This window comes from Cupriavidus sp. FW305-3-2-15-C-LB2 (assembly GCF_058787575.1).
In genome coordinates this window covers 116,166-173,836 of sequence record NZ_JBYSZW010000004.1, presented here as the reverse complement: position 1 = coordinate 173,836, position 57,671 = coordinate 116,166, and the positions used below count along the sequence as shown (strand labels likewise).

The following is a 57,671-nucleotide window of genomic DNA, read 5'->3' as shown; positions in this document are numbered from 1 at the left end:
TTCGCGTCACTGTCGAGAGCCGCCACACCGACGCGCGCAACGAGGAGCGGCTGGCCAACCCGCTGTTGCAGCGCTATGGCACCTTCGACCTGGCGACGGCGATCGCGCTGCTGGCGCCGCTCATGCTGGTGTGCCTGTGCGCAGGCATGGTCCAGGGCGAGCGCGAACATGGCACGTGGCGGATGTTGATGGCTCAGGGTGCGGCCGGCGGGCGTGTGCTGTTCGCCGCCATCGCGGTTCGGGCGGGCGCCGTCTGGCTGATTGCAGTGCTCGCTTCCACGCTGGCATTCGTGCTGGACCCCGCAGCAACGCTGTCGGCGTATCTCGCATGGCTGTTCTGCGTGACGGCGTTCATCGCGTTCTGGAGTGCGGCCAGCGGTGCGCTCAACCTGCTGCCCGGTTCCGGCGCCACGGCGGTGCTGGCCGGGCTTGGCCTGTGGGTCATCGCCACCTTCGGCACGCCTGCGATGGTCGCGGCGCTGGCGGATCGCACGATGCCGATGCCGTCACGGCTGGCGGCAATCGTCCAGATCCGCGCGGCGCAGCAGAGCGCGGAAGCCAGGATGTCGGCCCTGGTGGACGAGTGGTATCAGGCTAATCCGCAGTGGGCCCCGGCCACGGCACGACAGCACGCATGGCCGGTCAGCTTCATGCCGCGCTACCTCGAGCAGGCAGCGCATATCCGGCCGGTCGTGTCCGCGTTCGACCAGGCGCGCGCGCTGCGTTTCGAGCAGGCGGAACGATGGGGCTGGTTGTCGCCGCCACTGTCGCTGCTGCTTGCTGCCGACCGGCTGGCAGGCAGTGACGCGCCGCGGTACGCCAGCTTCATGGCACGGGTAGACCGCTTCGAAGCGCAGTGGCGCGCGTACTTCGTCCCGCGCATCATGGGCTATCGTGGCGTGTCGACGGACGAGTATCGGAATGCGCCGCGGTTCGAGTGGATTGAAGGGGAGCGCGGGAAGGTGGGGATTGGCGGGCTGCAGCAATTTGGGCTGGCAGCGGCAATGCTAGGCTTGCTCGTGGTGTTCCGGGCGCGGTTGGCGCGCCCTTGAACGCCGCGCTCAGTCCACCTGCGCGCCCGATGCCTTCACGATGCGGGCCCACTTGTCCATGTCGGACGCCAGCATCTTGCTGAACTGCTGCGGCGTGCCCGTCATCACTTCGGCGCCCTGTGCCGCCAGCTTGTCGCGCAGGGTCTTGTCCGCCAGGATCTCCTGCATGGCCTGGCCGAGCTTTTGGGTCACGTCCTTCGGCGTATTCTTGACCGCGAACAGGCCGACCCAGAGGTCGCCGCTATACCCGGGCACGGTTTCGTTGATCGCGGGAATGTCCGGCGCGAACGGCGAGCGCTTGGCGGAGCTGACGCCGAGCGCGCGCACCTTGCCCGCCTTGATATGGGCCAGCACCGATGGCAGGCTGGCGAAGGCCAGCGGCACCTGGTTGCCCAGCACATCGTTCAGCGCCGGCGCGACGCCCTTGTAGGGCACATGTTCGAGCTTGATGCCGGCCATGCTGTTGAGCATCTCGCCCAGCAGGTGGTTCAGCGTGCCATTGCCGGCGGAGGCATAGCGGTAGTAGTCCGGCCTGGCCTTGGCCATCGCGATCAATTCGGGCAGCGACTTGGCGGGGAAGGCGGGATTGGCCACCAGCACGTTCGGCACGCTTGCCACCGGGGCGATCGGCTCGAAATCCTTGACCGGGTCGAACGGGATGCTGCGGTACAGCGACGGGTTGATGGCCTGCGTGCTGCTGATGGTCATCAGCAGCGTGTAGCCGTCCGGCGTGGCGCGGGCCGCTGCCTGGGTGCCGATATTGCCGCCGGCGCCCGGGCGGTTTTCCACCACCACCTGCTGGCCGAGCCGTTGCGACAGGGTCGCGGCGACCAGTCGCGCGACGATGTCGTTGGTGCCGCCCGGTGCCTGCGGCACGATCATCTGGATGGGCTTGGACGGATAGGGGGCGGCGGCGAGGGCCCTGGCGCTGAACAGCGGCAGGCATGCGGCCAGGGCAGCGGCGGCTGCCAGGGCGCGGCGGGTGCGTTGCATGGTGTCTCCTGGAATTGCGGGGCCGTGAATGCCGGCCCAGGCTGGTGGCAACTCTAGCCGACTGCCGCGCCGGCGTGAAATTCAATCGCCGACTACGGGCATAAGTTTTATTGATCGGCCGCAGGCGGCGAAATGAGCGGCTTGAGCGACCCGCCCGCCGCAATGCGCTCGGCCACCAGCTCACGCAGCACCTCCGCCACGGCCTCGGCCGCGCTGGTGCGCGGCAGCGCGCGTGGCCAGCACAGCGACAGCGTGCGGCGCAGTTCCGGCACGATCAGGTGCCGCGGCACTTCGCTGTCCGCGTCGGACAGCGACGACGCGGGCAGGATGGTGCAGGCCAGGCCCTCGCGCGCGGTCGCCAGCAGGAAGGGCAGCGAATCCAGGTCGGCCACCACGTTCAGCGACACGCCGGCCTGCGCGAAGGCAAGCTCGACCACTTCACGCAGGCCCTGCGAGCCGCTTGGCAGCACGAGTGGCAGCTCGCCCAGTGCCTTGATCGCGACCGTAGCGCCTTCCGCACCGGCCAGCGCCCGAGGCTTCGCTTGCGCCTTTGCGCGCCCGCGCGTCACGGGAAGCGTCCCGACCAGGTATAGCGATTCGCTTGCCAGCCGCTCCAGTTCCACCGCGCGCGACGGCACATCGCGGAACAGGATGGCGAAGTCCAGCCGGTTGTGGTCCAGCAGCTCCGAGATATATCCGCTCATGCTCTCGAACAGCTGCAGCCGGATTTGCGGATAGCGGGCGCGCACCGCGCGGATCAGCGGCATGCCGAATGCCGCTGCCGCCGTGGTGGGCAGGCCGATGGCAACCATGCCGGTAACATCCGTGCCGGCCACCCGGGCCTCGGCGCCGGCGATCTCCACCTGCCGCAGGATATTGCGGGCGTGGCGATAGAGTGTGCGGCCGGCTTCGGTGGGTTTGACGCCCTTGGCGCCGCGATGGACCAGCGGCACGCCCAGCTCTTTTTCCAGCGCCGCCAGCTGCTGGCTGAGTGCGGGCTGCGCCACGCAGACCACTTCGGCTGCCCGCGTCAGGCTGCCCTGGTCGACAATGGCGATGAAATAGCGCATGGCGCGCAGGTCCATGGCAGGCTCCGGGAGAATTCCAAAGTATTCATTTTACTTATGATCCCCTCGGCAATCGGTATTTCCCAGGTGCGGCCCGGTCCGGTAGATTGCCGTCAGGACATTGCGCAAAACCGGATACCACCATGCCCCATCCCCTCGAAGGCATCACCGTCGTTTCCCTGGAGCAGGCGATCGCGGCCCCGTTCTGCACCCGCCAGCTGGCGGACCTGGGCGCGCGCATCATCAAGATCGAGCGGCCTGGCAGCGGCGACTTTGCCCGCGCCTACGACACGCGCGTGCGCGGCTTGTCTTCGCACTTCGTCTGGACCAACCGCTCCAAGGAGAGCCTCACGCTCGACGTCAAGCACGCCGCGGCCGCCCCCGTGCTGGCCGGACTGCTCGAACGCGCGGACGTGCTGGTGCAGAACCTCGCGCCCGGCGCGGCCGCGCGCCTGGGCCTGGACTTCGACAGCCTGAGCGAAAAGTACCCGCGCCTGATCGTGTGCGATATCTCGGGCTATGGCAGCGACGGCCCGTACCGCGACAAGAAGGCCTACGACCTGCTGGTCCAGAGCGAGTCCGGCTTTGTCTCCGTGACCGGCACGCCGGACGACGGCGTCAAGGCAGGTGCCTCGGTGGCCGATATTGCGGCCGGCATGTACGCCTATACCAATATCCTGGCCGCGCTGCTGGAACGCGGCAAGACCGGGCGCGGCAAGCGCATCGATATCTCGATGCTGGAATCGATGGTGGAGTGGATGGGCTTCCCGCTCTACTACGCCTTCGATGGCGCCGAGCCGCCGCCGCGCGCGGGCGCGGCACATGCCACCATCTATCCCTATGGCCCGTTTCCGACCGGCGATGGCAAGACCGTGATGCTTGGACTGCAGAACGAGCGCGAGTGGGTCGTGTTCTGCGAGGCGGTGCTGGGCGAACCCGATCTCGCCACGCATCCCGACTTTGCCAGCAACAGCCTGCGCAACCAGAACCGCGCCGCGCTGCGCGCGCGCATCGTCGACAGCTTCTCGGGCCTGACCGCCACCGAAGTGGTCGACCGGCTGGAGGCCGCCAGGATTGCCAATGCGCGGGTCAATACCATCGCTGACGTTTGGGACCACCCGCAGCTGGCGGCGCGCCAGCGCTGGCGCCAGGTCGACACGCCGGTGGGTCCGGTGCCGGCGTTGCTGCCGCCGGGCATGACCGAGGCACGCATGGACCCGATTCCGTCGCTCGGCGCGAGCACCGATGCCATCCTGGCCGAACTGGGCCAGACCGCGGCGCAGATTGCCGCGTTGCGCTCGGCCGGCGCAGTCTGAAAGGAGCAGCCATGCCGATCGCCAATCCTCGCAGCTACCTGTTTGTCCCGGCCTCGCGCCCGGAGCGCATTGCCAAGGCGATCGGCTCCGGCGCCGATGCCGTCATTGTCGATTTCGAGGATGCGGTCGCGCCCGCCGACAAGGGGCAGGCCCGCGACGGGCTTGGCGCCCCGTGGGCGGCGCTGGGCCAGCAGGCAGCGGCAGCCGGCGTCGCCATGCTGGTGCGCATCAACGGCGCCGATACCGCGTACTACGAAGACGACCTCGCCTGGTGCCGCGCACAGGGTGTCTCGGAAATCGTGCTGCCGAAGGCCGACCCGGCCGGCGCTCAAGCACTGGCTGCGGCATTGCCCGGTGTGCGCTGTTTCCCGCTGGTCGAGAACGCCGCCGGCTTCGCCGGCTTACGCGAGCTGGCCCGTGCTGGCGGCGTGGTCCGGCTGCTGTTCGGCAGCATCGACCTGATGTTCGATCTCGACGTGCAGGACGACGGTGAGGCGTTGCACTACTTTCGCAGCCGGCTGGTGCTTCATTCCCGCGCGGCGGGTTTGCCCGCGCCCGTGGATGGCGTTTGCACCGCAATCGGCGATGACGCCGCACTTGCCGCGGAAACGCGCCGCGCCCGGGCCTTCGGCTTTGGCGCCAAGCTGCTGATCCACCCGGGCCAGGTCTGCGGCGTGCACGACGGCCTGGCGCCGTCGGCCGATGAACGGCACTGGGCCGGGCGCGTCATGGCCGCGGCTGCCGCTGCCGATGGCGCCGCGGTGGCGGTGGACGGCAAGATGGTGGACCGCCCGGTGCTGGAGCGCGCGCGCCGGATCTTGTCCGGTGGGTAGTCTGCCACAGTCAGTCCAGCCGCTTGCCCGCCGTCTCCGGCGCCATCGCCAGCCCGACCAGCGAAATCAGGCCGCAGCCGATCACATATAGCGCAGGGGCGCTGGCATTGCCGGTCAGTTCGATCAGCCAGGTGGCGATCAGCTGCGCGAAGCCGCCGAACACCAGCACGCCGATGCAATAGACCACCGACAGCCCGCTCGCGCGAATGCGGCGCGGGAACAGCTCGGTGATCAGCACCACGGACGGCACGACGTTCAGCACCAGCGGCAGGGCCAGCATCGCGACCACGGCCAGCAGCGTGCCGAGCGACGGCCGCGCGTTGAGCAGCAGGAAGGCGGGGTAGACCAGCACCAGCATCGCCACGCGCGACCACAGGATGGCGGGCTTGCGGCCGATGCGGTCGGACAGCCTGCCGGCATACGCAGACAGGGCCACCTGCACCAGTGCGGCGACGCAGCCGGCGGCCATGCTGAGCCCGAGCGGGATCTTCAGTACCGTCACCGCGTAGCTGGTCATGTAGTGCAGCACGATATAGGTGGCGGAGGTGCCGCCGATCGTCACCAGCACGCCGGCCACCACCACGCGGCCGTGCCCACGGAAGATTTCAGTCAGGCCTGCGCGTTCATGGCCCGGCGCGCCGGCGGCCGGCGCTTCGGCGGTTTCTTCCAGGTGGCGGCGGATATAGAGACCGAGCGGGATCACCAGGACGAGACCAGCCGGCTCGGCATCATCACGCGCCATAACGCGGTGCGCAGCCCCGCGGCGCAGTGCTTCACCGACTGCCTGCTGCAGGAAATCCGGCGCCGCGCGCGCTCGGCGGCGCAGAAGGACAGCGAGTTGTTCGACGAGCTGGAAGTCTTGTACTGAGCGCCCAGGGCTCGCGACTGCCCGGAAAAGAAAATCGGCCCCATGTGGGGCCGATGTGTCTGGGTGCGACCGGATCAGGCAGCTTCTTTCAGTTCCGCCAGCGCGCGCCGGCCCGCGACCAGTTGCTGCGCCACTTCGGCCACGCGGGCACCCAGGTGCTCGGCGGTGCGCAGGTCGGCCAGCGGCGGCACCACGTCGGCGCTTTCATCGGCGTTGGACTGTGCGGCGGCGCCCAGGAAGAAGCCGTGGCGGTTCAGCGAGTCCTCGGTCGACTTGGAGTTGTTGTGGCCCGGGGGCAGGCCCAGGTTGACCCAGTGCATGCCGTGCTGTGCCGCGAAGATCGCGATCTGCTGCAGCGTGGCCAGCTTGTCGCCGGAGCGCGAAGCCGCGTTGGTGAAGCCGGCTGCGACCTTGTTGGCCCACTTGCCGCCCTTGGCAAAGACATTGCGCGAGGTGGCGTCCATAAAGCCCTTGAACTGTGCCGAGGCGCTGCCCATGTAGGTCGGCGCGCCGAATATGATGGCGTCCACCTGTTCCAGCGTGTCCCAGTGCTGGTCGATGTCCTCGACCGGGATCAGCAGGCTTTCAGTGCCTGCGACATTGCCGGCGCCGCGCGCAACGGCCTGGGCCTGCTTGGCGGTGTGGCCGTAGCCGCTGTGGTAGACGATGGCGACGCGGGTTTGTGCGGTGGTCATGATGGTGGATCCCCTTGGTAGTAGCGAAAATCTGAATACCCTTATGCTGCATCGCGTGATGGACTGGTGCGGTTGCGGCGGGTGGTGAAAGCAGTGTAGGGAGCCGTGGGGCGGACTGCGTGAGCGTCCATGCAATCAGTTGTTGAATTTTTCTGAACAACCGGAATCCGGTGCCGGCTCCATCTCCTCCGCGGGTTTTCCCCGCGGCCAAGCGCGTGGCAATAGTGCTGTGGACACGATAAAGTTGCGACACATTCACCTGTGCCCGGCGCCTCCATCCTCCGCGCCAGAACCCGCAACCGCTTCCGATCCCCATGAAACTAGGCGGCAGGCAGATTTTGGCGGTCCGGCAGCAGCGCCGTTCCGGTATCCCCCGCATCCCGTTCGCGAACCGCTCCGCGCTGGCGTTCGCCGCGCTGGTCCTGGCCAGCGCCGGCGCGCGTGCCGCCGACCCGCCCGGCACGGCAGTGGCCGCCGCCACTGCCGAAACGCTGCCCGACGTGGTGGTCAGCGCCACCCGCAGCGAGCAGCGCCGCTTTGACGCGCCGGCGGCGGTGGACAGCGTGCCGGTCGATCCGCTGCGCAGCGCCACGCCGCTGGTGAACCTGTCCGAGGTGCTGGCCGGCGTGCCGGGCGTGGCGGTGCGCGACCGGCAGAACTACTCGCAGGACCTGCAACTGGCGGTGCGTGGCTTTGGCACGCGCTCCACCTTCGGCGTGCGCGGCGTGCGCCTGTATGTCGACGGCATCCCGGCCACCATGCCGGACGGGCAGGGCCAGGCTTCCACTGCCGACCTTGCCAACGCCAGCCGCGTCGAGGTGCTGCGCGGCCCGTTTGCGCAGATGTATGGCAATGCGTCGGGCGGCGTGGTGCAGGTGTTCACGCCCGATCCGCCCAAGGACGGCTTCAGCGGGCGCGCGTCGACGGGCTTCGGCTCCGATGGCCAGTGGCAGGCGGGCATCGCGCTGGCCGGCGGCAACGACCGGCTCGGCGGCTCGCTCGACGCCTGGACCTACCAGACCGACGGCTACCGCGACCACAGCGCGGCGCGCCGCTACCAGCTCAATGCCAAGGTAGTGGCGCAGCCGGCGAGCGGCACGCGCGTGACCGGCCAGTTCAACTATTTCAACCAGCCGCTGGCGCAGGACCCGCTGGGGCTCACGCGCGCGCAGGCTGATGCCAATCCGCGCCAGGCGGTGTCCGCGGCGACCCAGTTCGATACCGGCAAGAACGTCGAGCAGACCCAGGCCGGCGTGGTGGTGGACCACCAGCTGACCGGGACCGACAGCGTGTCGGCACGCCTGTACGGCGGCACGCGCAACCTGTACCAGCGGCTGGGCTTCAGCGGAGCCGCGCCGAATTCGGCCGGCGGCATCGTCGACCTGGACCGCACCTACGGCGGCGCCGCGCTGTCATGGAGCCGGCGCACCGCCACCGCCGCCGGCCTGCCGCTGCTGTGGAGCGCCGGGCTCGAAGCCAACGGCATGCGCGATGGCCGCAACGGCTACGTCAACCAGAACGGCACGCAGGGCGCGCTGCGCCGCGACGAGACCAATACCGCGACCGACCTCGGCGCGTTTGCACAGTTCGACTGGACCTTCCACCCGGCCTGGCAACTGGTGGGCGGCGTGCGCGCCAGCCGGGTGCGGCTTGGCATTGACGACCACTTCATCAATGCGGCCAGCCCCGATGACAGTGGCAACGCAACCTACGGCAACGTCAGCCCCGTGCTTGGCGTGGTGTGGCACGCGCTCGATTCGCTCAACGTCTACGCCAACCTCGGCCGCGGCTTCGAGACCCCGACGCTGACCGAAGTTGCCTACGGACCCGGCGGCGTAGGCAGCAACCTGGGGCTGCAGGCCTCCACCAGCCGCCAGGGCGAGATCGGCATCAAGTGGCTGGCGGCGGGGCAGCGGCTGGAGGCGGCGCTGTTCGATGCCGACAGCCACGACGAGGTGGTGCCCCAATCGAACAATGCCGGGCGCACCGTCTACCAGAATGTCAGCGGCGTGCACCGGCGCGGCTTCGAACTGGGCTGGCGCGGCGGCTTTCTCGGTGAGGTGGGCACGCCGGGCAAGGGCGGCGGCAGCCGTATCGAGGCAGGACTGGCCTATACCTGGCTCGATGCTTACTTCGGCGACAGCTTCGTCAACGCGCAGGGCCAGACTGTGGCGGCCGGCAAGCGCCTGCCCGGCACCGCGCGCCACAGCCTGGGCGCGGACTTGTCATGGCGGCCGGCTGCGCCGCTGACGCTGGGGGCAGAGATGCGCGTGGACAGCCGCGTCTACGCCAATGATCTCAACACGCAGGCCGCGCCAGGCTATGCGGTGTTCAACCTGCGCGCCGGCTATGAATTCCGCATCGGCCCGACCCGGCTCTATGTCTTCGGCCGCATCGACAACCTCACCGACCGGCGCTATATCGGCTCGGTGATCGTCAACGAGGCCAACGGGCGGTATTTCGAACCCGCGCCGGGGCGGCGCTTCTTCCTGGGGCTGCGCGCTGCCCTTTGAGGCGCGCCGGATAGCGGTCAGCCTGCGGATCAGGACTCTATGCCGTCAGGCTGGCAAAGCTGTCCTGTATCCCTCAGAGCGGGCTAATGCCACTGGTTCCGGCACACCGTTGGTGTGCTCCCCCCTATGCTCTCACCACCATCGACAACTCGCTCGCCAGCGACGCCCAGTACGACGCAGGCGCGCTGGTGGCACACACTGACCGCGTAACCTCCATTGCAAGAAATCGTCATGGCATCGCGGGAGACTCACGCGCGCCGGCCTGTCCGCTCATACCAGCCAACGAAAATCCCGCCTGAAAACTCAGATTTTTTTTTAATTCTGATTTAAATAGATCGCATTCATTTATAGGAAACGTCCGATATCCGGCTGGACTCCACTTCCATATAAAAGGCGTATTGATGCGCATCAAGTGCGGGCGCAGCGATCGCCCCGCAAAATAGCTAGCCATTGGCTGCCTGTGGCAGTCACCAATCCATTCTCACGGAGCGTGTTTGCATGGGCACCCGGATGGCTTGTCGGAGTGGTTCTTCCGCGACCACGCCAAGAACGTGGTCAAGCATGTGCACACCGATGGCGCGGTCGATCGCTATGCCTACGACGAGCGCGGCAATCTGGTCGAACACATCCGCCCCGACGACAGCGTGGTGCACTACGCCTGGGATGATAAGGACCAGCTCATCAAGATCCGCGACGCCGAGGGCGGGCTGTGGCTGCGCGATTACGATATCAAGGGCAACCTGACCGAGGAAATCGATCCGCTCGGGCACAAGACAGCATACGCCTACAACAAGTCGGGCTTGCCGGTGGAGATCACCGATGCCAAGGGCGGCAAGAAGCAGCTCGCCTTCACCGCCACCGGACAGCTGGCCAGCTACACCGACTGCTCGGGCAAGACCAGCGCCTGGAAGTACGGCGAGCGCGGGGAACTGGTCAGGTTCACCGATGCGGCGGGCAATGCCACCCAGTACCACTACGAGGCCGGGCAGCTCGCCAGCGTTACCCATCCCGACCAGCGGGTGGAGCGCTTCGAGCGCGACGCCGAGGGGCGGCTGCTGGTGCACACCGATGCGCTGCACCGCCGCACCGCCTGGCGCTATAACGAGGTCGGTCTGATTGCCGAGCGCACCGACGCCGCCGGCCAGACGCTCGGCTACCGGTGGGACCGGCTGGGACGGCTGGCCACGCTCACCAACGAGAACAGCGCCAGCACCGAATTCCAGTACGACCCGGTGGGGCGCCTGCTGCGCGAGAGCGGTTTCGACGGCAAGACGACCGAGTACAACTACGACCCGGCAAGCGGCTTGCTGGATTGGACGGTGGACTCGGGCCAACTGATGACGGATTTCGTCTTTGACGCCATGGGTCGCCTCACGCGCCGCCGTGCGGGGCTGATTGACGCCGACAACCGGGTGCCGCATGTACTGACGGAAACCTTCGCCTATAACGGCAACGGGCGCCTGATCCTGGCCGAAAACGCCGACAGCCGCCTGCAATGGTTCCACGATGCAGCGGGCAATGTGGTACGCGAGCACCAGCACTACCGCTGCCTGAAGGAGCCGCTGGTGGCCGTGTGGCGGCACGAATACGACGCGCTGAACCAGCGCATCGCCACCGTTCGCCCGGACGGGCACCGCGTGGGCGTGCTTACCTACGGCTCGGGCCATGTGCACGGCGTGATGCTGGACGACCGGGAGTTGGTGCAGTTCGAGCGCGACAACCTGCACCGGGAGATTGCCCGCACGCAGGGCAACCGGCTGGCGCAGTCGCAGGTGTACGACCCCGCGGGACGCCTCCTGGAGCAGACGCTTTCACACGTCGAGGGCGCCCATGCGGGCCAGCGCATGCTGCGCCGCGAGTACCAATACGATGCGGCGGGGCAACTGTCCAGCATCCGCGACCTGCGGCGCGGCACGCTGCAATACCGCTACGATCCGGTGGGGCGCCTGCTGGAGGCCAACAGCGCGCTCGGGGTGGAAACCTTTGACTTCGACCCGGCGGGCAATCTGCTGCACGACCCCGACACGCGCGTATTCAAAGCCGACCCGGCCCGTGGCCGGCCCGAGTTCCACAGCCGCCTGCAAGGCCGCCCGAAGCTGGTGGACAACCTGCTCAAGCAGTACGCCGGTACCCACTACGAGTGGGACGAGCGCGGCAACCTGAGTTTGCGCGTGGTCAACGGTGTCCATGAGCGCTTCGCCTGGGATGCCTTCAACCGGCTGGTGGGCTGGCACAATCCGAAGGTGGAGGTGCGTTACCGGTACGACGCACTTGGGCGGCGGCTGTCCAAGTCGTCATCGGCCAACTACTTCGAGAATCAGAATGACGGCGAAATCTACCGGCGCAACGAGCGGGCACGGCTGAACCAGGAATACGGCTGCGCCTTCACGCTGTATGGCTGGGACGGTGACCAACTTACGTGGGAGAGCCGCCAGGAACCCGAGGCCGGTGTCGGCGACCACTTCCGGATAATACCGGGTGCGGAGCGCACCACGCACTACCTGTACGAGCCGGGCAGTTTGGTGCCGCTGGCGCAGGCGGTGCGGCGCGAGGCCATCGACCTGCTGCCTGAACCCGCCTGGGAGGGCGACTACGACCTGGACGACGATCCGCTGTGGACCCGCGAGATTGCGCCGCAGCCGTTCGAGGCGCTGGCCTGGTATCAATGCGACCACCTGGGCACGCCGCAGGAACTGACCGACGAGGCGGGCGAGCTGGCGTGGAGCGCGCAGTACAAGGCATGGGGCGCCGCGCAGGAGGCAATCTCGAACGCCGCGAGGAAGGCCGGCATCCAGAATCCGCTGCGCTTCCAGGGGCAGTATTACGATCACGAGAATGGGCTGCACTACAACCGGCACCGGTATTATGATCCGGGAACCGGGCGCTTCGTCTCCAAAGACCCTATCGGGCTGGCTGGCGGGCTGAACCTGAATCAGTACGCGCCGAACCCGATAAGCTGGGTTGATCCGCTCGGGCTGGCATGCAGTCAGACGCGGCGCGCTAGTCTGAGAGAAGTTCGGCGACAGCTTGGCATTCCAATGTCTCAGCAACCAACAAGTCAGAAAATGGTTCCATTAACTGACTCAAGCGGTGCTTGGATCCTCGGCAACGACAAGCACCCGATCATGACCAGAGAGTTGACCTATCAGTTGAATGGGAAGAATGTGATTATTCAAGACCACTCGGCAGGGCACTACTACAATGAAGGAGGTGTTGGCGACCAGCCGTCGCACCATAATGTACGCCCCGAAGACAATACTCGGACGGGCAAAGTCGATGGTATGGACGATCATTACCATTTCAATTGCCGGAATAAGAAATGAAGACAACTGCGAGGTTAATGAATCCCAAAGCCATGATTTCCATATATGGTGAGTTTCCGTCACTTAGTGGATCTGAACTTTCTGACGTCCATGTCAAGCGCGATGAGCCGCGGCTATCGGTCAAGCTTATAACTGAAGAGAAGCCAAAATCTTGCCCTGACCGATGGCCCAAGAACTATGACGTGGTTCATATTAAGCTATCATTTGTCGGCTTGAGCTGCTTGTCCTTCAGCCACTGGGGGCATGAGAACATCATCGACAAGTTCGAATGGGAGGATATGGAAGAATCAGTATCTGTGCGGTTTGTATGCAAAAATCAAACTACGTTGGCATTCTCATGTGATTGGATTCGCATCGAGAGCATTACTTACGGGCATGTTGGCAGTCCGTGAAAGACATACGAAGGGGCCGCAAGCTGACGCCGCGCCCTCGAATCAGTAACGTGTCGAACCCGGTAGGCCCTGTGGAATTGAGTCACGGCAATCAGCCTGCCCCCGACCAACGGGCTATCAGAACCACAATGTTATCCATGATCGATGGACGGCATATCCGATACATTAGTGGGGCGACAAAATGATTTGCCACAAGGTGTGGATAGGATGAAATTGTTGAAGCAAGGATTAACAGGTCGCTGAAATACCTCCAGCGGACGTCAGCGTGACAACTGGCTGAAGCGTTGATTTGAGGACCCCATCCAACCCCACATTCATGCGCGGCGGAGACACCTTCACCGAAAGTTTGTTCACCATGCGGCGTCTGGATGATTTCGTGCCGAAGTCGCACCCGCTGCGCTCGATCCGAACCATGGCCAACCAGGCGCTGGTGAAGATGGACCGTTGTTCGCGCAGATGTACGAGGCCGACATCAAGGGTGGCCGGCCTAGCATCGCGCCGGAGAAGTTGCTGCGCGCCATGCTGCTGCAGGTGCTCTACAGCATCCGCTCCGAACGTCAATTGATGGAGCAGACGCAGTACAACCTGCTGTTTCGCTGGTTCGTCGGGCTATAGATGGACGCCCCAGTTTGCGTGCCAACGGTCTTCACCAAGAACCGCGAACGGCTGACTAAGCATGATGCTGTGATCGAGTTCTTCAACGAGGTGCTGGCTATCGCGCAGAAGAAGAACTGGCTGTCGGGGGAGCACTTCAGCGTCGACGGCACGCTGATTCAGGCGTGGGCAGGCCACAAGAGCTTTGTGCGCAAGGACGGCGGTGACAAGGACGATAACGACGGCGGTAACTTCAAGGGTCGCAAGCGCAGCAACGACACGCACGAGTCCAAGACCGATCCCGATGCCAGGCTGTACCGCAAGGGCAAGACTGCGAGTGAACTGCGCTACATGGGCTATACCCTGAGCGACAACCGCCACGGCCTGGTGGTGAACGCCATGGTGACCAATGCGGACGGACACGCCGAGCGCGAGGCCCGCGAAGGTCATGCATCAACGATGCCAGGCAGGTGACTGAAGATCTGAATGTGGAAGTCACCGTGGGCGCGGATAAAGGCTACGACGCGCAGGAGTTCATTCAAGCCTGCCTGGAGATGAAGGTGACGCCGCATGTGGCGCAAAACACCTCGGGTCGGCGCTCGGCGGTTCCTGATGCCATTGCCCGCAGCGAGGGATATGCCATCTCGCAGCAAAAGCGCAAGCTGATCGAGCAAGGCTTCGGCTGGGTCAAGACGGTCGGGCGCATGCGCCAGGTGATGGTGCGCGGACTGAAGCGAGGCGACTAGATGTTCGTGCTGAGCATGGCCGCCTACACCTCGTGCGCATGCGTTCGCTGGGAAAAATCCGTCCGCAGTTGCAGTAAGCGGGCCAAGAATGCCGGAAACGGGCGCCCAACAGCCGAAAAAAACGATTCAGGGGCGCATAGCTTCCGGATTGTGAAATCAAGCAGTGCTTACCTGCACAGGCGGAAAGCATTCCGTTTGTGCGGCAGTACTTCAGCAGCCTGCTAGTCTGCTATTACCTTGAGCGTAGCGCCGACAGCGGGTCACTGCTGGCGTTGGCCTATTGCGGGCTTCTTCCTGAACCTGTTTAACCTGGTTCCGCTTTCACCCTTCGATGGCGGGGGGCGGGCTGTGGCAATGACAGCACCAGCCCGTTACTGTTACGGTCACTGCGGCGGCGCGCAAGCCACCGAGGTAAAATCGCCCCGGCCGCACAATCCGGCGAGGCGCCGGGTGCCCTGCGATCTGTAGCCAGACTCCAGCAATTCCCAGTCAACCGCGCCAGCTAGAGGCATTGGTTTGCGAGGGGAAGCAAACCGCCAGCAGGCCAGTTTTCTCAGCGATCAGAGGGCACTAGCTCCTGACCAGCAACACCGGGCAGTGCGCATGGGCAAGCACTCGCCTGGCGACCGAGCCGATGATGGCATCCAGGAAGCCGCCGCGGCCGTGCGAGCCCATCACGATCAGGCTGGCGCCGATGCTGCTCGCATACTCGACGATGCGGGCTGGTGCGAAGCCGACGAAGCCGTGGCACTCGCAAGCGATACCGGCCTCGCTCAGGATGCTCGCCACGGACTGCATCGCCTTGTCGTTCTGTTCGCGATGCCAGGCATCCAGAGTTGACCGGTCGATGAAGGTCTTGATGTCGCCAGCCACATCCGGTTCGCAGTGCACCACGTGCACCACGAAATCGCGGCTGAACAGGGGATTCTGTACCAGGTAGCGGGCGGCCGCGTCGCTATAGGCCGACCCGTCGGTCGCAAGCAGGATCTTGTTCATGGAATCGCTCCTTATGTGCGCCGGTTCCCTGCCCTGCGCTCGCGCGGGGCGCAGTGGCCGCCCAGTTCGTCCCCGGCGTGCGCAAGCGTGCGCCTGGCCCTGGCCCGGCTGACCAGGACGGACACGAACAACGTCATGGCGACGGCGCCGAGAGACCAGTGCACCGGCACATGGAACCACGGCTCGGCCAGCATCTTGGCGCCGATAAAGGCCAGCACGATGGCCAGGCCGTACTTCAGATAATGGAAATGCTGCGCCAGGTTGGCCAGCAGGAAATACAGCGCCCGCAGCCCCATGATGGCGAAGATGTTCGAGGTGAAGACGATGAACGGGTCGGTGGTGACGGCGAAGATGGCCGGAATGCTGTCGACGGCAAACACCAGGTCGGTCGCCTCGACCAGCAGCACCACCAGGAACATCGGTGTCGCATGGCGCAGGCCGTCGACGCGCACGAAGAAGTGCTCGCCGTGATAGTCCGCGGTGATCCGCATATGCGCACACAGGAAGCGAACGATGGGATTGCGCGAGAGATCGGGGGCACGCCTGGAGACGAACAGCATCTTGATGCCGGTGAACAGCAGGAACACGCCGAACACGTAGAGGATCCACGAGAATTCGCTGATCAGCCACACGCCGAGCAGGATCATGACGGCGCGCATCACGATCGCGCCGACCACGCCGAACAGCAGCACCCTGCGCTGCAACTCCGGCGGCACCGCGAAATAGCCGAAGATCATCGCGAACACGAACATATTGTCGACCGACAGCGACAGCTCGATCAGGTAGCCGGTATAGAACTCCAGCACCTTGCGGTCTGCGGTCTCGCGTCCGGCGCTTCCGGCCAGCAGCCACCACAGGGCGATGCCGAAGAGCACGGCCAGCGTCGACCAGGCCAGGGTCCAGCCCAGCGCCTCGCGCGTTGAAACGCGGTGCGCGTGCCGGCCGCCAAGGACGAACACGTCCACCACCAGCGTCCCCAGCACCAGGACCAGGAAGCCGGCCCACATCGGGGCGGTGGCAAAGGTATCCATGCCGCTAGGGTCCTGCTCCGTCGGCAGATGTCATGGCAAGTTCCTCGCGGCGCGGGGCACTAGGCCCGCCTCGCATCCCGGTGCGTCGTGCGCCGCGCATCCGGTTCGCCGCAGTAATGGAGGATCTCGGCGCGGGCGGTGTTGCGCAGGCGCATGGCGGCGGGCCAGTCTGCGCCGTCCGGCCAGAGCGGGCTGCCGATGACCACGCCGATTGGCCCGCGGCGCGGCAGCCACTGGCCGTCGCGCAGCACCGAGCGGGTGCCGCGGATGGCGACCGGCACCACAGGCGCGCCGGCCCGCGCGGCCGCCAGGAAAGCGCCCGAGCGGAAGGCCTGCAGCCCCGGCGCACGGCCGAAGGTGCCTTCGGGGAAGAACAGCGCCGAATGCCCGGCGCGCACCGCGGCCACCACGCGCTCCACATCCTCGTGCTCGCGCACGTTATCGAAGCGGTCGATGAAGTCCGCGCCGATGCTGGCCAGGTAGGTGCCGGGAATGCGCTGGCGCTGCAGCTCGCGCTTGGCGACCATGCATACCGGCGTGGGCAGCGCGGCCACCAGCACGATGCCGTCCAGGTAGCTGGCGTGGTTCGAGACCAGGATGCAGGGCCGGTTGCGCGGCAGGTGCTCAAGCCCTTGCACGAACCAGGGCACCGCGCCCAGCCTGAGAAACAGCCGGGCGGCGTGGTGGCTGAGCGTCCAGCCCAGTGCCGGCCGGTGCAGCGCAACCGATGCCAGCCAGGTCGCCGGCGCCAGCGTTGCGAACAGGAGCCAGGTGTAGAGCGCGTAGGACAGGCTCGCGGCGGTCTGCCGGCCGCGCCGCAGTTCCGGCCGCAGCGCGCGCCAGCCAAAGCGCGCGATCTGCAGCCAGGGCGCTTCCACGCCGCGGCCGGGGCGTCCGTGCTCGAAGCGCTCGCGGCAGGCGGCGCGCCGGATCTTGCCGCTCGATGTCTTCAGGATGCTGTGCGGCGGCACCAGCGCGATATGGTCGGGCGGCATGCCCAGCACGTCGAGGGCGGTCTTCAGCGCCTGCCGGTGCAGCGCGCGGCGCGCCTGCACATCCTTCTCTGCGGTTTCCGCCATCACCACGATGCGTTCCGTGCCGCTATCCGGATCGGGACTGCCGAACACGGCCACGCAGCCCTTGCGTATGCCGGGGATGGCGCCGACCGCCTGCTCCAGTTCATAGGGATAGATATTGCGGCCGCCGCGAACGATGGTTTCCTTGGCGCGCCCAGTGATATAGACCTCATCGGCGGCGATATAGGCATAGTCGCCGGTGTTCAGCCAGCCGCGGTCGAACAGCTGGCGGGTCTGCACGGGATTGCGGAAATAGCCGCTGGTGGCTGAAGGGCCGCGGAACTGCAGCAGGCCTTCATGCCGCTCGCCCAGTTCGCGTCCTGTGGCGTCGACGATGCGGACTTCGTGGCCGGACAGCGGCCGGCCGCAGGACGGGAATTCCAGTGTCTCGCGCTCGCCAGTGGGCCCGTGTTCGCCCGCGGGCACGGCCACGGCAGTACGCGTGAATTTGTCGCGGTCGATGCGGTCGGCCGCCAGCCCTCGGCCAAGCGGCGGAAAGGTCAGGCCCAGCGAGGCCTCCGCCAGCCCGTACACCGGCGCGGCAGCCTGCGGGCGCAGGCCGTAGCGGGCAAAGCGCTCCATGAAGACGCGCATGGTCTGCAGGCTCACCGGCTCCGCGCCATTGAAGACGAAGCGCCAGCTGGACAGGTCCAGCCCGGCCAGGTCGGCATTGGCGAGCTTGCGCAGGCACAGTTCGAAGGCGAAGTTGGGCCCGCCCGAGAGCGTGCCGCGGTACTTGTGGATCGCCCAGAGCCAGCGCTCGGGCCGCGCCAGGAAGGCAAGCGGTGACATCACCACCAGCGGGTAGGCGTAGTACAGGCTGCCCAGCCAGGCGCCGATCAGGCCCATGTCGTGATAGAGCGGCAGCCAGCTGACAAAGACGTCCTGCGAGCCGACGGCCAGGGTCTTGCCCATGGCGCGCAGGTTGGCCAGCAGGTTGGCATGGCTGAGCACGACCCCCTTGGGCGAGCCGGTGCTGCCTGAGGTGTATTGCAGCAGGGCGATGTCGTGCGCGCGCAGCATCGGATGGACCGGGGCGCCGCCGCCGTCCGCCAGCTCCTGCGGCGTGAGCACGCTATGCAGCGTTCCCGTGCTGGCCTTGAGCAGGGCCGCCAGCGGCCGCGCCTGTGCCACCGTGATCAGGACCGGCGCCTGCGCGTTGGCCAGGATGCCGGCGTGGCGCTGCAGGTGGTCGCCGATCTGCGCCAGCCGCGCCGGCGGGTAGAGCGGCACCGGAATCCCGCCCGCCAGCAGCACGCCGCAGAAGCTGTAGAAGTATTCGGGGCTGGTGGGCAGCATGATGGCCACGGCCGTGCCCGCGCTCACGCCGCGGGACACCAGCCCGGCCGCGATGGCCGCAGCGCCGCGGTGCAGCTGGGCAAAGCTGATCTGCGTGTCTGCGCCGTCGCCGTCCTGCAGGATGATGTGGGTGCGCTCCGGGTGGCTGCGCAAGTGCCAGCGCAGCACGTCCGGCAAGGTGGCGGCACTGTCGGGCGCCTGTGCCGCCGGGGCAGGGCGGGCCTGGCGCAGGTGCGTGCCGCTCGCTCCGGGCGGCAGGTCCTGGGCGGCGAGCAAGGCGCGCAGCAGCGCGCGCGGGGTGTCGGCCTGGGCCAGCACCTGCTCCGGCAGGCTGACGCCGAAGCGGTGTTCAAGGCGGGTCAGCAGCTCGGCGCGCGTGAGGCTGTCGAAGCCCAGGTCGCCTTCGAGCGTGCTGTCCAGCGCGACCGTCACTTCGGACTCTGCCGGCGGGCGCATGGCCGAAGACATCTCCCGCACGATGCCGAGCAGGGCATCTTCGTAGTTCTGCCTCGGGGGAGAATCCGCTTTCATGCGCGTACGGCCTCTGTCCACGCGACACCGCGGCCGCCGCCGAGTGCTGGCTGGCACGGCGGCCCTTGTCGATGACGCCTGGACTGACACCCTAAAGATAGGCTGCGTGCGGAAATTGTCGAGGCAGGTGCCGAACCGGGCACAGGCGGGCAAGCCCCGACTGCACGCCGATCCGGCAGCATCGTGCACATGACAATGAAATCCGCGCCCGCGTACGGGTTGCCTCTCTATGCTGGAAGGTAGAGCGCGGACGCGCATTCCCGAGGATGGCAAAGCCATGAACGCTGACGCAGCCCTGGCCGGCAGGATCCTGGAGGTTGCCCTGATGCTGGGCGAGCGCAGCGGCTGGGATGCCCTGCACCTGCATGACGTTGCCGACGACATGGGCATCGGCCTGGACCAGATCCATCGGCATTACCGGCAGAAGGACGACCTGGCCGAGGCCTGGTTCGAGCGGGCCGACCTTGCGCTCGTGCGCGCTTCCTCGCGTGAAGGCTGGGCCGCCCTGTCCCACCGCGAGCGCCTGGAGCAGGCCATCCTCGCCTGGCTCGAGGCGCTGGCTCCGCACCGGCAGCTCACCGCCCAGATGCTGCGCTACAAGCTGCAGCCGGAGCACGTGCATCTGCAGGTGCAGGGCCTGCTGCATATCAGCCGCACCGTGCAATGGCTGCGGGAATCGGCGCGCCTGCCCGAATCCGGCTGGCGCCGCGAATTGGGCGAGGTCGTGCTGACCGGAATCTTCCTTTCCACCTTTGGCTGTTGGCTACGCGACCGTTCTCCGGATTCCGGCCACACGCAAGCGTGGCTCGAACGGCAACTGCGCTGCGCCGAGCGCCTGGCCTGGCGCCGCCCTGGCGACAAGGGAGCCCGGTCCGGATGGACACGATCACCCATGCCTTGATGGGGGCGCAGGCCGCGCTCGCCATCCCTGTCGCCGAGGTTCCCGGCCGGCGACTCAGCACGCGCGAACGCCTGCTGCTTGGCGCTGCGGCCGGTGCCTTTCCGGATATCGATTTCCTGGGTTTTTTGGTCCATCCGCTGCGTTTCCTGGCGCAGTGGCACCAGGGGCCGACCCATTCGCTGCTGCTGCTCCCCGCCTGGGGCGCGCTGCTTGCCGGCCTGTTCTGCCTGGCGGCGCACCGGCGCGAGGCCTGGAGGGAAGCGTTCGCCGTCAGTTGCCTCGGCGTGGCCAGCCACATCGCGCTGGACCTGATCACGGTCTATGGCACCCGCATCTTCTATCCCGGCTCCGAACGGCGCTTCAGCCTTGGCACCAGCTTCCTGATCGATCCGCTGTTGAGCGGCATTGTCGTGTCCGGACTGGTCCTGGCACTGTTGCTGGCGCTGCAGTGGCGCGGTCGGGCGGCACTGGCGGGCATGGCGCTGCTGTGTGCCTATGTCGGCGTCCAGGCTGTGCTCAGGCAACGGGCGCTGGAACTGGGCAACGAATCCTTGCGCACTGCCGGTATCCAGGCGCAGCGCGTGGATGCGCTGCCCCAGCCGTTCTCTCCGTTCAACTGGAAACTGATTGCCCGCGCGGAGACGGACTACCGCGTCGCCCACGTCAACCTGGCCGGGCATCGGGCCTGGGTGCCGCAATGGCAGGTGCTGGGGCGCCTGCCGGCCATGGCCAGGGCCTACGAACCGCCCGGGCGCATGGTCTGGACCGAGCGGCCGCAGCTGCTGGAGGCGCCGGCTGAGCAGGCGCTGGCTGAGCAGGCGCTGGCATGGCAGCTCTGGGTGCGGCCGGACTTTGCCGATTTCAGGCAGTTCGCGGTCTATCCGGCCTTGTCCGCCATCACGGCGATGCGGGCATCGCCATCCGTGCCGCCGGGCGCAGCGGTCGCCTGCGTCTGGTTCACCGACCTGCGCTACGACCTGCCCGCGCTGGAAGACATCTTCCGCTATGGCTATTGCCGCGACAGTGCGCAGGCACCGTGGCGGCTGTACCGGCTTGCCTATTTCAGCCAGGACCAGCGCCAGCGCCTGGACTAGGGCAGCGAGGCGCTTGGCCACGCATCGATTTGCCTGTTCCGCGATAGACCTTTAAGGTGTCGGCTTTGGCCGGCGCATACCGGGATTCCGGGGCCCGGCCGGCCCGGAGCCCGCCACATGACCGCACCCCAGCCCGACGACCGCACCCGCCGCATCATGCTGTGGGTGGTGGCGGTCGGCTTCTTCATGCAGACGCTGGACTCGACCATCGTCAACACCGCGCTGCCGTCGATGGCGCACAGCCTGGGCGAGAGTCCGCTGCGGATGCAGTCGGTGGTGATTGCCTACTCGCTGACCATGGCGGTGATCATCCCGGCATCGGGCTGGCTGGCTGACCGCTTCGGCACCCGCACCATCTTCCAGACCGCCATCGGGCTGTTCGTGGTGGGTTCGCTGTTGTGCGCCTACGCGCCTACGCTGAACTTCCTGATCGGCGCGCGCGTGGTGCAGGGCGTGGGCGGGGCCATGCTGCTGCCGGTGGGGCGGCTCTCGGTGCTGCGCACCTTCCCGCGCGAGCAGTACCTGCAGGCGCTCAGCTTCGTCGCCATCCCCGGCATGATCGGCCCGCTGATCGGGCCGACGCTGGGCGGCTGGCTGACGCAGGTGCTGTCGTGGCACTGGATCTTCCTGATCAACGTGCCGGTCGGGCTGCTGGGCGCACTGGCCACGGTGCGCTATATGCCCAACGCGCGGCTGACCGGCATCGGGCCCTTTGACATCGCCGGCTACCTGCTGCTGGCCATCGCCATGCTGTCGCTGTCGTTCTCGCTCGACGGGCTGGCCGGGCTGGGCTTTCAGCATGCCACCGTGCTGATGCTGCTGATCGCCAGCATGGCCGCGCTGACCGCCTACGGGCTGCACGCCAACCGGCGCAAGCAGCCGCTGTTCCCGCTGCGGCTGTTCCGCATCCACAGCTTCAGCGTGGGGCTGCTGGGCAACCTGTTCGCACGGATCGGCAATGGCTCGATGCCGTTCCTGATCCCGCTGACGCTGCAGATCAGCCTGGGCTATTCGCCGTTCGATGCGGGCCTGATGATGTTGCCCGTCACCGCCGCCGGCATGGCCTCCAAGCGCCTGGCCACGCGCCTGATCCAGCGCCACGGCTACCGCCGCGTGCTGGTGGCCAATACCTTCGTGGTGGGGCTGGTGATGGCAGCCTTTGCGCTGATCACGCCGCAGTTGCCGCTGTGGCTGCTGGTCCCGCTGCTGGCGCTGTTCGGCATGGTCAATTCGATCCAGTTCACGGCCATGAACACGGTCACGCTGAAGGACCTGAGCGGGGCAGGCGCCAGCAGCGGCAACAGCATGTTGTCAATGGTGCAGATGCTGTCGATGAGCCTGGCGGTGACCGCGGCGGGCGCCTTGCTGGCGACCTTCCAGCACCGCTTCGGCGGCGATTCCACGGCGGTGCTGCCGGCGTTTCATGCCACCTTTGTCTGCATGGGGCTGATCACGTGCGCGTCGGCCTGGATCTTCATGCAGCTGGGGGTGCGCGAAGCCGCGCCGGCGATACCGGTGCAGCATGGCGAGAAGGAGGTGTGAACGCCTGCGCCCGGGCGCCTGCGTGACACATGGGGCGCTTTGCGGGGGCGGCCGCGAACTTACCCGCACTTCGCGGCTCCTATCCACATGAGCCGGCAGCGCCCGGTGCAAGGAGGCGCCCATGCAGCCGACAGGCAAGCCCGAGACCGAACCCGCCATTCCGCCGTCGTCCGGCGCCACTTCCGGCGGCAGCACGGTGCCGCACACGGCCCCGGCCACCCCTGACGGCGCCGGCGCGGTGCCGGGGCCATCGGCGGCGCCCGGCAAGGTCCATGCGGCGGCGCAGCCGGCGCTGGTCACGGACCGGGACTGCCCGCCGCCGCACACGCTGCCCGGCTGCGCTTGCGCCGACATGCTGTCGCCCGCGGCGCGCTACTGCGAGCTGTTCGTCGACGTCCAGCACAGCGGCCTGTTTGCCGACAGCAAGACCTTCCCTGACTGCATTCCCAACTGCGACCCGGACCTGATCGTGGCACGCTACCGCGAAACGCGCGACACGCCGGGTTTCTGTCTGGCGGATTTCGTGCAGGCGCATTTCACCCGCGCCACCGTGCCGGAGAGCCACTACGTGTCAGACCCGGCCAGCACCCTGCGCGAGCATATCGACGGCCTGTGGCCGGTGCTGACGCGCGAGCCCGTGGCCCATCCGCCGTTGTCGTCGCTGTTGCCGCTGCCGCACCGCTACGTGGTGCCGGGCGGGCGCTTCGGCGAGCTGTATTACTGGGACTCCTACTTCACCATGGAGGGGCTGGCCGGCAGCGGGCGCGGCGACCTGATGGTGGAGATGGCGCGGAACTTCGCCTACCTGATCGACACCTATGGCCTGGTGCCGAACGGCACGCGCAACTACTACCTGAGCCGCTCGCAGCCGCCGGTGTTTGCGCTGATGGTGGACCTGCTCGAGCGCGAGCAGTTGGCCAGCGCCATCGACTTCCTGCCGCAGCTGCGCCGGGAATACGCCTTCTGGATGGACGGTGCCGACTGCGTGCGGCCGGGCCACGCGCACCGACGGGTGGTGTGCCTGCCCGACGGCGCGGTGCTGAACCGCTACTGGGACGACCGCCCGTGGCCGCGCGAAGAGGCCTTCCTGGAAGACATGGAGACCGCAATGCGCAGCGGCCGGCCGCATCACCTGGTGTTCCGCGACCTGCGCGCCGCGGCGGAATCGGGCTGGGACTTCAGCTCGCGCTGGCTCGATTCGCCATCCACGCCCACCGGCCAGCCCGCGGACCTTGCCACCATCCGGACCACGGCGATGCTGCCGGTCGACCTCAACGCATTGCTCTGGCACCTGGAAACGCGCCTCGCCGTGCTGTGCGAGCAGGCGGGCGATGCCGCGGCGGAGGCTTACCGCGTGGCGGCGCAGCGGCGCGAGGCAGCCATCCTGCAATACATGTGGAACGACACCGCGGGCGCCTTTGTCGACTACGACTGGTGCCGCGGCGCGCCGCGGCTGTGCCTGACCGCGGCAATGGTGATGCCGCTCTATCTCGGTCTTGCGTTGCCGTCGCAGGCGCAAGCCGTGGCGCAGGCGGTGAAGGACCGGCTGCTGGTTGACGGCGGGCTGGCCACCACGGAATGTGCTTCGGGCCAGCAATGGGACCATCCCAATGGCTGGGCGCCACTGCAATGGCTGGCCGTGCGCGGGCTGGCACGCTATGGCCATGACGACCTGGCGCGTGAGATTGCGCAGCGCTGGCTGGCGACCGTGGCCAGTCTCTACACCCATGAATGCAAGCTGGTGGAGAAATACCGCATCCGGCATATCGAAGGGCCGGCCCGGGGAGGGGGCGGGGGCGAGTATCCGTTGCAGGATGGCTTTGGCTGGACCAACGCGATTGCCGGCGCGTTGATGGCTCTATACGGAGAGGTGCCGGCAAGGTGCCGGGCGGATGATTTGGCGAGCTGAGGTGGGCACACTGCGCTTGCATCGCGTTGGGGGGATTTGGGGATTGCTGCTCAATGCGGTCGGGGTGTCGCTCTTGACTAGCGTGGGCTGTTTTTGCCGCGCCGGCGAAACAGCCCACGCCTGCCAAGAGCCACAGCCGAATCGCATGGCAACAACAAGAACAGCCACCTTCAAAATTTCACGGACACACTCATCCAGTACCGGCGCCCATCCTCGACATGCCCATAGTCGGTGTAGTTCACCTGCTTGTCGAAGAGGTTGTAGATCCCGGCAAACACCGACACGTTCCTGGTAACCGTGTAGGTCGCCCCCAGGTCGACAGAGGTGTACGACGGCGCCACCACGGTGCTGGATGACGGCCCCGTGATCGGCTGGCTTTCCTTGCCGCGGTAGTTGACGCGCGCCCAGGCATTGACCTTTTCGCTCGGCCGCCAGTTCAGCGTGGCCACCAGCAGGTGCATCGGCAACTGGTTCAGCGGCTGACCCTGGTACTGGCCGCTCTTCTGTTCCGACTTGGTATAGGTATAGCTGCCGGTCAGTGACCACGCCTGCGCGATCGGCCAGCGCAGGCTGGCTTCCACCCCGCGCGAGTAGGCGCGGTCCACGTTCATGTAGGTGGTCGGGTTGGCGCCGAACCGGTTAGGTCCGTCGGTGCACTGCGTGGCCGGGCAGGCGACGCGCGTGATCTTGTCCTTGAAGTCGTTGTTGAACAGCGTCACGCCCGCCTGCAGGCCGTTGCCCTTGTCATAGAGCAGGCCCAGTTCCTGCGACAACATCGTCTCGGGCTTCAGGTCGGGGTTGCCGTACATATTGCCGCCGCGGCTGGTCTGGCCCCAGCCGGCCACGGTCTGGCGCAGGTCCGGCGCACGGAAGCCGGTCGACACCCCGCCCTTGACCGTCCAGCGCTCGGCCGCATGCCACACGCCGTACAAGCGCGGGCTGTAGTGCTGGCCGAAGTTCTGGTCGTGATCCATGCGCACGCCGCCGGTCAGGGCAAAGCTCTGCGCCAGGCGCCACTCGTCCTCGGCAAACAGCGCCCACTGGTAGCGCTCGACCTGGTTCGGGCCGCCGGCGATCTGGTTGCCGGTCTGGTCGTTCAGGCGCTGGTTCAGGTATTCGCCGCCGACCGACAGCATATGGTTGCCCAGTGGCATGGCCCAGCTGGTGCGCAGGTCCAGGTTCTTGATCTTCATCCGGCGGCTGCGGTTGTCGAACTCCTCCTGCTGGATATAGCTGTCGGAGACGCCGAAGCCCCAGCGGCCGGTATGCGACAGCGCGTACTTCTCGCTGCGGTAGTCGGTCTCGGAGGAGGTGGGGCAGCCGGAGCGCGGGCAGGCGGTGCCGGGCGGCAGCGGCGGCACGGTCTTGCCCACGGTCTCGCTGCGCAGCTGGCGCATGCCGGTGGCCTCGAACACGATGTCGTGGTTGCGCGTGGGCGTCAGCGCCAGCTTGGCGGTCAGGCTCTCGGCGCGGCGGCCGCGGAAGCCGTAGTCGATATCGTCTTCGATGCGGTGCGTGCTCTGGCCGTACAGCTGCAGGCCCAGCAGCTCGCTCTTGAGCGGCCCGGCCAGGTAGAAGTTGCCCTGGTAGAGATTGCCGGAGTCGCTGTTCTCCTGCAGCGTGGCGTCGCCGCGCAACTCGCCCGTCCACGTCCTGGGCACCTTGCGCGTGATGATGTTGATCACACCGCCCATGGCGTCGGAGCCGTACAGCGACGACATCGGCCCGCGCACCACCTCGATGCGCTCGATCGCGGACAGCGGCGGCGTCCAGCTGCTTTCCACGCCGGACGAGTCGGAGTTGGTGCGGGTCTCACGCGAGTTCTGGCGCTTGCCGTCGATCAGGATCTGGGTGTACTTGGCGCCCATGCCGCGCAGGCTGATGTCGGTCCGGTCGCCGCCGCCGCTGACGATCACGCCTGGCACTTCCACCAGCGCATCGTTGATGTCGCGATAGGCCTTGTTCTCCAGGTCTTTGCGCGTGACCACGCTGATCGACGCGGGCGCGTCGCGGATGTCCTGCTCACTGCCGGCCGCCGTCACCACCACGGTGGCGAGGGTGGCTTCCGTCTTCAGCGCCTGCGCCTGCGCCCAGGCTCCCGTCATGCCGGAGGCGGCGCATGCCGCCGCCAGCATCCGCATCCATTGACCCCGTTGTACGCCCGCCGGTGCTGGCAACCCTGCCGCCGCTCTTGTTGCCGCCCCGATCCCGGCGACCTGCCTGAACTTCATCATTTTCCCTGTCTTCTGTAAATAACAATCATTCTCATATTAAAATTCGAGATGAAGGTGCCTACCAGTCACTTTGGATAGCTTTTGTTTTCTTGACGTTTCTTGACGGAACCGGGGACCGGCGGCCACGTCCACGTCCGCAAGGCCCCGGCAAGCTGCATGCTGATGTGCTTCCACACGCCGCTCGCGCGCGTGCTGCTGATCGACGACGACCTGGAACTGGCGCAGATGCTGCGCGAGTACCTGGAGCCCGATCACTGCACCGTCACGCTGGCGCACACCCGCCAGCAGGGCGAGACCCTGCTGGCCCGCAACGACTACGACGTCGCCCTGCTGGACCTGATGCTCCCCGACGGCAACGGCCTGGACCTGCTCAGGCTGCACCGCGCGCGCTCGCAGCGCCCGGTGATCATGTTCACCGCGCACGGCGATGAAGCCGACCGCGTGCTGGGGCTGGAACTGGGCGCCGACGACTACCTGAGCAAGCCGTTCAGCCCGCGCGAGCTCAAGGCGCGCATGCATGCGGTGCTGCGCCGTTTCCACCGCGCCGCGCCTGCCGCGCCCGCACAGGCGCCGTGGCTGGAGGCTGGCGCGCTGCGCCTGAACCTGGCATCAGGCCTGGCCATCCACGGCAACGCCGAGGCGCCGCTGACCGGGGCCGAGCAGCGCGTGCTGGAAATCCTGATGCGGGCGCCGGGCCGGGTGGTCGCGCGCGCCGAGATCGGCCGGTTCGCGCTGGGCCGCGCGCCGGAACGCTACGACCGCAGCCTCGACACGCATATCAGCGCGCTGCGCCGCAAGCTGGCGCTGGACGGCATCACTTCGCCGCTGCTGATCCGCAACCTGCGCGGGCAGGGCTATTTGCTGGTGCAGGCGCCGTGAACTGGCGCCGCCGCGTGCGCGCGCTGTTTCCGCTGCCGCTGTTCTGGCGCAACTTCCTGACCTTCTGGCTGGGCATGGCCGCGATCGTCGGCATCGGCATGGCGCTGACGGCCGCGGTGGCCTGGTACCGCTTCGACGCGCTCGATGGCCTGAGCCCCGCGGTGCTGACCGAGGATGCGCTGGAAGTCGCCCAGACCCAGGGGCGCCCCGGACTCGAGCGCTGGCTGCGGGCGATCGATTCGCACGCCTCGGCGCTGGACATCTACATTGTCGACGACACGCTGCAGGAACTGCTGGGCCGCCCGTTGCCGGCGCGGCTGCGCAACCGCCTGGCCGACCGGCTGGTGCCGATGTGGCGCGCGGGGTTGATCGGCCATGCTGTCGCGCATGTGCCCGGGCCTGGCGCGCGCGTGTCATGGTGGGACCCGCAACCCATCGCGCTGCCGCAAGGCGGCGAGCTCCTGATGCTGTTCCTGCCGTTCGATTCGTCGCGTTGGGAGGTGCTGCACCTGTCGCCTGTGGTGCTCTCCCTAGGCCTGTTCGCGCTGGCCGTCTCGGCGCCGCTGTGCTGGGCGCTGACGCGGCATGTCACCGGCCCCGTGCGGCGCCTGCGCGAAGCCACGCAAGCGCTTGCCGACGGCGAGCTGGCCACGCGCACGCCGCCCGTGCTGGCCCGCCGCGCCGACGAGCTGGGCCAGCTCGCGCGCGATTTCGATGCCATGGCCGACCGCCTGCAGCGCCTGATGGACTGGCGCGAGCAGCTGCTGCGCAATATCGCGCATGAACTGCGGTCGCCGCTGGGGCGGCTGCGCCTGTCGCTGGAACTGGCGCGGCGGCGCGATGCCATGCTCGACCTGCAGTTCGAGCGCATCGAGCGCGAGACGGAACGGCTCGACGCGCTGGTCGAACGCACGCTGCAGCTGGCGCGGCTGCATGCGATGGCGCCGGTGCTCCGCCCGATCGACCTGGCGGAACTGCTCGACGTCATCGTCACCGATGCCCGCTTCGAAGCCGTGGCCCGGGGCGTGGCGATCTGCTGGACTCCCCCGGATGAACTGATCGTCGACGCAGATGCCGCGACGCTGGGCAGCGCCATCGAGAACATCCTGCGCAATGCGATCCGGTACACCGCCCCCCCCGCGCCCGTGACCGTGACGCTGCAGGCTGATGAGACGGCGATCCGGATCGCCATCGTCGACGGCGGGCCCGGCGTTCCGCAAGACGCGCTGGCGAGCCTGTTCGAACCCTTCTACCGCGTACGCAGCGGTCCGGGGCATCCGACCGGGGCGGGACTGGGTCTCAGCATCGCGCAGGCGGGCATTGCCGCGCATGGCGGCACGGTGTCGGCGCACAACGTGGCGCCGAGCGGGCTGGCGCTGCAGGTCTGCCTGCCGCGCAGGACGTGTGACGGCGCTGTTGGCACGGCCGGGACTTTGGCCAGTTAAGGGCGGACGGATGCTGCGGAGATGGCCTTTGCACCATGCAGTCGCTGCAAGCGGCGCGTACCCTTTGGCGTAGATGCAGCGCTTCAATGCGGCTGCCATGATGCAGATCAATCCGGCGCCTGTCTCCTCACCGTCCAGGCTCTTCGCAGGCACATCTGCCTTGCGCCGGCAAGTCAGATTTACACCTCATGACGCATAAGAACCACGGCGAGCTGTTCGCGGCAAAGGAAAAAATTCCGAGCAAGATCTAAGGCTTGCCTGATTGGTGGCATTAGGTGCCATACATATAGTTCAGCTGTCCCCGGGGCAACCGGCAACTGCAACACAGATCTGGCGGTTCAATGGCGGCACGGGGCGGGGCGGGATCCGTTGGATCCGAAAGCCATCTACCTATCAACTTATTTGAATCACCCATCATGACCCATACCAAGCTCCTCGCTGCTCTGATCGTCGCCGGTACCGCCATGGGCGCGCAGTTTGCACATGCCGCAAATGCCGACGGCCAGATCACCTTCAACGGCCAGATCACCGCCCAGACCTGCACGATCAACGGCAACGGCACGGGCAGCAAGAACTTTACCGTGACACTGCCGACCGTTTCGGCCTCCACCCTGGTCCAGGCTGGTGACACCGCTGGCCAGACGCCGTTCTATATCGCCCTGACCAACTGCACGCCGAACACCGGCAACGTGCATACCTACTTCGAGGCTGGCCCGACCACCGACACCACCACCGGTAACCTGATCGTGGACGCCGGCGGCGCCACCAACGTGCAGATCCGCCTGCTGAACGGCGGCACCGATAACAGCCCGATCAAGGCCGGCTTTGCCGACGCCGCGCAGAATTCCGGCGTAGTCGCCATCAACAGCGGCGCGGCCAAGCTGGAGTACTACGCACAGTACTACGCAACTGGCGCGGCAACGGCCGGTGCCGCCAACTCGACCGTGATGTACTCGATCGCTTACCAGTAAGCCCTGCTACCACAGGGCGCGGAGCGTGTTACCGGCGCGCTCCGCGCCTTCCGAATATTGAGTGTGTGCCGCTTCACCCGGTCAAGTCCGCTGCAACCATCATGAAAACGTCCATCAAGTCCCTGATTTCCGCCGGCGTGATTGCGCTGGGGCTCATGAGCGCGCTGCACGCGCAAGCTTCCGTGGTCATAGCGGGCACGCGGGTCATCTACAAGGCAAAAGACATCGAGACCACGATCAAGCTGACCAACGAAGGTCAGTCGCCGGCGTTAACGCAGGCGTGGATCGACAAGGGCGACGCGAAGGCTGCGCCGTCGTCCATCGACGTACCGTTCACCGTGACGCCGCCGGTGTCGCGCATCGACCCGAAAAAGGGCCAGACGCTGCGCATCATCTACACCGGCGAGCCACTGCCGCAGGACCGCGAATCCGTGTTCTGGCTCAATGTGCTGGAGATCCCGCCAAAGCCCACCGCCGAAGAAGCCGATGTCAACAAGCTGCAGCTGGCTTTCCGCTCGCGCATCAAGCTTTTCTTCCGCCCCGCGGGCCTGGAGGGCAACGCCGACGACGCCCCTGGCAGCATCAGCTGGCGCGTCACCCATGCAGGCGGCAAGCCGGCGCTTGAGGCAAGCAACCCCAGCAAGTATCACGTTTCTTTCGCCAACCTCGAACTGGTTGGCGGCGGCAAGACCGCGAAGTTTGAAGAAGGCGGCATGGTCGGCCCGGGCGAAGCCAAAACGTTCCCGCTGACCGGCGATGTTGCGCAAGGCACCGAAGCCAGGGTTCGCTACAAGGCCATCAATGACTACGGCGGCGCCGTAAGCGGCGAAGCCGCACTGGGCAGCAGCGCCACCAAGGCCGCTTCGCGCTGACCACACGCCGGGCCGCGTCCGGCGTTCTTCCGAGCTGATTTCTCCGATTGACGATGCCGCAACCAGCGGCAGGGGCAAGTCTTGCCCGCGCAAGGCCAGATATCCGGCATAAACCCATGAAAACCCAGAAGACCTCTTCCTTCCCGTCCCGGCTGCGTCCGGCCAGTGCGGTGGTATTGTCCTTGTTCGCCGGCGTGGGGGCATGGGCCGCGCCCGGTGGTAACAGCGCGCCGACGCTGGTGGCGGAAGTGGAATTCAACGACACCTTCCTGCAGCAGCCCGGCGGTGCCCGCATCGACGCGAGCCGCTTCAACAAGGGCAACGTGGCCTTGCCGGGCAACTATCGCGCAGAGCTGTACGTCAACCAGGTCTGGTTGGGCCGTGCCGAAGTGACGATGCGCCAGGTGGGCGAAGACAGCCGCAACGTGCAGCCGTGCTTTGACCGTGCCGCGATCGAGCGCATGGGCGTGGACCTGGCCAGGTTGTCACCGGAGGCGTCGGCGCGGCTGGACACGGGGTGCGTGTCGCTGCCCGACCTGATCCCCGATGCCACGGCCAGCTTCGACAACGGCGAGCAGCGCCTGGACGCCTCGGTGCCGCAGATCGCCATGTCGCGCTCGGCGCGCGGCTATGTCGATCCCAAGTACTGGGACGAAGGCGTGACCGCGGCGCGCCTGCAGTACAACGCCAACGTCTATCACTCCGACTCCAGCGGGATATCGACCACGCAGAGCTACGTCGGGGTGAACGCCGGACTCAACTTCGGTGGCTGGCGCTTTCGCCATCTGGGCAACCTGACGCACGGCGACGTCGAGGGCACGCGCTACCAGAGCGTGCAGACCAACCTGCAGCGCTCGATTGCGCCGATCAGGAGCCAGCTGATCATCGGCGATGCCTTCACCGACGGCACCCTGTTCGACAGTTTCGGCTTCCGTGGCGTGCAGATTGCCAGCGACGACCGGATGTACCCGGAATCCCAGCGCGGCTATGCGCCGGTGGTCCATGGCATTGCCAACAGCAACGCCCGCGTGCAGGTCCGCCAGGGCGGCAACATCATCTACGAAACCACGGTTGCCCCCGGCGCATTCGAGATCAATGACCTGTATCCGACCGGCTACGGCGGCGATCTCGAGGTGGTGGTCACGGAAGCCGATGGCAGCGTCCATACCTCGCGCGTGCCCTACGCCGCAGCCGTCAATGCGCTGCGCCCGGGCGTCACGCGCTACAGCGTGACCGTCGGCCAGTACCGCAATACGTCGATCCAGAGCAGGCCGATGCTGATGCAGGCAACCGTTCAGCACGGCATCAGCAATATGGTGACCGGCTACGGCGGCGTCATCGCGGCACAGGACTACACGGCGGTGATGGGCGGCGGGGCGCTGAACACGGACTTCGGCGCCTTTGGCGCCGACGTGACCCAGGCCTGGACCAACCTGCAGAATGCACCCAACCGGAGCGGCCAGAGCATGCGGCTGTCGTACAGCAAGCTGGTGGCACCGACCAACACCAACCTGACGCTGGCCGCCTACCGCTATTCCAGCAGCGGCTACCTGAGCATGACCGATGCCATGGCGCTGCGCGACCTGGACCAGCGCGGCCTGGGCCCTGGCACGTTCCTCGGCGGCATCCAGCGCGGGCGCCTGCAGGTGACCATCAACCAGATGCTGCCGCAAGGCTATGGCTCGTTCTACCTGTCCGGCTCCACGCAGAACTACTGGAACCGCGGCGGTTCCGATACCCAGTTCCAGGCGGGCTATAACAACAGCTACAAGCGCATCAACTATGGCGTCTCGGCGTCGCGCCAGTTCAACGTCGGCTCAGGCAAGTGGGACACCCGGGTGATGCTCAACGTGGGTATCCCGCTGGGCAAGGGTCAGCACGCGCCGTACTCGATGACCAGCCTGAGCCACGATTCCACCGGGGGCACGTCGCTGCAGGAAACAGTGACCGGCACCCTGGGCCAGGACAGCGCCTTCACCTACGGCGTGAACGCCGGCTACACCGGTGGCGGCGACACCAGGGATGCAGCCACTGTCGGCGCCAACGTCGGCTATGTGTCGCCGATGGCGACCATGACGGCCAGTGCCAGCAAGGGCCGCGACTTCTCGCAAGCAGGCCTGGGCATCAGCGGCGGCATCGTGGCCTATGCGGGGGGCGTGGCCTTCACGCCCACGGTGGGCGACACCATGGCCATCATCGAGGCCAAGGATGCCGCGGGTGCGCGCCTGGCCAACGGCAGCGGCCTGCGCGTGGACCCCTGGGGCCACGCCGTGGTGCCGACCCTGACGCCATTCGCCACCAACCAGATCGAGATCGACCCGAAGGGGCTGCCCATGAGCGTTGAGCTGAAGACGACGCAGCAGAACGTGGCGCCGACCGCAGGCGCGATTGTGAAGATGAAGTTCGAGACCGACAACCCTGGCCGTGCGGCGCTTCTGCGGGCCAACAGACCGGATGGCAAGCCGCTGCCGTTCGGGGCGGAGGTCTTCGATGCACAAGGCCAGAGCGTCGGCACTGTCGCTCAGGGCGGGCGCATCATTGCGCGCGGGCTGAAGACGGATGCAGGCCAACTGAGCGTGAAGTGGGGTAGGGCCGTTGCGGAAGCATGCAAGCTGGACTATGTCCTGCCGAAGCTTGAAAAAGACGCGAATGCCTCGTATCAGACCGTGGAAGCGGTTTGCCGCTAAAGCTGGAGCGAATGGTGCCGCCCCCATTTTCTTAATGCATGCCAGCCACGGCATGCGCAGGACGTCAGGATGTTGAATTCTACAAGCCCATATCAAAGCCAGCGCGGTGGCGCCTTGCACAAGATATTGTCTGTCCTCACACGATCAGTGAGCAGAGGCCAGGCGACGGCCAGGCCATGGCACGGCATACTGAAGGCAGCTGCGCTGCTGTTTTGCCTGGCACTGCATGGACAGTCGTTCGGCGCGACCTTCTCCTGCACACCGAGTGCCGGTACACTGGACTTCACCGCGCCCACTGGTACATACGGCGTGCCGCGCGATACCCCGGTGGGCACGCATCAGAACAAGGAGTTTGCCGGGCCGGGCACTTATACGTCATCGCCGGGATTCAATATCGCGCTGAACAACTGCCCGGCCGGCATGACTTCGGTGAGCTATCGCATCGATGCCGTGACCCCGGCTCTCGATGCCGCCAACTCGGTGGTATCGCTCGATGCCTCCTCGACGGCATCCGGCATCGGCGTGCAGTTGCTCGATGATTCCGGCAATGTTTTCGGCTGGGGACCACCAAGGTCTTGAGCGACTATAGCCAGCACTGGTGGCAGCTACGTCATTCCACTGAAGGCACGCTACTACCAGACCGGAAGCACGGTGGCGGCCGGCGCCGCCAACTCGGGAATGACGTTCACCATGACCTACCAGTAGGGACGAGTCCCTCCGCGTAATGCCACTGAGCCCTGTGCGGCGCTGTATGCTGCCGCGCTGGGTTTCTTGTTTTGGCCGGCGATGGGATTGGTGAGGACATCTGTCGTGCTGCAATGTGATGCATAATCCCAGAGACAGTATTTCACCCACTTTGGGCGCTTGCCGATCCCCGCGCCGGGCGCTACGCGGCGTCAGGCAGGCTGCCGAGACGGAGCCCGCCAATGGTCAACTGGCTGTCGCGCGCGAACCGGCAGGTGCACAGCCGCCTGCTCACCGTTGTCGTTGGCCTGCTGATCCTCGTGATGAGCGGCTTCCTTGCCCTGTTTCTCCATAGCCTGTTCCAGCGCATCCTGTGGGAACAGGCGTCGGCCAACCGCTTGCATTTTGGCGCGGTGCTGGAAGTGAAGGCCATGCACGAGTATTTCATACGGCGCATGGCAGAAATCTCCGGGCCGGAGTATCGGCTGGTGCGCAGCGACCGGCTGGCTGGCCAGCTCGAAGCCATGCTGACGGGCGTGCCTCCAGGCAGTGCCCGTGCCGTCGAAGTGCCTGGACTGACCAATCCTGCCACCATGCTGATGGGCACGTCCGCGCCAGCGGCGCAGCGTCCCGCCACGGTTTCGCACATCGTTCGATTCGCCATCTTCGAGCGCGCGTACTGGGGTAAGGCGCCGCAGAGGATGCGCTCGGCTTTCCTGGCTGCCGACGGGAGCCAGGCATACGTGACACCAGCGCTTCCGGGTGCGCCGGGGTTGAACGGGCCGCTGCTCGCTGAGGTTGTCAGCAACTGGGCCAAAGCGCTGGCGAACCGGTCGCGCGAAGCGCAAGCCGAGACGCCGGTCGCCTCACCGCTGTGGACCGGGCCGTACCAGGGCACCATCGAGCGGGGCCCTATACTGAGCTGCTTTCTGCCAGTCCTTGACGCCAGCGGCAATCTCGTGGCGTATGGCGCGACTGCCATTCCCGTACGCGCGCTGATGGACGACGTCAGTATCCCGGATGCCACGCATACCGCGTCAGGCAGCCGGGCAATGTTCTTCGATGGCCAAGGGCGCCTGCTGTACCGGGGCAGCGACGCCGGCTGGCTGCGCCCGCAAGCGCTGGGTGAGCGGGTGGCGCGTGAGTTGGGCAGCGGCGGGCAAAGCGTAGCCTACTGGTTCGAGCAGGGCAGCCTGATGATTGGCCGCATGGAACGCGACCATGGCTGGCGCGCGGCCTACGCCTATCCGCTGTCGCAGGCGCTGGCCGATCATGGCTCGGCGCTGGCGGCCGCGCTTCTGCTCTACGGGCTTGGTGTGCTTGCGGTGCTGACCGGTGCCGGCATGCTGCGGCGCCGGATGTTGGTGCCGATGCAGGAAGACGCCGAACGGATCGAGGACAGCGAACGCTTCAACCGTACCGTGATGCAGGCCGCTCCGGTAGGCCTGCGGGTGGTGCGCACAGCCGATGCCCATGTACGGCTCGAGAACGCGCTGGCTGCGCAATGGCTGCCGCTCGACACGCGCACTGCGGGCCGCCCGTGGCTGGACCAGATGCTGGCGCGGCGGGGCGACCAGCCCGCGCGGCTGGAGCTGCAGGTGCCATCCGGCCATGGGGGTGCACGCGACGTGCTGGTAGTCGGCCGCCACACCCGCTTCGAGGGTGAAGACGTGCTGCTGTGTGCGATCCACGATGTCACCGGCGAACGCGAAGCGCACCGCGCTCTCGCGCGCGCGCGCCGGCTGGCGGATGAGGCAAGCGCTGCCAAATCGCAGTTCCTGGCCGCCATGAGTCACGAAATCCGCACGCCGCTGTACGGGATGCTGGGCACGCTGGAGCTGCTGTCCCTGACACAGATGGCGCACAGCCAGCGCGAGATGCTGTCGACCATCCAGTCCTCGTCGCAGGTCCTGCTGCAGATACTGGATGACCTGCTGGACTACTCCCGCGCGGAAGCCGGCCAGATCGAACTGGACGCCGTGCCGTTCGATCCGGTCGACCTGCTGGAATCGACGGTTCGCGCGCAGGCGCCGATCGCGCTGCAAAAAGGCATCGCGCTGCCGTGCTATCCACAGCCCGGCCTGCCTTGCCTGATCGGGGATCCGGTGCGGGTGCGCCAGATTATCGGCAATCTGCTCGACAACGCGCTGAAATTCACGGCACAGGGCCATGTCATTGTGCGCCTGCAGCGCGCGCCGCAGAGTGAAGCGCCCGATGCGGACGGCAGGATCGGCATCCAGCTTGAGGTGGCGGATACCGGGCCAGGCATTGCGCCCGAGGTCCAGGCGCGGCTGTTTGAGCCTTTCGTGCAGGCAGATGCTTCCACTGCAAGGCGGTTTGGCGGGTCGGGCCTGGGCTTGTCGATCTGCAGACGCCTGGCCGCCCTGATGGACGGCAGCATTTCCGTGCAGAGCGAACCGGGCAAGGGCAGCGTCTTCCGGGTATTGCTGAGGTTGCCGGAAGCCGGGCCGCGCGAACAGGTGGAGCCGGTGCTGCCGCCGGTGGCCGTGCTGTCGGAAAATGATGAAATCCGCAACAATGCCATCGACAATCTGCGCGCCATGGGCTGCAGGGCGATCGCTTGCCGCGGGCCGGCGCCGGAACCAGGGATGGTGCTGTTGGTCGCCACCCGCCACGTCGAGGCCATTCCCGATGGCTATGCCGGCGTGGTCTTTGCGCGCGCCGACGGCCCGGCGGAACCACAGCAGATCGCTGGCAGCTGGCTGGTCAGTGCCTATCATCAGGCGGGCATCCTGCGGGCTTTTTGCAAGGCGGCCGGCATGACGCCGGTCAGTGCGCCACCGCTGGCTGCGCCTGTCGACCCCACGCCGCAGTTGGGGCTGGAGATACTGGTGGTCGACGACCATCCCTACAACCGGCTGCTGATGCAGCAGCAGCTTGAGCGCCTTGGCTGCCGGCCGACGCTTGCTGCCAGTGGCGAAGAAGGGCTTGCGGTGTTGCGCCAGCACAGGTTTGACCTGATGCTGACGGATATCCATATGCCCGGCATGGACGGCTACGAACTGAGCCGCACGCTGCGTGCGCAGGGGGCGACGCTGCCCATCGTCGGGCTCACCGCGAGCATCGCGCAGGGTGAGGCCGAGCGCTGCCTCGAAGCCGGCATGAATCGCTACCTGTCCAAGCCCATCCTGCTGGGCGACCTGGCCGAGTGTCTGCGCGCCGTGCTGCCGGCACAGGCATCCGGCCTGGCACAAAGGGCCGCGGGCGCGGCGGGCGCCGCCCATGTGGAGGATAACGTTGCCAGCTTGGCGTTGCTGGAGCGCACCATGCGCGAGGATTTCAGGCAACTGTCCGCGGCCGCAGCCAGCGGGGAAATGAAGGCGATCCGCCACCATGCCCATCGTATGAGGGGCGCCATGGCGCATGCCGAAGATGGCGAGGAGATTGTCGAACTGTGCCGGGAACTGGAGCTGGGTGCGGCCCAGGCGCTGGCGGTCGTGCAAGCCCATGTCGACAACCTGGCGTTGTATCTTGCAGCATACTTTGACGACCCTGAAAGCGATAAGGGCAGCCAGGATGCGGCACGACGCAATTGGCCGGATACTATTTAAGGAATTCCTTAATTCAGTCTTCTCGGAAGACTCCTAATATTCAGAGCAGCGAAGATGACCGGCATTGAATGCCGGCAGTTCGGCGGCGCACCGCTACGCGGCCGCAGAACCGATAAAAAACAGGGGGATCGTAAATGATCAAGGTAATCATTGCAGATGACCACCCCGTCGTCCTTGACGGGATGAGCCGGGTGCTGGCGAACGAAGTGGGCGTGCAGATCGTGGGGAGTGCCGCCAATTCGACCCAGTTGGTGGAGTTGCTTGAAAGCACGGATTGCGACGTTATCGTGACCGACTACTCCATGCCGGGCGGCCAGTTTGGCGACGGCCTGCCAATGCTGCAGATGCTGCGCCGCCGTTATCCCACCACCCGGATCGTGGTGATGACCATGCTGGATAATCCGGCGCTGATTCGCAATATCCAGAAGGTCGGCATTTCCGTGATCCTGAACAAGACCGATCCGGTCCAGGAGTTGGTGCCGGCGGTGCGTGCCGCGTTCAGTGGGCTGAGCTACCAGCCCGCATCGGTGCGTGCGATCCTGGCTTCGGGCGGCCTCGACGAGCCGTCACAGCGGCCGGTCCTGACGCGCCGCGAACTGGAAGTGATACGGCAGTGTGCGGCCGGTGTCCCGGTCATCGAGATTGCGCGCCAGGCCAACCGCAGCAGCAAGACCATCAGCGCGCAGAAGAGCATCGCCATGAAGAAGCTGGGCCTGACCAACGACTACGAACTCTACGAATACGCCAGGACAAACGGCCTGCTGGGCGGCCCCTGATCCTGGCATCATCCCCTTCCTTGCGGCCGGTCCCCGGGCCGCGTTGCATTTCCCCTCCCTCCGCTGAATAGCATCCCTGGCTGCGCCGATGCCGGCCGGCTCCTCCCGTGCGGCGGCGCGTGCGCTATTCCTCTCCTCGGAAATATCCCCGCTTTTTTCAGGCTTGGCTGATTTCGAAAGCCAGGCGCATGGTTCATCCTGAATGCAGGAACGACAACGCTGGAGCCTAAGGCGGCCATGGAAAAAATCCGGGTGATCATCGCGGACTCGCAACCTGTCATGCGGCGCCTGCTGGGCCGGCGGCTCGCGGCCAGCGCCTGCATCGAGCTGGCTGGCGTGGCGGGCGACGAACCGAGCCTGGTGCAAGCGCTGCAGCAAGGCTCGTGTGATGTCGTGACACTGCGTTACCCGCTGTGGGACACCAAAGACCGCGAGCCTTCCGGCTATGCGCGCATTGGCACGCGGCTCGCCGAGCTGGGCGGGCAGCGCGTGGTCGCGATCGCCAACGTCGTCGACCGTGCCGCCGTGCTGCAGTTGCTCAAGGACGGCTGCCGCAATGTCGTGACAGCCAAGGACGGTGTCGACGAGATCATGAAAGCGGTCTGGATGGCATACCTGGGGCTGGCTTCCGTATCGGAAACCGCTTGCACGCTGATCTGGGGCAGGCCCTGCAGCGGTCCGCCGGACGGCGATTGGGCGGAGCTGCTGACCAGGCGTGAAAGCGAAGTGCTGCGCCTCTACCTGTCGGGCATGTCCGTGACCGGGATCGCCATGCGCACCGGCCGGACCGTCAAGACGATCAGTACGCAAAAGCAGAGCCTCATGCGCAAGATCGGCGCCGAGAACGACGTGGAGCTTGCCGCCATTGCCATCCGGCGCGGCATGTTGTGAGGCCCGGTACGTCGCTTGCCAAGTGCACTACGACCCATGCACTGTCCGGACGCTCCGGACAGTCTCGATGTCAAAACGAGGTATTCAATGAAACGGCTGATGTCGATCGACAGCAGCTCCGCGTTGCCGTTGAGCATTCGCCAGATCCGTTATCTGGTCTACCTGTTCTCCGCCTGCGTGCTTGGGCTGACCGTGTTGTCGTGGGGGGTGCTGCTGCGCTACCGCCTGCACGAGGCGGTCGAGCGTCAGGAGATGGTGCTGCAGTCGCAGTCCGAGCAATTGCAGGCAAAGCTGCACGGGGCCGAGGCGCTGACCGTGCGCGCGCTGGGATCGCTGACGCGGCTTTCCGATATCGGCCTGGCCGATGAACTCGCCGCCGTCAGCGATGAGCAATGGACCGACCGCCTGCGGCGCCGGGGCGACCGGCAGTACATCCCGCTGCTGGTCCCGCCCGCCAGCGCCAGGGCGCCGGGCGCCAGGCTGAAGAGCCTGGCCGACTTGATGACATTCACCTTCCGCGTGAACAACCTGCAGTACCGCGACGTGCAGAACGCCTACCTGGTCGACCTGCAGGCCGACCAGCTCTATGTCATCCCGCGCCGGCTGGACCCGGCACGCGCGCTCATGCAGCGCGATGACGTGCGCCAGACCTTCCTGCGTGACACGCTCGCGCGCCTGCGCAATGACGCGCTGGTCGCACGCCTGCGCGCCCATCCGGGCCAGGCGGTGGTGCTGCCGCCGGCGCTGGACTGGGTCAGCGGCATGCGCACCGTCACTTTCGCCACGCTGGTGCAAGTCGGTGGCGAACCGGCCGCGGTGCTGGCCATGGAGTTCCCGCTGTCGCCGATGCTGCCGGACGGACAGACCATTGACGGCGATTTCGTGCTGGTGACCGATGCCGGCATGGCACTGAGTGCGGATGGCATGCCGGCCGGCACCCTCGGCCAGTCGGTCACGGCATCGCTGGCCGCGCCCGGTACGCGCCCGGGTAGGGTGAGTTCGGCGCTGGTACGGCAAGGGCTGCTGGACTATGTCGTCGTGCTGGAATACCAGTTTGACGCGTGGGGCTGGCGCACGGTCGGCGTGATCGCACTGGGCCAGGTATGGCACCAGTTCCGGCAGAACGCCTTATGGATGCTGGGGCTGACCGGCTCGCTGTCGATGCTGATCCTGGCGTGGATCTGGCTGATCGACCGCCGCATCATGCGCCCTGCGCAGCGTCAGTCCTTGCGCCTGCAGGAAAGCGATGCGCTCGGGCGCTTCGTGATCGAAGTGGCCGGCGTGGGCCTGATGATCGTCGAGCGCAGCACCAGGCAGGTGCTGCTGGCAAATGCCGCGGCCCACTCGATTACCGACCAGGCCACGCCCGCCGGCCTGGCGCAGTTGCAGGATGCCTGTGACGCGCGGCTGACGAGCGAGGGCACCACAACCGAAGGCATGCCGCGGGTGCAGCCCTGCTTCGATGTCGATCTGGTCGGCCGCAACGGCCAGACCCGGTACCTGGAAGTGCGCCAGGTGGAGATTACCTATGAAGGGCGGGCGGCCGTGCTCCGCGCGCTGAACGACGTGACCGACGCGCGCCGCAGCGAGGCGCGCCTGCGCGAGGCGATCCGCGCCGCGGATGCCGCCAACCACGCCAAGTCCTCGTTCCTGGCCACCATGAGCCATGAAATCCGCACACCGCTCAACGGTATGCTGGGCAGCATCGAGTTGCTTGGCCTGACCCGGCTCGATTCGCGCCAGCGCGACCAGCTGGCGGTCATGCAGCACGCGTCGCAGTCGCTGATCTACATCATCAATGACGTGCTCGACTTCAGCAAGATCGAGGCAGGGCAAATGTCATTGCAGTTGCGGCCCTGCCGCGTCGAGGAGATCGTCGAGGACGTGACCCGGCGCTTTGCCGTGGAAGCGGCGCGCAAGCAGCTGCGCCTGCTGTGCGTCAATGATCCTTCGCTGGTTGAGCCGGTGATAGCTGACGTGGTCAAGCTCGAACAGATCCTGAATAACCTGGTCAGCAATGCGGTGAAATTTACCGAACAAGGCAAGGTGATCGTCACGGCCATGCGCAAGCCGGGCGGCGGCGTGGAAATCCGCGTCATCGACACCGGCATCGGCATCGCCGCGCGAGACCAGCGCCGGCTGTTCGAGCCCTTCGTCCAGGCCGAGCAGCCGGACACGCGCCACTACGGCGGCACAGGCCTCGGGCTGTCGATCTGCCGCCGGCTGGTCGGGCTGATGTCTGGCGAGATACGGCTGGTCAGCGAGCCCGGCCTGGGCAGTTGCTTTACCGTCAGCCTGCCGCTGGCCAGCGCTGGCGCCGAGGCGCCGGCCGATGCCTGGCCGCGGACCGCGTTGCGGGGACTGACGGTCGGCCTCAATGTCACCTTGCGCGAGCTCTACCAGGGCGTGGAGCAGTTGCTGCAGTTCTATGGCGCACGGGCGGTCAAGTATGACCCCGCCGCGCCGCCGGCCACGCCGGTCGATGTCCTGGTGTGCGATGAGCAGGCCATGCCTCGCTGCAACGACGCCGATGTGGTGGTGTCGGCCATGGCGCCGGCAGTGCCGGACCTGACGCAGACCCCGGTGGTGGCATCGCCCTATGCCTGGCGCGGCTTGCTGGCGGCGATCGCGGCAGCGGCAGGCGTGGAGGTGACGGCAACGCAGGCGCCCGTGCCGGCGCGCGACGATACGCCTGCCGTGCAGCTGGCGCTGCTGCTGGTGGAAGACCATCCGATCAACCAGGTGGTGATGCGGGAACAGCTTGAAAACCTGGGGCAGAAGGTCGATCTGGCCGGTGACGGGCCCGAGGCCCTGTTGATGGCATCGGGCCGGCATTACGACCTGGTCCTGACCGATCTGCAGATGCCTGGCATGGATGGCTTCACGCTGGCGCGGTGCCTGCGCGATGCCGGCCTCGCCACGCCGATCGTTGCCGTCACCGCCAGCGTGGGGCCCGATGTCGCCGAGCGATGCCAGCAGGCCGGCATCGACCGATGCCTGACCAAGCCGGTGGGGCTGGGCACGCTGCGCAAGCTGCTGGAAGATCTGTCCGGCACCCATATGGCGACGCGGGCAGCGCCGGGCGCGCATGCAGGCGGCGACACACTGCTGCATGCCGACGCGCTGCGGCGGGACCAGCGCGCACTGGCCGAGGCGCTGCTGGCGGGCGACGCCGAAGCGTTTGCCCAACGTTTGCACGGCTTGGCCGGGGCGCTGTCGGTAATGGGCCATGCGCTGCAGAGCCAGGCGTGCCGCTGGCTGGAGCAGGCGGTCCGGCGCTCTGGGCTGGTTGCCATCGGTCCGGACTGGCAGGCCTTCCATGCCGAACTGGAACTGCTGGCAGACGGGCTGGAGTCGCAAGGCGGCACGCAGGGTGCCAACTACACGGCCGATTTAAGGCATGCCTGATGGAGCGGTCACGCGCCGGGCGCGATACTGCATTTGTGGAGCGTCTTCCCGATCGCTCCGCATTCTCCCGGGTGCGTCCCGTCGCGAGAATTTTCCCTGCCGCCTGCTTCCCCAGCAGGCGTTTTTTTGCGTGTTTCACAAATTCGTGAAATGAAAGCGCTTCGCCGAGCCCGGATGCGCGGATGTGCTCGACGACGCGACCGCCCGCAATCTGGAGCCAGCCCCGCTTAGCCTACCTGCGGACCTCCCAGCAGATGTTGGATCTTGCCCCTCTGAGCTTGCTTTCAATATCAGTCGCCCAATAGCACGAGGAGATGCCCAGCTCAGTGCCTTCGAACCTGCCGATGATGAAGATGTTTCCCGAGGCGCCGCTGAGGAAAACCTTCTCGCCATTGCTCTGGATGATGACCCGATTCAGCACCCTGCTGGTTTCAATGGCAACGTCCCGATAGGGCCTAAGTGCCTGTTGCAGGGCAAAATCGGCAAGCTGAGGTTCGTCATTGAATGCCTGATGGATGAGAAAGCGGCGCAAGTGGTCGCCAGCCAGAGGGTTCAGGCCATCAAACAGGCTTTGAACCAGTGGTTTCGGGTTGACGGCGAGGCGGTTGTAATCTGCCAGGGTCAGCCGTATGCGCAGGAAATCCCACCAGAACATGGTTTCGGTAACGCCGACTTCGAGCAGCAACGGTTGCCGGCAGACATGCTTCAACGCATGGGCGCGCAGGTTGGCATCGGGATTGCCATGGTCGCCCGGCCCCCAGCGCGTATATCCCATGAATCCGCTCAACGGAGGATGGGCACGCAGCATCCTGGCCAGCGCAACAATGGTTCTGGACGTGATGCCGGCAGCGTTGCCCCCGTTTTGCATTACGGCTTTCATCACGCGCAGCGCATCATCGCCCATTCCTTCCTTGTTGGCGGTGTAAAAGATTTCCTCGATATCCGACAGTGCGCTTCGGGCATTGCGAGTCCGATAGAAGCGATCGAGATAGATCCTGTCCTGCTGTGCCACGCGAGCGCATGCCTCGCCAAGCGCTTTCCATCGCGACAGGGAGTTGATCTCCGGGAGGGCGCTTGCCGTGATGTTGAATGCGGCATTTATGCGCTTGATTGCATCGACCTTGATGGTAGCGAACTGGCTGGGCCGCAGGTAATCCAGGAAGGAGACCAGCCACTGGTACTTTCTGTCACAGCAGGCTCGCAGTTCGTCGGCAGCATCGTACGCGGCATCCAGGATCGGGCGCCCATATCCCGTCAGCCGGGTGACCTGTCCATGTTGAATGTTGGCGATGGAGTATGCCTGGACCAGATGGGAGGCTGCTGTCATTAGCGGCATGGACAATGGAAGGGGCATGGGATTCTCTCCGGGTCGGTCAATGCGTGCCAGCAGGCGGCCAAGCCCGATGTTACTTATCGCAGGAATGGTCGGAAATCCCTGAAATCGGGTAGGCCGGCGGCATGGGCGCGGCGTCAAATTTGGTTGCGCCATGACGCGCTGGCCGAACCGTGTCTATAATGCTTGACAACGCAACGATTGATCGGGCAATAAAAGTGACCCCACAGCCAGAAAAGTCCGAGGCCAACGGCCAGGTGCTGCCGTTTCGCGAATCCCTGCTGGCCATGCTGGGCGTGGCCTTTGTGGTGATGCTGGTGGCGCTGGACCAGACTGTGGTCGGCACGGCGCTACCGACCGTGGTGGCCGAGCTGCAAGGCTTCGAGTACTACGCCTGGGTAGCCACGGCCTACCTGCTGACATCGGTGATCACCGTGCCGGTGTTCGGGCGGCTGGGGGACTATTACGGGCGCAAGCCGTTCGTGCTGGCATCGATCGTGGTCTTCTCGGTGGCCTCGGCGCTGTGCGGCATGGCGCCGAGCATGCCGTTCCTGGTGCTGGCGCGCGCGCTGCAGGGGATTGGCGGGGGCATGCTGGTCGGCACTGCCTTTGCCTGCATTGCCGACCTGTTTCCGGATACGCATGTGCGGCTGCGCTGGCAGGTGATGATGAGCGCGGCTTTCGGCATTGCCAATGCGGTGGGGCCGTCGCTGGGCGGGCTGCTGACGGAGTGGTACGGATGGCGCGCGGTGTTCTATGTCAACCTGCCGATCGGCGTGCTGGGGCTGTGGTTTGCGTGGCGCTACCTGCCGCACCTGCGCCAGCAGGCCCATAGCGGGCCGATCCGCGTGGACTGGCTCGGCGCCTTGCTGATCGCAGCCGGGCTGGGGTGCGTGCAGCTGAGCGTTGAACTGCTGCCGGCGCGCGGGTTCGATGCCTATACGGGGGGCTTGCTGGTGCTGGCGGCGGTGGCACTGGTGGCGCTGTGGCGGTGGGAGCAACGCTGTGCCAACCCGATCCTGCCGGTGGAGATGTTCCGCAACCCGGGGCTGGCGCCGTTGTTCCGGCTGGCGGTGTTCACGGGCTTCACCATGTTCGCGCTGCTGCTCTATGCGCCGCTGCTGTTCCAGGGCGGCTTTGGCTATTCGCCGAAGGAGGCGGGCATCCTGATCACGCCACTGGTGGTCTGCATCACCGCGGGCAGCATACTTAACGGCCGCATCGTCACGCGCATCCACCGCCCGAATACCATGCTCTATGCCGGCTTTGGCATGCTGGCGGTGTCCTGCCTTGGCCTGTCGCAGGCCACGCGCAGCATGCCGCACGGCGTCTTGCTGACGATCATGCTGATCGGCGGGTTCGGGCTAGGCTTCATCATGCCGAACCTGACGGTGTTTGCGCAGCAGACGGCAGGGCGCGAGCACCTGGGCATTGCCACGGCCATGCTGCAATCGCTGCGCATGGTGGGCGGCATGGTGGGCACCGCCATCGTGGGCACGCTGGTCACGCGCAGCTATACCGGTGGTGTGGAACATGCGCTGTCCGCCGCCAATGCCGGACAATGGACGGCGCGCATGGCGGATCCGCAGGTGCTGATCGACAAGGCCTCGCAAGTCGCGTTGCTCGGCCAGCTGGAGCAGGCCGGGCACAATGGCGCCCTGCTGCTGGAACAGGCGCGCGTATCGCTGGTCAGCGCCATCCACCTCGGCCTGGTGGTGGCTGCGGTGGCTGCCGCGCTGGGTGTGTGGTGCGCCCGCCGGGTACCGTCGATCAAGCTGACCCGGGCGCCGGCGCCCGCCATGGCAGCCGACTGAAGAACGTAACCTGAGGAAAACGGATGGAACTGGAGCGACAAAGCGTGGCCGTACTGCAGCAGTTCGGCCGCACCTACCGCGCCTACGCGGCCGCGTTCGAACAGCGCCTGGGGCTGCCGCTGCCCCGCTGGCGCATCCTGCATGCGCTGCATCACCAGGAGGGCGCGATCGGCCAGAAGGCGCTGGCTGACCTGGTCGGCATGGACCCCGGCGCGCTGACGCGCCAGCTCAAGGCCATGCAGGAACTTGGCTGGGTGGAGCGCAGCACCTCGGAACGCGACAACCGCGTGACCCACGTCACGCTGTCACGGACCGGCCAGCAGGTGGTGGCGCACGCCATGCCGCTGCGCTCAGCCTTTCTGGAGGATGTGCTTGCCGAGGTGTCGCCGTCGACCATGCGCGAGCTGTCGCGCGGACTGGCGCGGCTGGAGGCCGGCATTGCATACGCGCAGGCCCATGCGGCACAGGCAGCCGACGCCGCCTGATACGGCCGCGCCCGTGCCGCTGGCGCTCAGGCAGTCAGCAGCATGCCGTTCAGCGCCGCGAATTCAAACAGTTCCCGGTCGTTGGTGACGCCGAGCTTCTGCATGGCGCAGTTCTTCTGCCGGCTGATGGTCTTGACGCTGCGGCAGAGCAGGACGGCGATCTCACTCACGGACCGTCCGGTCAGGTACAGCCGCAATACTTCCATTTCACGCCGGGACAGGCGCTCCGCGCCGGCCTGGCCGGGTGTGGCCGGGTTGCCGGGATCGGCCTGCGACAGTACTTCAAGCGCGGATTTGCCGATGTAGTGGAAGCCCCGCTGGATACGGCAAACCACAGTCACCAGTTCTGACAGGGGCGAGTCCTTGAGCAGCAGGCCGTGCACCTGGGTGTCCAGGATGGAGCGCAGCACCAGCGGATTGGTGATCATGGTCAGCACGATCACGGCCAGCGACGGATGCCGCCGCCGCAGGCTGGCAAGCAGGCGCAGGCCGTCGCTGTTGCCTTCGCCGTGCGCGGGCATGTGGTAGTCGGTGATCACGACATCGGGACGCAGGCTTTCCACGCTGTTCAGCAAGGCCGTCGCGCTGGTCACGCAGCCGCACACCTCCCACCCGGTCTGGGTATGCAGGCGGTCCGCGACGGCTGCGCTGACCAGGGGGTGGTCGTCGGCAAGCAGGATCCTCAATGTCATCTGGTTGCTCCTCGATTCTTGTTCGTGGCAGCGCCGGCATCAAGAAAACGCCGCACGTCAGCGAGACGTGCGGCGCAAAAACGACGCCAAACAATACGACGCCAGACAACTGCGTGCATTGCCCCGGGACCGGGCCAAACGGGAGACGGCCGGACCGCGGCAATGCCATTGCAGGATATCGGCCGCGCGGTCTGGCGAAACTAGGAGGATTCGCAAAGCGCCGCCGTGGCGCAGCGGCCTGCACCGGTCAAATTGGCGCGAGTGTAGCGCAGGGTCAGCGCTCGGAAAAATGTCTCAAGACTGTAATAAGAACGCCGCCGCTTCTGCGCAGCCAAAGAAAAAGGCGCTGGCGCCATGGGGCTGCCAGCGCCTTGCGGGCGCCGCCGCTGCGGGGCGTTGCGTCACGCCAGTGCGGATTGCGCGTGGGCTGCGGCGCGGCCGTTGCGGCGGCTGTCGATGGCCTTGAGAGGGGCGCGCAGCACGGCGCTGCCGACATCCATGATGTCGCGCAGCACGCCCTTGTCGCCGCTGCGCTCCGGTGCCCAGAAATGCAGTGCGGCCCATTCCGGGAAGCTGCTCGGCGGTGCCAGCAGGCGCGTCTTGCGCTCGCGCGTGACCAGCGGCACGTTGAAGTCCAGCACCGGGCAGATGCCCCCGGCCGAATGCAGCAGCGTGATCTGGGTATGCCATGATGGGACCACGGTCTCGCGATGCCCCGGAGTGCTGGCCTGGCGGCTCAGGAAGGCCCGCAGCGGGCTGCCGGCCTCGCAGTCTTCCTGCAGCAGGATCCAGTCGCTTTCGCCTTCGTCATGGCTGCCGCCGCGCGTGGCGCTGACCAGCCGGCGCGGCGTGGCCATGATGTTGTGCTGGCGCACGCGTTCGGGATCGTGGCCGCTGTCGACGATGAAGGCGCAGTCCAGTTCGCCGCTGCCGAGATGGCCGGCAAGGGTGGCGTCGGCGATCACCGGGCGCGTGATAAAGCTGTCGCGCGGAAACTGCTCGCACAGTGCGGTCAGGATCTCGGTGATGACCGGGTCGCCGATCGACGATGAAAAGCCGATCGAAACGCGTCTGCCGTCGTCACGGCGCTTGCTCAGGCCAGGCTCGCCGGGGCGCACCAGCTGGTTCCATTTGGCCAGGATCTGCCGCGCCGTCTGCTCCAGGCGCAGCGCATGCGGTGTGGGTTCGAGCATCCCGTTGCGCTTGACGAACAGCGGATCGCCGGTGATTTCGCGCAAGCGCGCGAGGCTGTAGGCCACCGTCGGCACGCGTCCCTGCGTGCAGGCCGCAACGGCGCTGAGGTCCCGGTATTCCATGACCAGGACAAAGACATGCAACAACTTCGTGCTGACGTGACGCATTCCGACTTCTCCCGATCCATGACTTTGTTTTCTCTATTTTCTTGTTGGTCCGACACCTACAGCACTGCGTCGAAACAAAGGGCGCAAGCGCGGCCTGGTGTCAGGGCAATGATCCGGTCCCTGACAGTGACAGGCGCAAGCGACATGCACGGCGCGCGCTGCGGGCATGTCCGGATGAAAGACAGGTGGGCGAAAGCCCGGGCAGGATGCTGGGAAAACGCATGGCACGACTCCTGAATGTCCGACTTGCGTCGACAAATGGCGCAGTGACGATTCGATCCTTCAGGCCCGGTACTGTTGGCAGCGTGAACGCGCACCACGTCTGGGTGGTGCGGGCTGCCTGGCCGCTCTTCTGCCGGCGCCGCCAGGGCGCCGCGCGAAGGCGTGCGAAATTTAGTTGTGCCGAGGAATCTTAATACATGCTCAGCAAAAGTCATAGAAACTTGAATTGATGGCAGTCTTCTAATTTTGTTTAGTACCTCTTTGTCTGTACATCAATACATGGCTTGAAATCGGGGCCACCGGGCGATTCATCCACGATCACTGCCGTGCAGAAGGTCGTCATGCCCATGTGTTATCGCGGCCGGCATCTTCGTTTCCGCGATGCGCAGCGCGAATGATCTAACTGGACTCCAAATTGGCTTAACGAAATTTGGCAATGCGCGCCAGCGCCGGCGGCAGCTTGTGCAGAGATAATTTTCTTAACTCGCGCAGCGAAGACACTGAATTGCTTTTTGGCGCGGCCGTGGGCTAACGTAGGGCCAGAGTCGGCACGGTTGGCGGCGCGGCTGGCGCCGCTTGTGGCCCGCCGTTGTGATGCGGAGAGATTCGTGAACAGACGGTATTCGGAAGAGCAGATCCGCGGCTACCTGGCCGAGGCGGCCAGCGGCGTGCCGGTGCGTGAGCTGTGCGCGCGCTATGGTTTCAGCGATGCTTCGTTCTACGGATGGCGGGCCCGTTACGGCCAGCCCAGCCAGGGTGATGCACGTGACGGCCGCAAGCTGCGCGAGCTGCAGGAAGAGAATGCCCGGCTGAAGAGTATGCTTGCGGATGCGCTGCTCAAGCTTGAGCTGATGCGCAACCGTACCGGCCGCCGCAATGGCACTGGCAAGGATCGCTAGCGGCGGACGGTTCTTGCAACTTGCAATGCGCCGCGGTGTCGCTTCCACGTGCCGCGGAGGGTTCTGGAGTATTGGTTTGACGAAGTTTCTGATCAAGGCGGGCGTGCTGGCATGCGCCGCCATGGTGGTTGTCCCGGCGTGGGCAGCCAGTGCTGCATCGGCGGCTGCGGCCGCCGGCACTCCGATGGTGGCCCCGCCGCCGCCACGGATGCTGGACGAAGCCACGGCCGTGGTGGAAGGACCTGATGGCAAGGTGTCTGCGTCGCAGCGGCAGCACTGCCAGTCATTGCTGGACCAGGTCAACGCGCTGCCCGGCGGGCCGCAGTGGTCCACTGGCAAGTCGTCGGTAACCACTGCCGACGGGCGCACATATCCGACACTGGAACGCCAGGCAGACCGCAAGCGCCTGGAAGAGGCGTATCGCCAGGAATGCACGCAGCAGCGCCGCTGAGGCGCCCCCCGGCAGCGGGCCGTCACCTGCGTATTTGTGGAGAGCCGACATGCACCGTTTCAAACACCTCTTCGCATGGTGCCTGGCACTGATGCTGATGGCGCCGCTCGGGCCAGCGATGGCGCAGTCCAAGCTGAGCAATGCCCAGCTTGACCAGCTGACCGCGCCGATTGCCCTGTATCCCGATGCGCTGTTGTCGCAGGTGCTGATGGCTGCCACCTATCCGGCCGACGTCGCAGCTGCGGCGCAATGGTCCAAGGCCAATCCCAGCCTGTCTGGCGATGCCGCGACCAAGGCGGTCGCCAGCCAGGCCTGGGACCCCAGCGTGCAGTCGCTGGCCGCGTTCCCCTCCGTGCTCGACATGATGGGCCGCCAGCCGCAGTGGGTGCAGTCGGTCGGCGACGCTTTCCTGGCCCAGCCCAATGACGTGATGGATTCGGTGCAGCGGCTGCGGGTGCAGGCGCAGAAAGCCGGCACGCTGAAGACGACCGAGCAGCAGAAGGTCGTGACGCAGACCACCGGCGGCACCACGATCGTGCAGATCGAGCCGGCCAATCCGCAAGTGGTCTACGTGCCGACCTACAACCCGACCACGGTTTACGGTACCTGGGCGTATCCCGCGTATCCGCCGGCCTATTACCCGCCGCCGCCCGGCTCCGTGTTTGCCACGGCACTGGTAACGGGCATCGGCTTCGGGCTTGGCGTGGCGGCGGTCGATGCGATGTGGGGCGGGTTCAACTGGAATAGCCACGACGTCAACATCAATGTGAACCGCTACAACAACATCAACGTCAACCAGCGCCTGGACGTCAACCGTGCCAACGTGAACTGGCAGCACAACCCCGCCAACCGCGGCAACGTGCCCTACAACAATGCGGCGGTGCGCGGCCGCTATGACCAGCAGCGCCAGTCCGGCCTCGCCAGCCGCCAGCAGGCTGCGCAACCCGGCCAGCGCGTGGGGGCCGCCGGCGGCGGGGTGCAGCGCCAGCCTTCCGAGCGCGACCAGGCGCGTGAGCGCGCCGCGCAGTCGTTCGAGGGCCGTACCGGACAATCCATACCGGGCCATGCGGGCGGGGTGGCAGACCGCTCGCGCCCGGGTGCCGCCGGCGGTGGCGTGCAGAATCCGCGGCCGGCCGGCGCCGACCGCCAGCGCGCAGACCAGGCCCAGGCCCGCGACCGTGCGCGCAATGCCAACCGGGACAGCGCGCTGCGCGATGCCGGCAACGGCGACCGCGTGCGCCAGCAGACCCAGCGCGCGGCGACGCCGCAGCGGGAAGCGCCGCATGCGCGCCCGGCCGGGCTCCACCAGGGCGGCGGGCACCAGGGCGGTGGTCTGGGCGGCGGCGGTGGAGGCCGGCTCGGCGGCGGCGAACATTTCGGCCATGGTCGGAGGTAAGTCATGATGCACATGACCGCTAATCCCTTCTCTGCCGCAGCCCGAGCGCGCGCGCTGCGCACGCTGGCGGCGGCCGCGGCCCTGTCCCTGGCCCTGCCGGCGATGGCCCAGCAGGTCTTCCCCAGCCCTGACGCTGCCGCCGAGGCGCTGGGTGATGCCATCGCGCGCAGCGACGGCGATGCATTGCAGCGCGTGCTGGGCAAGCAATACCAGTCGCTGGTGCCGGAGGGCTCCATCAACCGCGACGACGTGTACGAATTCCTTGGCGCCTGGGCGCGCCACCATGCCGTGCAGCCCGATGGCGAGCGCCGCGCGCTGATCGCGGTCGGGCAGAGCGGATGGACCTTCCCCGTGCCGCTGGCAAAGCAGAAGGACGGTTGGCAGTTCGACCTGCGTGCCGGCCAGCAGGAAGTGCGCCGCCGCCGGCTCGGGCGCAATGAACTGGTGACGATGGAAACGCTGCTGCAGCTGGCCGATGCCCAGCAGCGCTACGCGGAGCAGGTGGGGCTGGGGCGCTACGCGACCCAGTTGATCAGCGCGCCGGGCAAGACCAACGGCCTGTACTGGCCCGCGGCCAGCGAGCAGGACGCCAGCCCGATCGGCCCCGATGCGCTTGCCATGGGCCCGGATACGCCCGCCGCAGATGCTTTCTACGGCTACCATTACCGGATCCTGCCGCCGGCCAAGGGCAGCGACGCCAAGTATGGCCTGATTGCCTGGCCGGCCCGCTATGGCGATACCGGCGTGCATAGCTTCATGCTCGGCAGCGACCGCGTCTTCTATGAGCGCGACCTCGGGCCCGGCACCGCATCGCGCGCCAAGGCCATCCGCAGTTTTTCGCCTGCCGGCTGGCAGCGCGTGGCGGACCGCTGAGCCCTTGGCCCCTGCGCCCCGGCCAGCCGTCTAGGCCAGCCGGGGTTCGCCGAACTCCCCGCCGTAGGCTTCTGATCTGGCCGCCGCCTGGCGCGGGGCCGGATCCAGGTCGGCATAGACCGCGGCCAGCCCGTCGCGGTCGATGATGCGCAGGTGCCGCTGGCGCACCGAGATCAGCCCGACCGAGGCAAAGCGCGACAGCAGCCGCGACACCGTTTCCAGGGTTAGCCCAAGCAGGCTGGCGATGTCCGTGCGCGACATCGCCAGCGTCAGCGCGCCGTCGCGGTTGCCGTCGCGGCGCGCCTGCTCGCCGGCGAGGTCGAGCAGCAGCATGGCCAGGCGCTGTGGCGCCCTCATCGACCCCACCGCCACCAGCAGCACGCGTTCGCGCTCGGCGTTGCGGCGCATCGCTTCCAGCACCGTTTCACGGAATGGGGCGGCCTGCATGAGGGTGCGCAGGGATTCGACCGAGACCGCACAAACCATTGCATCCTGCAGCGCGATTGCACCAGTCCCATAGACCGGACCTTCGTGCGGCTCAAGCCCCAGCACGTCGCCGGGCAGCGAAAAACCCGTTACCTGCCGCCAGCCCAGCGGCGATTCATAGACCTGCTTGGCGCTGCCATGGCGCAGCGGGTAGACCGTCAGCGCAGGGCGGCCCTGGCGAAACACATGCTCGCCGGTGCGCACCTCTACCAGCTCCGGCTGCAGCGCCATCGGCGCGTGCGGCAGCGGGGCTTGTGGCCTGGCATTGTGGCAAACGTGGCGAAAGAGGCAGAGCAGGCAGGCTGGGGCGCCGCTGTCCGGCATGGTGTCATTGTCCTCCGGTGACGATGGCCAAGTATAAAACGCCGGCAACGCAAGCCATCTCGCTGCGATCTGCATTCTTTCGTATGGCTGGTTTAAAAATTTCGCTTTACGGGGGCGAGGCTCGTTGCGTTTGTGCCATAAGCGCGGGAGCACGCCGGCGGGCGTAATGCGGATTGTGATATGCTGCAACGCAACAATAAAGGCATAGGAGGAGATCGCGTCACACGATCAGGAGTCCTCATGACCAAAAGCTTTGCCGCTGACTGGCACGCGCAGATCCGGCGACTGAGCCGTGCGCAAGCCCGCACGGAAGCCCAGGTGAAGTCCTGGCTGGACCGCGTGGATTCGCTTAATCCGCTCACGCCGGCTCGGCCTGACCGCCCGCCGGGCAAGGTCCGGCCCGCCCGGCCAGCACCCGCGCCGGGTTCCCTGCCCGGTACCTGGCAGGCGCACAGGCTGCGCCTGGCGCCGCTGCCGGGCGAACTGGTGCCGCAACTCTCGTATCACCTCTACATACCGTCCAAGGCCCATCGCGGCCCGTTGCCGGTGGTGGTGGTGCTGCATGGCTGTCGCCAGACGCCGGATGACCTGTCGGCCGGCACCCGCATGAATGCGCTGGCCGAGCGCGAGGGATTTATCGTGGCCTACCCGCAACAGCCCTTGCGGCGCCAGGTGCAGCGCTGCTGGCAGTGGTTCGACCTGGGCGCCGCTGAGGGCGGACGCGAGGCGCAGGCGGTGGCCGCGCTGATCGATGCGCTGGCTGCGCGCCACGACGTGCGCGAGCGCGAGATCTACCTGGCCGGCATGTCCGCCGGCGCGGCCATGGCCGCGGTGGTGGCGTTGCGCTACCCGGGCAAGGTGGCGGCCGCGGCGCTGCATTCCGGCGTGGTCATCGGCGCCGCCGACAACCCGCGCGCCGGCCTGCGGGCCATGCAGCAAGGCTCGGCGGCCGATCCGTCATGGCTGCTGGATGCCGCCGGCGTGACGCCGGGCGGTCCCGAGATGCCCGCGCTGGTGATCCACGGCCTGGCCGACGACGCGGTCCATCCGGTCAATGGCCGTCTGCTGGCGCGGCAGTTCCTGGCTTACAACGGCCTGGAAGACCGGCTCGCCGGTGCGCCCGCGCAGTCCGGCCCGGAGGACGAAGCGCCGGGCCGGTCTCATGAATACCGCTTCGGCCGCTGGCGCCGCGACCTGGTCACGCTGGTGGAAGTGGAGGGCTTGGGCCACGCCTGGAGCGGCGGCGATGCCAGCTATGGCTACCACAGCGATATCGGCCCGGATGCCAGCACGATGATGTGGCAGTTCTTCAGCCAGCACCGCCGTTGAAGTCGGGCAGCACCAATGCGCATCAAGCGCGCACAAGTAAAGGGAGGGCGCCTGCCCTCCCTTTTTCCTTGCAGCAGCCGCGTCAGCCGCGCGAGCGGTCCTTGACGAACAGCGCAGTCACCATGCCCAGCACGCACAGCGCGACCACATAGTGGGCCGGTGCCAGCGGATCCTGCTTCAGCATCAGCGTGACGACCATCGGCGTCAGCCCGCCGAAGATCGCATACGACACGTTGTACGAGAATGACAGGCCCGAGAAGCGCACCTGCGCCGGGAACGCATTGACCAGCACGAACGGCACCGCGCCGATGGTGCCGACCAGGAAGCCGGTCAGCGCATAGAGCGGCAGCAGCAGGTCGGGGCGGGTGAAGATCGTCGTGTAGAACATATAGGCGCAGATGGCCAGCAGCAGGCCGCCGACGAACAGCGTGCGGCGCGCACCGATGCGGTCGGCCAATGCGCCGGAGACGACACAGCCGATCGTCAGGCACAGCGTGGCGACGCTGTTGGCGACCAGTGCCGTGCGCGCGTCAAAGCCATACAGCTTCTGCAGGAAGGTGGGCGTCATCAGGATCACCACCACGATGCCGGCCGACAGCATCCAGGTCAGCAGCATCGACACCGCGACGCTGCCGCGGTGGTTGCGCACCACCGACTTCAGCGGCATTTCCGCGGCCAGCGCCTTGCGCTTCTGCAGTTCGGCGAAGACCGGCGTCTCATGCAGCCAGCGCCGCAGGTACATCGAGGCGATGCCGAACACGCCGCCGATCAGGAACGGCACGCGCCAGCCGTGGTCGGCCAGCTCGGCCGGGGTGAAGACGCTGTTGATGCCGGTGGCGACCAGCGAACCCAGCAGGATGCCGGCAGTCAGCCCCGCGGTCAGCGTGCCGCAGGCATAGCCGACATGGCGCGCCGGCACGTGCTCCGATACGAACACCCAGGCGCCGGGCACTTCGCCGCCGACGGCCGCGCCTTGCAGGATGCGCAGCACCAGCAGCAGCACCGGCGCGGCCAGGCCGATCGACTGGTAGGTGGGCATCAGGCCCATCAGCAGCGTGGGCACCGACATCAGCAGGATCGACAGCGTGAACATCTTCTTGCGGCCGAGCAGGTCACCGAAGTGCGCCATGATGATGCCGCCCAGCGGCCGGGCCAGGTAGCCGGCCGCGAAAATGCCGAAGGTCTGCAACTGGCGCAGCCAGTCCGGCACCGACGGCGGGAAGAACAGCTGCCCGATGACCGTCGCGAAAAAAACGAAGATGATGAAGTCGTAGAACTCAAGGGCGCCGCCAAGCGCGGCAAGGGCAAGGGTCTTGTAATCCTGGCCGGTCAGCGGGCGCGCGCTGGCTCGCGGCGCGCCGACACCTGCGGCGGTACTGCTGGTGGTAGACATGAATGGACTCGCATGGAAGAGATCGCATGCGAAGCGCGCAGCACGGAATACGTGATGGGTGTGGCCGGAGGGTACAGCGCAGGGGAGGCAGGCCCGATGTGGCGGGTAAGCCGCAGGCTTGCGACGAAACGCTTCGCAAAGGGCGTAAAGATACCAGATCGGCCTACGCAGCGTTGAGGGGTCAATTCTGATTTCTTTGCTTTGTCCGAAACCGTTGCCATAATGTCGAAAAATGTGAAATCCGGGGCACAAACCATCGTGCAGCGCCGGAATGCGGGGTCAGATCTTCTGGAACGACATGGCTTTCAAGCAATCCATCCAGGCAGTGGCTGCCACGCCACGCGGCCGGCTGACGACGCGCGTCGCCGGCGGCGTGGTCGCGGCGCTCGCGGTGTTTGGGCTGGCCGGGTATTTTGGCGGCCCGCCGCTGCTCAAATACCTGATTGAAAAGAACGCGACCGACGCGCTGGGGCGCAAGGTCACGCTGGGCAGGGCCCACGTGCGCCCGTTCGAGCTGGCGGCCACGCTGACCGATCTCACTATCTATGAGCGCGATGGCAAGACCCCCGCGCTGACGCTGGGCGAGGCCGAGGCCAATACCTCGCTGGCCTCGGTCTGGCACCTGGCGCCGGTGGTGGACAACCTCCACGTCGACCGGCTGGCCGTGCACGTGGTGCGCGACGCCGACGGCCGCATGAGCTTTGCCGACGTCCAGGAGAAGCTTGCTGCCCTGCCGCCCAAGCCGCCCGATGCCAAGCCGGCGCGCTTTTCGGTCAACAACATCGCAGTTACCGGCAGCAGCTTCGGCTATGACGACAAGCAGCTCGGTTCCAGCCTGCGCGTCGACAACCTGACGCTGACCCTGCCGTTCCTGTCGAACCTGCCGCATGACGTCGAGATCGTGACGCGGCCCACGCTGAGCGCACGGGTCAACGGCACGCCGCTGGCGCTGGACGGCGAAGTGCTGCCGTTTGCCGATTCGCGCCAGACCCGGCTCAACGTCAACCTAGACGGCCTGGAGGTCGCGCGCCTGATGGCGTTCGCGCCGCCGCTGCGCGATGCCGAGGTCAAGTCCGGCAAGCTCGATACGCGCCTGACCGTGGCCTTCCGACAGCAGAAGGACACGCAGGAGATGCTGGTGATGGGCACGGCCGCGTTGCGCGATGCCGAGGTCGTCACGCGCGTCGGCCAGCCGCTGGTCAAGAGCGGCCGCCTGGCGGTGGATATCGGCAAGCTCGAGCCGCTGGCTCACCGCGCGCAGCTGCGCAGCGTTGAGATCGAGGGGCTGGGCGTGGAAGCCGCGCGGCGCGCGGATGGCTCGCTGAACCTGGCCACGGCGTTCCTGCCACAGGCGGTCAGCAAATCCACGGATGGCGTGGCGCCCGCGCCGGCGCCTGCCTCGGCGCCGCCTGCACCCCCGAGG

General features: G+C 66.6%; 42 protein-coding genes and 2 pseudogenes (1 of these 44 only partly in view). 31 read left to right on the top strand and 13 right to left on the bottom strand.

All coding sequences use genetic code 11. The features are described from left to right. Positions 1 to 1,052: the 3' portion of an ABC transporter permease gene (locus AC3WRR_RS05510; protein WP_454749941.1), read on the top strand. 346 nt of this gene lie to the left of the window's left edge; 1,052 of the gene's 1,398 nt are visible here — the last part of the coding sequence; its start codon lies off the left edge, out of view; the stop codon is at positions 1,050 to 1,052. Between the two features lie 9 nt (positions 1,053 to 1,061). On the opposite strand, the gene AC3WRR_RS05505 is transcribed toward AC3WRR_RS05510, so the two are convergent. Next, positions 1,062 to 2,045 carry a Bug family tripartite tricarboxylate transporter substrate binding protein gene (locus AC3WRR_RS05505; protein ID WP_011617655.1) on the bottom strand — a complete coding sequence of 328 codons (984 nt, stop codon included), beginning with the start codon at positions 2,043 to 2,045 and terminating at the stop codon, positions 1,062 to 1,064. Between the two features lie 107 nt (positions 2,046 to 2,152). Beyond that, positions 2,153 to 3,130, bottom strand: a complete 978-nt coding sequence (locus AC3WRR_RS05500; RefSeq protein ID WP_010811022.1) for a LysR substrate-binding domain-containing protein — start codon at positions 3,128 to 3,130, stop codon at positions 2,153 to 2,155. A 125-nt stretch (positions 3,131 to 3,255) separates the two neighbouring features. On the opposite strand from AC3WRR_RS05500, the gene AC3WRR_RS05495 reads away from it, so the two are divergent. Together AC3WRR_RS05495 and AC3WRR_RS05490 are read left to right on the top strand one after the other, a co-directional pair. Next, positions 3,256 to 4,428 (top strand): CaiB/BaiF CoA transferase family protein, encoded by a 1,173-nt coding sequence (locus AC3WRR_RS05495; RefSeq protein WP_492296388.1) that lies wholly within the window; start codon positions 3,256 to 3,258, stop codon positions 4,426 to 4,428. 11 nt (positions 4,429 to 4,439) lie between these two features. Continuing rightward, positions 4,440 to 5,261 carry an HpcH/HpaI aldolase/citrate lyase family protein gene (locus tag AC3WRR_RS05490; RefSeq protein ID WP_492296386.1) on the top strand — a complete coding sequence of 274 codons (822 nt, stop codon included), beginning with the start codon at positions 4,440 to 4,442 and terminating at the stop codon, positions 5,259 to 5,261. 10 nt (positions 5,262 to 5,271) lie between these two features. Here the strand turns inward: AC3WRR_RS05490 and AC3WRR_RS05485 are convergent, their stop codons facing one another. Next, positions 5,272 to 5,964, bottom strand: coding sequence for an MFS transporter (locus AC3WRR_RS05485; protein ID WP_081225831.1), 693 nt, complete (start codon positions 5,962 to 5,964; stop codon positions 5,272 to 5,274). Here AC3WRR_RS05485 and AC3WRR_RS05480 point away from each other — a divergent pair. After that, a complete protein-coding gene (locus AC3WRR_RS05480) occupies positions 5,932 to 6,129 on the top strand; it encodes a hypothetical protein (protein WP_081050138.1) in 198 nt (65 codons plus the stop codon). The genes AC3WRR_RS05485 and AC3WRR_RS05480 overlap by 33 nt on opposite strands. 74 nt (positions 6,130 to 6,203) lie before the next feature. Here the strand turns inward: AC3WRR_RS05480 and AC3WRR_RS05475 are convergent, their stop codons facing one another. Further along, positions 6,204 to 6,824, bottom strand: coding sequence for a flavodoxin family protein (locus AC3WRR_RS05475; protein ID WP_010811027.1), 621 nt, complete (start codon positions 6,822 to 6,824; stop codon positions 6,204 to 6,206). Between the two features lie 314 nt (positions 6,825 to 7,138). Between AC3WRR_RS05475 and AC3WRR_RS05470 the strand changes: the two genes are divergently transcribed. From AC3WRR_RS05470 to AC3WRR_RS05450, 5 genes and pseudogenes are all read left to right on the top strand, one after another. Then, positions 7,139 to 9,337, top strand: coding sequence for a TonB-dependent receptor family protein (locus AC3WRR_RS05470; protein WP_492296384.1), 2,199 nt, complete (start codon positions 7,139 to 7,141; stop codon positions 9,335 to 9,337). A 515-nt stretch (positions 9,338 to 9,852) separates the two neighbouring features. Next, positions 9,853 to 12,660 carry an RHS repeat-associated core domain-containing protein gene (locus AC3WRR_RS05465; RefSeq protein WP_492296382.1) on the top strand — a complete coding sequence of 936 codons (2,808 nt, stop codon included), beginning with the start codon at positions 9,853 to 9,855 and terminating at the stop codon, positions 12,658 to 12,660. Then, positions 12,657 to 13,052 carry an immunity 50 family protein gene (locus AC3WRR_RS05460; protein WP_136227881.1) on the top strand — a complete coding sequence of 132 codons (396 nt, stop codon included), beginning with the start codon at positions 12,657 to 12,659 and terminating at the stop codon, positions 13,050 to 13,052. The genes AC3WRR_RS05465 and AC3WRR_RS05460 overlap by 4 nt, the downstream gene beginning before the upstream one ends. Positions 13,053 to 13,368: 316 nt before the next feature. Next, a pseudogene (locus AC3WRR_RS05455) lies at positions 13,369 to 14,469 on the top strand (IS5 family transposase). A gap of 144 nt (positions 14,470 to 14,613) precedes the next feature. Then, positions 14,614 to 14,758 (top strand): annotated as a pseudogene (locus AC3WRR_RS05450) (site-2 protease family protein); the annotation flags it as partial. A 204-nt stretch (positions 14,759 to 14,962) separates the two neighbouring features. Here AC3WRR_RS05450 and AC3WRR_RS05445 read toward each other — a convergent pair. The 3 genes from AC3WRR_RS05445 to AC3WRR_RS05435 are packed head-to-tail and all read right to left on the bottom strand — an operon-like array spanning position 14,963 to position 19,325. Beyond that, positions 14,963 to 15,388, bottom strand: coding sequence for a universal stress protein (locus tag AC3WRR_RS05445; protein WP_058696584.1), 426 nt, complete (start codon positions 15,386 to 15,388; stop codon positions 14,963 to 14,965). An 11-nt stretch (positions 15,389 to 15,399) separates the two neighbouring features. Beyond that, the gene (locus tag AC3WRR_RS05440; protein WP_011617644.1) at positions 15,400 to 16,419 is read right to left on the bottom strand and encodes a TerC family protein; all 1,020 of its coding nucleotides are present in this window, start codon (positions 16,417 to 16,419) and stop codon (positions 15,400 to 15,402) included. A gap of 59 nt (positions 16,420 to 16,478) precedes the next feature. Further along, positions 16,479 to 19,325, bottom strand: a complete 2,847-nt coding sequence (locus AC3WRR_RS05435; RefSeq protein ID WP_010811036.1) for an AMP-binding protein — start codon at positions 19,323 to 19,325, stop codon at positions 16,479 to 16,481. A gap of 277 nt (positions 19,326 to 19,602) precedes the next feature. Between AC3WRR_RS05435 and AC3WRR_RS05430 the strand changes: the two genes are divergently transcribed. The 4 genes from AC3WRR_RS05430 to treF all read left to right on the top strand — a co-directional run bounded on the left by AC3WRR_RS05430 (position 19,603) and on the right by treF (position 24,771). Then, the gene (locus AC3WRR_RS05430; protein WP_010811037.1) at positions 19,603 to 20,226 is read left to right on the top strand and encodes a hypothetical protein; all 624 of its coding nucleotides are present in this window, start codon (positions 19,603 to 19,605) and stop codon (positions 20,224 to 20,226) included. Continuing rightward, entirely contained in the window at positions 20,202 to 21,320 is a 1,119-nt protein-coding gene (locus AC3WRR_RS05425; protein ID WP_492296380.1) for a metal-dependent hydrolase, read from the top strand. The genes AC3WRR_RS05430 and AC3WRR_RS05425 overlap by 25 nt, the downstream gene beginning before the upstream one ends. A gap of 117 nt (positions 21,321 to 21,437) precedes the next feature. Then, the gene (mdtD, locus tag AC3WRR_RS05420) at positions 21,438 to 22,862 is read left to right on the top strand and encodes a multidrug transporter subunit MdtD (RefSeq protein ID WP_010811039.1); all 1,425 of its coding nucleotides are present in this window, start codon (positions 21,438 to 21,440) and stop codon (positions 22,860 to 22,862) included. Positions 22,863 to 22,983: 121 nt separating this feature from the next. Further along, positions 22,984 to 24,771 carry an alpha,alpha-trehalase TreF gene (gene treF, locus AC3WRR_RS05415; protein ID WP_010811040.1) on the top strand — a complete coding sequence of 596 codons (1,788 nt, stop codon included), beginning with the start codon at positions 22,984 to 22,986 and terminating at the stop codon, positions 24,769 to 24,771. A 170-nt stretch (positions 24,772 to 24,941) separates the two neighbouring features. Here treF and AC3WRR_RS05410 read toward each other — a convergent pair whose 3' ends face one another. Further along, positions 24,942 to 26,912, bottom strand: coding sequence for a ligand-gated channel protein (locus AC3WRR_RS05410; RefSeq protein WP_037024666.1), 1,971 nt, complete (start codon positions 26,910 to 26,912; stop codon positions 24,942 to 24,944). Positions 26,913 to 27,161: 249 nt separating this feature from the next. Here AC3WRR_RS05410 and AC3WRR_RS05405 point away from each other — a divergent pair, with 249 nt between their 5' ends. From AC3WRR_RS05405 to AC3WRR_RS05360, 10 genes are all read left to right on the top strand, one after another. After that, a complete protein-coding gene (locus AC3WRR_RS05405; protein ID WP_010811042.1) occupies positions 27,162 to 27,884 on the top strand; it encodes a response regulator transcription factor in 723 nt (240 codons plus the stop codon). Next, positions 27,881 to 29,329: a sensor histidine kinase gene (locus AC3WRR_RS05400; protein WP_439669301.1), complete on the top strand. Its 1,449-nt coding sequence runs from the start codon at positions 27,881 to 27,883 to the stop codon at positions 29,327 to 29,329. Before AC3WRR_RS05405 ends, AC3WRR_RS05400 begins: the two co-directional genes overlap by 4 nt. 416 nt (positions 29,330 to 29,745) lie before the next feature. Beyond that, positions 29,746 to 30,300, top strand: coding sequence for a fimbrial protein (locus AC3WRR_RS05395; protein ID WP_010811044.1), 555 nt, complete (start codon positions 29,746 to 29,748; stop codon positions 30,298 to 30,300). 101 nt (positions 30,301 to 30,401) lie between these two features. Then, the gene (locus AC3WRR_RS05390) at positions 30,402 to 31,172 is read left to right on the top strand and encodes a fimbrial chaperone (protein ID WP_439669299.1); all 771 of its coding nucleotides are present in this window, start codon (positions 30,402 to 30,404) and stop codon (positions 31,170 to 31,172) included. Between the two features lie 116 nt (positions 31,173 to 31,288). After that, the gene (locus tag AC3WRR_RS05385; RefSeq protein ID WP_439669298.1) at positions 31,289 to 33,859 is read left to right on the top strand and encodes a fimbria/pilus outer membrane usher protein; all 2,571 of its coding nucleotides are present in this window, start codon (positions 31,289 to 31,291) and stop codon (positions 33,857 to 33,859) included. Positions 33,860 to 33,928: 69 nt separating this feature from the next. Further along, positions 33,929 to 34,438 carry a fimbrial protein gene (locus tag AC3WRR_RS05380; protein ID WP_144062258.1) on the top strand — a complete coding sequence of 170 codons (510 nt, stop codon included), beginning with the start codon at positions 33,929 to 33,931 and terminating at the stop codon, positions 34,436 to 34,438. 347 nt (positions 34,439 to 34,785) lie between these two features. Further along, positions 34,786 to 38,115 carry a hybrid sensor histidine kinase/response regulator gene (locus tag AC3WRR_RS05375; RefSeq protein ID WP_492296377.1) on the top strand — a complete coding sequence of 1,110 codons (3,330 nt, stop codon included), beginning with the start codon at positions 34,786 to 34,788 and terminating at the stop codon, positions 38,113 to 38,115. Between the two features lie 134 nt (positions 38,116 to 38,249). Further along, positions 38,250 to 38,891 carry a response regulator gene (locus tag AC3WRR_RS05370; protein WP_010811049.1) on the top strand — a complete coding sequence of 214 codons (642 nt, stop codon included), beginning with the start codon at positions 38,250 to 38,252 and terminating at the stop codon, positions 38,889 to 38,891. Positions 38,892 to 39,128: 237 nt separating this feature from the next. Then, entirely contained in the window at positions 39,129 to 39,782 is a 654-nt protein-coding gene (locus AC3WRR_RS05365) for a helix-turn-helix transcriptional regulator (RefSeq protein WP_010811050.1), read from the top strand. An 87-nt stretch (positions 39,783 to 39,869) separates the two neighbouring features. Continuing rightward, positions 39,870 to 43,190, top strand: a complete 3,321-nt coding sequence (locus tag AC3WRR_RS05360; protein WP_492296375.1) for a hybrid sensor histidine kinase/response regulator — start codon at positions 39,870 to 39,872, stop codon at positions 43,188 to 43,190. A gap of 232 nt (positions 43,191 to 43,422) precedes the next feature. On the opposite strand, the gene AC3WRR_RS05355 is transcribed toward AC3WRR_RS05360, so the two are convergent. After that, entirely contained in the window at positions 43,423 to 44,544 is a 1,122-nt protein-coding gene (locus AC3WRR_RS05355; RefSeq protein ID WP_492296374.1) for a hypothetical protein, read from the bottom strand. A gap of 266 nt (positions 44,545 to 44,810) precedes the next feature. On the opposite strand from AC3WRR_RS05355, the gene AC3WRR_RS05350 reads away from it, so the two are divergent. Beyond that, entirely contained in the window at positions 44,811 to 46,337 is a 1,527-nt protein-coding gene (locus tag AC3WRR_RS05350) for an MFS transporter (protein ID WP_234788082.1), read from the top strand. Between the two features lie 23 nt (positions 46,338 to 46,360). Next, positions 46,361 to 46,822 (top strand): MarR family winged helix-turn-helix transcriptional regulator, encoded by a 462-nt coding sequence (locus tag AC3WRR_RS05345; protein WP_010811054.1) that lies wholly within the window; start codon positions 46,361 to 46,363, stop codon positions 46,820 to 46,822. Between the two features lie 26 nt (positions 46,823 to 46,848). Here the strand turns inward: AC3WRR_RS05345 and AC3WRR_RS05340 are convergent, their stop codons facing one another. Further along, on the bottom strand, positions 46,849 to 47,514 hold the full coding sequence (locus tag AC3WRR_RS05340) for a response regulator (protein ID WP_010811055.1): 666 nt from the start codon (positions 47,512 to 47,514) through the stop codon (positions 46,849 to 46,851). 401 nt (positions 47,515 to 47,915) lie between these two features. Beyond that, on the bottom strand, positions 47,916 to 48,875 hold the full coding sequence (locus AC3WRR_RS05335) for a LysR family transcriptional regulator (protein WP_010811056.1): 960 nt from the start codon (positions 48,873 to 48,875) through the stop codon (positions 47,916 to 47,918). Positions 48,876 to 49,705: 830 nt separating this feature from the next. On the opposite strand from AC3WRR_RS05335, the gene AC3WRR_RS05330 reads away from it, so the two are divergent. The 4 genes from AC3WRR_RS05330 (at position 49,706) to AC3WRR_RS05315 (ending at position 52,716) form a co-directional block, all read left to right on the top strand. Continuing rightward, positions 49,706 to 49,996, top strand: coding sequence for a transposase (locus tag AC3WRR_RS05330; RefSeq protein ID WP_010811057.1), 291 nt, complete (start codon positions 49,706 to 49,708; stop codon positions 49,994 to 49,996). A 76-nt stretch (positions 49,997 to 50,072) separates the two neighbouring features. Beyond that, the gene (locus AC3WRR_RS05325; RefSeq protein ID WP_041688188.1) at positions 50,073 to 50,447 is read left to right on the top strand and encodes a hypothetical protein; all 375 of its coding nucleotides are present in this window, start codon (positions 50,073 to 50,075) and stop codon (positions 50,445 to 50,447) included. A 49-nt stretch (positions 50,448 to 50,496) separates the two neighbouring features. After that, on the top strand, positions 50,497 to 51,843 hold the full coding sequence (locus tag AC3WRR_RS05320) for a DUF3300 domain-containing protein (protein ID WP_010811059.1): 1,347 nt from the start codon (positions 50,497 to 50,499) through the stop codon (positions 51,841 to 51,843). Positions 51,844 to 51,846: 3 nt separating this feature from the next. After that, positions 51,847 to 52,716, top strand: a complete 870-nt coding sequence (locus AC3WRR_RS05315) for a DUF2950 domain-containing protein (RefSeq protein WP_011617628.1) — start codon at positions 51,847 to 51,849, stop codon at positions 52,714 to 52,716. Between the two features lie 30 nt (positions 52,717 to 52,746). Here the strand turns inward: AC3WRR_RS05315 and AC3WRR_RS05310 are convergent, their stop codons facing one another. Further along, entirely contained in the window at positions 52,747 to 53,526 is a 780-nt protein-coding gene (locus tag AC3WRR_RS05310; RefSeq protein WP_058696572.1) for a Crp/Fnr family transcriptional regulator, read from the bottom strand. Positions 53,527 to 53,766: 240 nt separating this feature from the next. Between AC3WRR_RS05310 and AC3WRR_RS05305 the strand changes: the two genes are divergently transcribed. Continuing rightward, positions 53,767 to 54,855 (top strand): extracellular catalytic domain type 1 short-chain-length polyhydroxyalkanoate depolymerase, encoded by a 1,089-nt coding sequence (locus AC3WRR_RS05305; protein WP_010811062.1) that lies wholly within the window; start codon positions 53,767 to 53,769, stop codon positions 54,853 to 54,855. Between the two features lie 82 nt (positions 54,856 to 54,937). On the opposite strand, the gene AC3WRR_RS05300 is transcribed toward AC3WRR_RS05305, so the two are convergent. Next, a complete protein-coding gene (locus AC3WRR_RS05300) occupies positions 54,938 to 56,248 on the bottom strand; it encodes an MFS transporter (protein WP_010811063.1) in 1,311 nt (436 codons plus the stop codon). Positions 56,249 to 56,519: 271 nt separating this feature from the next. Between AC3WRR_RS05300 and AC3WRR_RS05295 the strand changes: the two genes are divergently transcribed. After that, on the top strand, positions 56,520 to 57,671 hold a 1,152-nt coding region (locus AC3WRR_RS05295), incomplete at its 3' end, for a DUF748 domain-containing protein (protein WP_492296371.1).

Bases quoted from the DNA above. Each gene is read 5' to 3' on its own strand.
- AC3WRR_RS05505 (WP_011617655.1), bottom strand. From the start codon at position 2,045: ATGCAACGCACCCGCCGCGCCCTGGCAGCCGCCGCTGCCCTGGCCGCA.
- AC3WRR_RS05500 (WP_010811022.1), bottom strand. From the start codon at position 3,130: ATGGACCTGCGCGCCATGCGCTATTTCATCGCCATTGTCGACCAGGGC.
- AC3WRR_RS05495 (WP_492296388.1), top strand. From the start codon at position 3,256: ATGCCCCATCCCCTCGAAGGCATCACCGTCGTTTCCCTGGAGCAGGCG.
- AC3WRR_RS05490 (WP_492296386.1), top strand. From the start codon at position 4,440: ATGCCGATCGCCAATCCTCGCAGCTACCTGTTTGTCCCGGCCTCGCGC.
- AC3WRR_RS05475 (WP_010811027.1), bottom strand. From the start codon at position 6,824: ATGACCACCGCACAAACCCGCGTCGCCATCGTCTACCACAGCGGCTAC.
- AC3WRR_RS05470 (WP_492296384.1), top strand. From the start codon at position 7,139: ATGAAACTAGGCGGCAGGCAGATTTTGGCGGTCCGGCAGCAGCGCCGT.
- AC3WRR_RS05460 (WP_136227881.1), top strand. From the start codon at position 12,657: ATGAAGACAACTGCGAGGTTAATGAATCCCAAAGCCATGATTTCCATA.
- AC3WRR_RS05445 (WP_058696584.1), bottom strand. From the start codon at position 15,388: ATGAACAAGATCCTGCTTGCGACCGACGGGTCGGCCTATAGCGACGCG.
- AC3WRR_RS05440 (WP_011617644.1), bottom strand. From the start codon at position 16,419: ATGGATACCTTTGCCACCGCCCCGATGTGGGCCGGCTTCCTGGTCCTG.
- AC3WRR_RS05435 (WP_010811036.1), bottom strand. From the start codon at position 19,325: ATGAAAGCGGATTCTCCCCCGAGGCAGAACTACGAAGATGCCCTGCTC.
- AC3WRR_RS05430 (WP_010811037.1), top strand. From the start codon at position 19,603: ATGAACGCTGACGCAGCCCTGGCCGGCAGGATCCTGGAGGTTGCCCTG.
- AC3WRR_RS05425 (WP_492296380.1), top strand. From the start codon at position 20,202: ATGGACACGATCACCCATGCCTTGATGGGGGCGCAGGCCGCGCTCGCC.
- mdtD (WP_010811039.1), top strand. From the start codon at position 21,438: ATGACCGCACCCCAGCCCGACGACCGCACCCGCCGCATCATGCTGTGG.
- treF (WP_010811040.1), top strand. From the start codon at position 22,984: ATGCAGCCGACAGGCAAGCCCGAGACCGAACCCGCCATTCCGCCGTCG.
- AC3WRR_RS05410 (WP_037024666.1), bottom strand. From the start codon at position 26,912: ATGCGGATGCTGGCGGCGGCATGCGCCGCCTCCGGCATGACGGGAGCC.
- AC3WRR_RS05405 (WP_010811042.1), top strand. From the start codon at position 27,162: ATGCTGATGTGCTTCCACACGCCGCTCGCGCGCGTGCTGCTGATCGAC.
- AC3WRR_RS05395 (WP_010811044.1), top strand. From the start codon at position 29,746: ATGACCCATACCAAGCTCCTCGCTGCTCTGATCGTCGCCGGTACCGCC.
- AC3WRR_RS05390 (WP_439669299.1), top strand. From the start codon at position 30,402: ATGAAAACGTCCATCAAGTCCCTGATTTCCGCCGGCGTGATTGCGCTG.
- AC3WRR_RS05385 (WP_439669298.1), top strand. From the start codon at position 31,289: ATGAAAACCCAGAAGACCTCTTCCTTCCCGTCCCGGCTGCGTCCGGCC.
- AC3WRR_RS05380 (WP_144062258.1), top strand. From the start codon at position 33,929: ATGTTGAATTCTACAAGCCCATATCAAAGCCAGCGCGGTGGCGCCTTG.
- AC3WRR_RS05375 (WP_492296377.1), top strand. From the start codon at position 34,786: ATGGTCAACTGGCTGTCGCGCGCGAACCGGCAGGTGCACAGCCGCCTG.
- AC3WRR_RS05370 (WP_010811049.1), top strand. From the start codon at position 38,250: ATGATCAAGGTAATCATTGCAGATGACCACCCCGTCGTCCTTGACGGG.
- AC3WRR_RS05365 (WP_010811050.1), top strand. From the start codon at position 39,129: ATGGAAAAAATCCGGGTGATCATCGCGGACTCGCAACCTGTCATGCGG.
- AC3WRR_RS05360 (WP_492296375.1), top strand. From the start codon at position 39,870: ATGAAACGGCTGATGTCGATCGACAGCAGCTCCGCGTTGCCGTTGAGC.
- AC3WRR_RS05355 (WP_492296374.1), bottom strand. From the start codon at position 44,544: ATGCCCCTTCCATTGTCCATGCCGCTAATGACAGCAGCCTCCCATCTG.
- AC3WRR_RS05350 (WP_234788082.1), top strand. From the start codon at position 44,811: ATGCTGGGCGTGGCCTTTGTGGTGATGCTGGTGGCGCTGGACCAGACT.
- AC3WRR_RS05345 (WP_010811054.1), top strand. From the start codon at position 46,361: ATGGAACTGGAGCGACAAAGCGTGGCCGTACTGCAGCAGTTCGGCCGC.
- AC3WRR_RS05340 (WP_010811055.1), bottom strand. From the start codon at position 47,514: ATGACATTGAGGATCCTGCTTGCCGACGACCACCCCCTGGTCAGCGCA.
- AC3WRR_RS05335 (WP_010811056.1), bottom strand. From the start codon at position 48,875: ATGCGTCACGTCAGCACGAAGTTGTTGCATGTCTTTGTCCTGGTCATG.
- AC3WRR_RS05320 (WP_010811059.1), top strand. From the start codon at position 50,497: ATGCACCGTTTCAAACACCTCTTCGCATGGTGCCTGGCACTGATGCTG.
- AC3WRR_RS05315 (WP_011617628.1), top strand. From the start codon at position 51,847: ATGATGCACATGACCGCTAATCCCTTCTCTGCCGCAGCCCGAGCGCGC.
- AC3WRR_RS05310 (WP_058696572.1), bottom strand. From the start codon at position 53,526: ATGCCGGACAGCGGCGCCCCAGCCTGCCTGCTCTGCCTCTTTCGCCAC.
- AC3WRR_RS05305 (WP_010811062.1), top strand. From the start codon at position 53,767: ATGACCAAAAGCTTTGCCGCTGACTGGCACGCGCAGATCCGGCGACTG.
- AC3WRR_RS05300 (WP_010811063.1), bottom strand. From the start codon at position 56,248: ATGTCTACCACCAGCAGTACCGCCGCAGGTGTCGGCGCGCCGCGAGCC.